This window comes from Pectinatus frisingensis (assembly GCF_015732285.1).
In the GTDB taxonomy this organism is placed as follows: domain Bacteria; phylum Bacillota; class Negativicutes; order Selenomonadales; family Selenomonadaceae; genus Pectinatus; species Pectinatus frisingensis.
In genome coordinates this window covers 1-40647 of record NZ_WIQU01000013.1, presented here as the reverse complement: position 1 = coordinate 40647, position 40647 = coordinate 1, and the positions used below count along the sequence as shown (strand labels likewise).

At 36.7% G+C, this 40647-nt stretch carries 32 protein-coding genes and 1 pseudogene; 3 read left to right on the top strand and 30 right to left on the bottom strand.

The window, feature by feature from the left end; genetic code table 11:
• Positions 1–200: 200 nt before the first annotated feature.
• The 16 genes from I6751_RS13970 to I6751_RS01170 form a co-directional block, all read right to left on the bottom strand.
• A complete protein-coding gene (locus I6751_RS13970; RefSeq protein WP_269140825.1) occupies positions 201–332 on the bottom strand; it encodes a hypothetical protein in 132 nt (43 codons plus the stop codon).
• 15 nt (positions 333–347) lie between these two features.
• A complete protein-coding gene (locus I6751_RS01240) occupies positions 348–1502 on the bottom strand; it encodes a cysteine desulfurase family protein (protein ID WP_196598968.1) in 1155 nt (384 codons plus the stop codon).
• A 1-nt stretch (position 1503) separates the two neighbouring features.
• Positions 1504–1860, bottom strand: coding sequence for a DNA sulfur modification protein DndE (dndE, locus tag I6751_RS01235; RefSeq protein WP_231038018.1), 357 nt, complete (start codon positions 1858–1860; stop codon positions 1504–1506).
• A gap of 17 nt (positions 1861–1877) precedes the next feature.
• Positions 1878–3827 (bottom strand): DNA sulfur modification protein DndD, encoded by a 1950-nt coding sequence (gene dndD / locus I6751_RS01230; RefSeq protein WP_196598966.1) that lies wholly within the window; start codon positions 3825–3827, stop codon positions 1878–1880.
• Complete coding sequence (dndC, locus tag I6751_RS01225) at positions 3799–5340, bottom strand: DNA phosphorothioation system sulfurtransferase DndC (protein ID WP_196598965.1); 1542 nt, start codon at positions 5338–5340, stop codon at positions 3799–3801. The genes dndD and dndC overlap by 29 nt, the downstream gene beginning before the upstream one ends.
• 4 nt (positions 5341–5344) lie before the next feature.
• Positions 5345–6418, bottom strand: a complete 1074-nt coding sequence (gene dndB, locus I6751_RS01220; RefSeq protein WP_196598964.1) for a DNA sulfur modification protein DndB — start codon at positions 6416–6418, stop codon at positions 5345–5347.
• A gap of 77 nt (positions 6419–6495) precedes the next feature.
• Positions 6496–7176 carry a hypothetical protein gene (locus I6751_RS01215; protein ID WP_196598963.1) on the bottom strand — a complete coding sequence of 227 codons (681 nt, stop codon included), beginning with the start codon at positions 7174–7176 and terminating at the stop codon, positions 6496–6498.
• A 1-nt stretch (position 7177) separates the two neighbouring features.
• Positions 7178–10285 carry an ATP-binding protein gene (locus I6751_RS01210; RefSeq protein ID WP_196598962.1) on the bottom strand — a complete coding sequence of 1036 codons (3108 nt, stop codon included), beginning with the start codon at positions 10283–10285 and terminating at the stop codon, positions 7178–7180.
• Positions 10282–11070, bottom strand: coding sequence for a hypothetical protein (locus I6751_RS01205; protein WP_196598961.1), 789 nt, complete (start codon positions 11068–11070; stop codon positions 10282–10284). The genes I6751_RS01210 and I6751_RS01205 overlap by 4 nt, the downstream gene beginning before the upstream one ends.
• A 14-nt stretch (positions 11071–11084) precedes the next feature.
• Positions 11085–13502, bottom strand: coding sequence for a DEAD/DEAH box helicase (locus I6751_RS01200; RefSeq protein ID WP_196598960.1), 2418 nt, complete (start codon positions 13500–13502; stop codon positions 11085–11087).
• Complete coding sequence (locus I6751_RS01195; protein ID WP_196598959.1) at positions 13502–16876, bottom strand: SNF2-related protein; 3375 nt, start codon at positions 16874–16876, stop codon at positions 13502–13504. Before I6751_RS01195 ends, I6751_RS01200 begins: the two co-directional genes overlap by 1 nt.
• 15 nt (positions 16877–16891) lie before the next feature.
• Positions 16892–19543, bottom strand: a complete 2652-nt coding sequence (locus tag I6751_RS01190) for a hypothetical protein (protein WP_196598958.1) — start codon at positions 19541–19543, stop codon at positions 16892–16894.
• Positions 19543–22659 (bottom strand): UvrD-helicase domain-containing protein, encoded by a 3117-nt coding sequence (locus I6751_RS01185; RefSeq protein ID WP_196598957.1) that lies wholly within the window; start codon positions 22657–22659, stop codon positions 19543–19545. The genes I6751_RS01190 and I6751_RS01185 overlap by 1 nt, the downstream gene beginning before the upstream one ends.
• Positions 22660–22661: 2 nt before the next feature.
• On the bottom strand, positions 22662–22880 hold the full coding sequence (locus I6751_RS01180; RefSeq protein WP_196598956.1) for a helix-turn-helix domain-containing protein: 219 nt from the start codon (positions 22878–22880) through the stop codon (positions 22662–22664).
• Between the two features lie 212 nt (positions 22881–23092).
• Positions 23093–23902, bottom strand: coding sequence for a hypothetical protein (locus I6751_RS01175; RefSeq protein ID WP_196598955.1), 810 nt, complete (start codon positions 23900–23902; stop codon positions 23093–23095).
• A 130-nt stretch (positions 23903–24032) separates the two neighbouring features.
• Entirely contained in the window at positions 24033–26876 is a 2844-nt protein-coding gene (locus I6751_RS01170; RefSeq protein ID WP_196598954.1) for an FtsK/SpoIIIE domain-containing protein, read from the bottom strand.
• Positions 26877–27210: 334 nt separating this feature from the next.
• Here I6751_RS01170 and I6751_RS13965 point away from each other — a divergent pair, with 334 nt between their 5' ends.
• The gene (locus I6751_RS13965; protein ID WP_269140824.1) at positions 27211–27345 is read left to right on the top strand and encodes a hypothetical protein; all 135 of its coding nucleotides are present in this window, start codon (positions 27211–27213) and stop codon (positions 27343–27345) included.
• A 179-nt stretch (positions 27346–27524) separates the two neighbouring features.
• Here I6751_RS13965 and I6751_RS01165 read toward each other — a convergent pair whose 3' ends face one another.
• The 3 genes from I6751_RS01165 to I6751_RS01155 form a co-directional block, all read right to left on the bottom strand.
• Positions 27525–28475, bottom strand: a complete 951-nt coding sequence (locus tag I6751_RS01165; RefSeq protein WP_196598953.1) for a hypothetical protein — start codon at positions 28473–28475, stop codon at positions 27525–27527.
• 268 nt (positions 28476–28743) lie between these two features.
• Entirely contained in the window at positions 28744–31368 is a 2625-nt protein-coding gene (locus I6751_RS01160) for a hypothetical protein (protein WP_196598952.1), read from the bottom strand.
• Positions 31369–31584: 216 nt separating this feature from the next.
• A complete protein-coding gene (locus I6751_RS01155) occupies positions 31585–32139 on the bottom strand; it encodes a recombinase family protein (protein ID WP_196598951.1) in 555 nt (184 codons plus the stop codon).
• A gap of 271 nt (positions 32140–32410) precedes the next feature.
• Here I6751_RS01155 and I6751_RS01150 point away from each other — a divergent pair, with 271 nt between their 5' ends.
• Positions 32411–32560 (top strand): hypothetical protein, encoded by a 150-nt coding sequence (locus I6751_RS01150; RefSeq protein ID WP_196598950.1) that lies wholly within the window; start codon positions 32411–32413, stop codon positions 32558–32560.
• A gap of 33 nt (positions 32561–32593) precedes the next feature.
• Here the strand turns inward: I6751_RS01150 and radC are convergent, their stop codons facing one another.
• The 11 genes from radC to I6751_RS01095 all read right to left on the bottom strand — a co-directional run bounded on the left by radC (position 32594) and on the right by I6751_RS01095 (position 39985).
• Positions 32594–33202, bottom strand: coding sequence for a RadC family protein (gene radC / locus I6751_RS01145; RefSeq protein WP_196598949.1), 609 nt, complete (start codon positions 33200–33202; stop codon positions 32594–32596).
• Between the two features lie 51 nt (positions 33203–33253).
• Positions 33254–33556, bottom strand: coding sequence for a DUF960 domain-containing protein (locus I6751_RS01140; RefSeq protein ID WP_196598948.1), 303 nt, complete (start codon positions 33554–33556; stop codon positions 33254–33256).
• 121 nt (positions 33557–33677) lie between these two features.
• Positions 33678–34466, bottom strand: a complete 789-nt coding sequence (locus I6751_RS01135; RefSeq protein WP_196598947.1) for a hypothetical protein — start codon at positions 34464–34466, stop codon at positions 33678–33680.
• 4 nt (positions 34467–34470) lie between these two features.
• Positions 34471–35412, bottom strand: a complete 942-nt coding sequence (locus I6751_RS01130) for a YqaJ viral recombinase family nuclease (protein WP_196598946.1) — start codon at positions 35410–35412, stop codon at positions 34471–34473.
• A gap of 88 nt (positions 35413–35500) precedes the next feature.
• Positions 35501–36439 (bottom strand): DUF932 domain-containing protein, encoded by a 939-nt coding sequence (locus tag I6751_RS01125; RefSeq protein WP_196598945.1) that lies wholly within the window; start codon positions 36437–36439, stop codon positions 35501–35503.
• A gap of 531 nt (positions 36440–36970) precedes the next feature.
• On the bottom strand, positions 36971–37441 hold the full coding sequence (locus I6751_RS01120; RefSeq protein WP_196598944.1) for a hypothetical protein: 471 nt from the start codon (positions 37439–37441) through the stop codon (positions 36971–36973).
• A gap of 372 nt (positions 37442–37813) precedes the next feature.
• A complete protein-coding gene (locus tag I6751_RS01115; RefSeq protein ID WP_196598943.1) occupies positions 37814–37951 on the bottom strand; it encodes a hypothetical protein in 138 nt (45 codons plus the stop codon).
• 127 nt (positions 37952–38078) lie between these two features.
• Positions 38079–38600: a PsbP-related protein gene (locus I6751_RS01110; RefSeq protein WP_196598942.1), complete on the bottom strand. Its 522-nt coding sequence runs from the start codon at positions 38598–38600 to the stop codon at positions 38079–38081.
• 212 nt (positions 38601–38812) lie between these two features.
• Positions 38813–39331: a hypothetical protein gene (locus I6751_RS01105; protein ID WP_196598941.1), complete on the bottom strand. Its 519-nt coding sequence runs from the start codon at positions 39329–39331 to the stop codon at positions 38813–38815.
• A gap of 108 nt (positions 39332–39439) precedes the next feature.
• The gene (locus tag I6751_RS01100) at positions 39440–39634 is read right to left on the bottom strand and encodes a hypothetical protein (RefSeq protein ID WP_196598940.1); all 195 of its coding nucleotides are present in this window, start codon (positions 39632–39634) and stop codon (positions 39440–39442) included.
• 21 nt (positions 39635–39655) lie between these two features.
• Positions 39656–39985: a hypothetical protein gene (locus I6751_RS01095; RefSeq protein ID WP_196598939.1), complete on the bottom strand. Its 330-nt coding sequence runs from the start codon at positions 39983–39985 to the stop codon at positions 39656–39658.
• A 182-nt stretch (positions 39986–40167) separates the two neighbouring features.
• Between I6751_RS01095 and I6751_RS01090 the strand changes: the two are divergent.
• Positions 40168–40647: pseudogene (locus I6751_RS01090) on the top strand (IS256 family transposase); the annotation flags it as partial.

Genomic DNA, 40647 nt, shown 5'->3' with positions numbered 1-40647 from the left:
CCTTTTGGCTTTGGAATATTCATTTACGCTTATTTATACGATTTTTTTCTTTCTCTTAAATAATCATATTTTCTACTGCTAATTTTTACTCCATGATGTACCAAATAGTTCGTTTCCATTAGATGATAATTCTAATACTTTCTTATTATGTACTAGAACCGACAGACAAGTTAGTTCCAACCCACTAAGATCATATAAAATCATTCCTCTGTAATTTGTTCCTGTTCCAGAATCATCAACTGTTTTCCTCCAAGCCAAAGCCTATGAGCAAAACTCCTCATATCAAGTTTATTTTCATATATTGGGTCTATTCGTAAATGTTCAATCTCCATACTTCACCATCCAATTTATATAGCTAGACTTTTTGTCATCTCAAGTAAGCTTGCAAAATTATTAACAACGTCTTTTTCTTCTACTCCAGGTCCCCAACTTACACGGACAGAGTTCTCAATTTTCTCAGTAGGAATTCCCATTGCAGCAAGAACATAACTAGGATCATAGCTCTTTGATGTACAAGCAGAGCCGTTAGATAATGCACAAAGCTGTTTTGTCAAAAGCATCAGTGCTTCTGATGAAACGTCATCAAAGCAGATATTGATTGTACTATCAACGCAATAATCCTGATCTCCATTGAGTTCATATTTCACTCCAGACTCAACAAGCAGTCTAATTATCTCTTCCTTAATTGCTTTATTCTTCTGCTCATTCTCTATATTTTCAGAGACTGCGATCTCACAAGCTTTTCCCATACCCACAACTAAAGCAACCGGAGTCGTTCCAGGTCGGATTCCATTTTCTTGATGACCTCCATAATAAACATTCGTCACCGGCGGTAACTTATAGTTCTTTCTCCTCAGAATCAGCGCACCTATGCCTTGTGGTCCTCTGAATTTATGAGCGCTAAATGAAAGCATTTCGTACTTCAGTGTTCGAAGTTCATCGATCAATTTTCCGCAACTCTGAGTGGCGTCAATGTGAAACAGGACTCCAATATCCGATAAACGTTCGCCAATTTCCTTTACCGGTTGTATAATTCCGGTCTCATTGTTCACATGCATTACTGATACGAGTAATGTGTCCTCACGTACCAGACTTATTACTTCTTCAGCCGATATTCTTCCAGATTGATCCGGATTGACAAAATCGACCTTAAATGCCTTTTTCTCAGATAAATATTTAGCCGTATTCAAGACAGCCTTATGCTCAATGGCTGTCGTTATAATATGCTTCTTCCCGCTTGTTTGGGCATAGTCTAACAGCCCCTGAATAGCAATATTATTGCTTTCTGTTGCACCACTGGTGAAAAATACCTCGTCTGAAGAAACACCGATCAAATCCGCAACTTGTTTACGGCCAGCTTCAACTTTTTTTCGCGCTGAATCTCCAAAATCATGTGTTCGGCTATCTGCATTACCCGGTGTGTTCTGATAAGCATCAATCATGGCATCAAGCACACGAGGATCTATTGGCGTTGTAGCATTATAGTCAAGATATACGCTCATCTTATTCCTCCGCTAGTTTCAATAAATCTTGAATATTCTTGATGAATCCTGTACCACACAAATGCGCTATTCCTCGTTCAAGGTTAAGCATAAAATATTTTTCGATTGTACGATCATCTGTGGGAAGCCCCATTTCGATACACCATGCTTTCATTAGTGCCTCATAGACCTCACCATATTCTCCCCCGAAAGTGTACCAAGACATCTCAAGATTGCTATCTGCTGTAATAGGGATATCTGTTGGCAATGTTTTTTCGCTGAGGGAATAACACAATGCCCATCTACATAAAACATTCCAATTCTTGATTCCAGTCTTTCCCTTAAGACGTGACAACTTTTCCTTTGATTGTTGAGACAATCTAATCTGTTTTATTATCATGCCAGCTTTGCCACCTTAAAATAACCTTTTTCAATGGAGGTACTTTTGGTATTTTCATTATAATTCAGATAGAATTCGTCACCGACATCCTTCTTCATAAGCTTGTAGTATCTATCATCAATCTCTGTATCTGTAGAAAGTATAATCGTCTGCTCGCTCGCATTAGGAAAATACGTAGTGATAAGTGATTTTCTGTGTGCCGAATCCAATCTGGACAATGGAGTATCAATAATAACTGGCAGTTTCTTTTTGGAACATTTTGCAAGTGCCCAAAGTATAGAGATGACCATTAACTGCTTTTCACCTGCTGAAAGTTTCTCCTTTGGAACACTTGTAACATTTTTATCCAGATACATAAGAGAAAGATCCGTGGAATCCATCTCAATGTGATCAATCAGGGTCTTCTTGTTGGCCAAAAGCCTATAGCACTCCGTTATCGTTGTAGCAAGCTGATTAACCTTCTTTAACTGTAACCTGGTTGCATACTGTGCCAGAAGATTTTGCGCCAGATGTGCATACTTTATTTCTCTTTCGGCATCATCTGCTGCTTCAAGAGTTCCAAGCATTTTTTCAACAGCCTTTTTAAACTCTGCTCCAGTTCTGATTGCCTCACCGTTTGCCGATTTTCTTCTTTCCTCTAATGAACTAATCTTAACTTCACAATCTATTTTCTTTTGTTCCAGTTTCTTGATCTTCTTGTAAGCTTCTTGAATACTCTTCTCATTAATGTCTACAGACAGATAGCTTTCTATTTGATCTGCTTCCTTCTGGATCTTGTCTTGTTCATCAAGAAGATTCGCCAGTTTATCTTTTGCATCAGTAAATCTAAGTGAAACTAAATCTTCAACCTGATACATAGTGCTGTCAGATAAGTTGTATATCATTTCAGTATCATTATCCTGAAGGACCTTTTCCATATACTTTAAGAATCCATCAATTGAATTGGAATGCTTCTTCTGATCGTATTCTTGATAAATTCTCTGTGCAGTTTTTGCTGCTTCAAGAGATATTTTCTTATCGGATTCATCAAAAGACTGCTCATTAATCTTCCGGATCAAACCATATACTAGTGTGAGTGGTAATTCTGATGCGGCGAGATTGATCATCTGCTCATTTCCTTTTTCGATCAAAGTCATGATCGTTGCTTTTTTCTTAAGCATTTCTTGGCGCTGCTCAATTGCTCCACCACCCATAGCTGTATAATCTACACGTGCCTTTTCGAGCTCTGCCACAACATCATTTAGCTCTGATGTCATAGATAAAAGTTCTTCATCAATCGTAGCTAATTTCTTTTCAGCAGCTTCTTTTTGATCTCTTAACGAGTCAACGTGCTTAATATCCGCATTATTGCTGGCCTTCTTTGTGAGCTTATTTATTATTCTTTTCAGATCGTTATTCAACACATCAAGTGTGTTTAGCCCAAGCATCGCACGGATAGAGTTTTTCATTTGCTCGTCCGTATCATCAACTACAAGTTCTGCTATCTTCTCTCCATCAAAAAAGAAAAAATTGGAAAGTGCACTTGGTAATAAGTTTTCAATAAACATTGGCCAGTTGTTTGTTAAAAACTCACTATATTTCCCGTCCTTTTTTACTGCGATACTCTCTTTAGTGCGCTGGCCTAGTGCATCCCATTCTCTATGAATAAGATAGACCTCAGAATCATTAGTATTCATCTGAAATTCCAACTCTATATAGCACTGCTTTGAACAATCATTTCTATTAACAAATGAACGCAAGTACTGACCATAGGATTTATATGTACTTTCTTGATACGCAAAGGAATTTGAACCGTATAAGGATAAAAGTACCGCCTCAAGGAATGTCGTTTTACCTCTACCATTAAGACCACCAATTAGTACAATTGGCTTCTGACCTTCAAAATTAAATTCGTTTGTTCCTGCATAGACTCCAAAGTTATGCATTGTCAGTCGTTTGATTATCATTTATTAAATCCTTCTCATCTTCATCGACGTAGTACTCTGCAAGTTTCTCATGCAGCTCATAAAGAAATCTCTCATCATATTTGCCGCCCATGTCTTTCTTTCTATTTATTTTTTCAGAATAGAACTGCGTTGCATCTTCTTCATTCTGGTAATAATTTGATTTTATTGAATCCTCTAGAGAATCAAGTATTCCTTTTCTCTCATTCATACTGCTCGCACGATTCTCTATATCTACAAGAGAATACATCAGTTCAAATGCGAGTTCTTCGTCCGGTGCTGATTCCTTACATACTTCCTTAAGAATATCCCACTCCTGAGCACCAAATGATTCTGAGTTCATCCACTCTGGATCATCAAACGCCTTACCAATGGCCCTCTCATATATGGTAGGCACTGAATCATCAAACTCATGCTTATCAAATACCCATATTCTTCTAATATTTCGCATTTCAGGTAAGGTTATAATCTCGAAGTCCCTGAATTCTTCTGGTCCATTAAGCTGAATGTTTTTCTGAATTTCAAGTAACCGCTCAAGCCAATGTTCTCTAACTTCCTTTTTATAAGGACCATGATAGAGCTGATGATAACTGCCTTGAATCTTTCCATTCATTCTCCGGAAGCTTCTTCGCTCACGATCCCCATCCTCATTACCAAATTCATTTCGAAAATCAAGGAGCTGTATCATCCATGCTTTTTCTTCATCGTTAGCAATCATAGCTTCCATGGATTTGTCTTTCTCTACCATTGTACAAACCCAGCATCCAAATCGACTCTTGCCACATGACGGTAAATTTTTTTCAACCATTAATGGACACTCATTATCTGCCGTTGCGCCTCTATATAAGGTTAAGAGATCCATATTGGATAAACCCCATGGATTTTTATACTGCATCAGGAACACCCAGACATCATCATCTGTCCAATCTTCCAATGGAGAAAATACGAGTTCATTTGCTAAGGTCGGATTAGGGCTAAGAAGCTCTCTAACTCTTTTTTTCTCGTAGTAGGCCATAGTCCTAGCCCTACGAGAACTTTCAGCTTTACGTGTTCCAATAACGAGGATAATCTCTCCATGCTCCGCAATTTTATTCTTTATGAAATTATTTACTGGCTGAATCTTCAATCGATCCGTACACCATCTATACTTCAGTCTCGGAAAAGGATACCCTTTGCCAATTAAATTCACCCAAAATGTATTGTCATATTCTGGAGTTAAGCGATGCATTACGAATGGTAACTTCTTTTCTCTAGATGTCTCGTTCATTACCTTAAAAGAATTCTGCACCCACTGCGATATTACAGGCGATTCAACCATCGTATCTGTATTAATCACATGTACTGTCTTATTCCTTTTATTCTCAGGAAGTCCTTCAAGTGCAAGCCAGACAAGCTGTAATATTGCTGTACTATCTTTTCCTCCTGAGTATCCAATCACCCACGGAATGTCATCTGCCAGGTATAAATTCCTTACAATCTCCATCATTCCTTCAATTAATTCTTTTGAAATGCTCATTATCTTATCCTTCTATTTCTTTTCTCAAATTTCGTTCTGCTGCTTCTTCATCTGCAGAAAGTGGAATTCCAATTTGCTGTTTGAGTACATTTGCAATCAACATTGCAGCCTTTTTATTTGTTATAATCCGTCCATTCTTACCAACGGCTCTCATAACCCATTGTTTTGCGCTTCTACTCCAATTTATATCCCGAAGTTTTTTGAGATCTTCATCCATTTTTGAAGCATCTCCTGTAAAATAGCAATTTCCAATTCTCCCCAAAGCCTGAATAACAATACTCTGTGTTGCAATATACCCCTCACGCAGATCAACCTTTGTTATCTCGTGGTTCTGAAGTTCCTCCCACTGTCGCATATTCCTAACTACTGCTTCCCAATATGAATTAAGAAAGCATTCTGACTCTGCAATGGAATTCCTTCCTATAATCGTCTTATTAGTTACATAAAATGTATTAAGAGTAAAAAGACTTGAGGAATACTTTCCAAGAATATCTTTTTCTTTGTCTGTATATGTATCCAAGAACTCAATATTGTGAACTACCTTTCTGGTAATGACCGCCATTTCATCTCTTGAATCATAAAGTTCCGCAATCGAATTTGATGTCTTAACCGCATTTTTGTTCAAATCAGTAAAAATCTGCTGACTGCGAGCAAGACCTTTATCCGCATAGAAAACTATTGAAATTGTCTCGTCTCCTAAAGTCTCATCTTCCTTGAGCGCTTCCAAAATCGCAGACTTTCGATGCTGTCCATCATTTATTAGGAACTTCGCATCCATCTCCACCTCTAATATTCCAAGTACAGAGGATTTTTCATATGGAATAAATGAATACTGTCCATCAATGGATGCAGCTAGTGCCGAGAATACATAGCTATCCCGATTATCCAAAATATATTTACTTATAACCGGTATACGAGATTCATTAATCTTGCGCTGTGCCCTATATTCCGGTGGAATGTATTCTTCTTCCGAAGCCAGGAAAAGCTTTGGCAGCATTTTTAATGGAACCATTGCAATATAATACTCTTTATCAGCCTGAACTCCCTTTACTACAGGGAACTTATACACATAATTCATCTTATTCTCCATACAAAAAAGATATACTTAAGTACCTACTTAAGTATATCCTCGTGATGGTTTTATGTCAATGAAATCTACCTAAACCGGATTGTGAACTTATCCTCAAGATTTTCTTGCTTTATCCAAGATAGTATTTCCTCATTAAGATCAGTAATCTTTGCTTTTTCGCGTGTAACAAGAGAAATGAATTGCTTAATATCGTCATTTAGATTTAGCTCTTCTTCTATCTTATCCACTTCCTCAATGCTATATTTAAAACGCATAATTTTGGTAGTGGTTGCATTGACTTTATCAGAAAGAGTACTCCAATCACCGCTGTCAGAAATATTCTCCCTTATTGCATCTATGTGACTTTTATCTGGAGCTAAACTTCCTACTGTTGCAAGTTTTCCAACTACACTATTTGTCTTTTTTCCATAAAAATCTTTCCATTCCCTGGAAAGTGCAGGATTAAGTCTACGATTAATCTGCTGTTTTGTAGTTGACAATTTATCTTCATCTACCACGCCAGCATCTATAGTCTCCTGCAGTTTCGACAAGCTATCATCAAGAAGCTGTAATGTATCATCTGATAGAGAATATCCTAGTTCTTCATGTGCATATTTTAGCTTCCGCATAGATTCATGGAAGTCTGAGGTTAATGTAGAATAATCACTATCATTTTTTGCTTTCTTTTCTGCATCTTGAATTGCAGTCTCTTTTTTATCGAGTTGAGAAAGTCTTTTTACTGTACTACTTAACTCATCTAATAGCATATTATTTTCTCACCTCCTCCAGTATATCCCGGCATTCAGCTAATTCTGCCTTCTCTGCTTTATACTCTTCCATTGATTCATCTCCATCATTTCCAGATGTAGCCTTCATCCTGCTATCAATTTCTTGATTTGATCTTTCTACATCAAGACTTGTTTTGGAAAGAAGATCTGCAAATGGCGTTAATCCAAACAAAGGATCCTTGCTCAAACGAATAAGTGATTCAACAACATTGCTACACTCCATCGCCTGTTTTCCATTTTTTATAGCGCTAAATATCATGCCTGCATTCTTACTGCATGATAAAAGCAAGGCATTATCCATTCGAACAGCAGCCCTAATATGGCTATCATTAGCGCGGTTATAGAAAGCTCTTATTGATTTAACAATATCTTTAATATCGTCCTCATCATCAACATCATCGAGGTCAATTAGTTTTTCAATAACCTCTAATTTTCCCCTAATAGCATTCGTTTCCTCATCAACAACTACTGGAACGCGATCCAAAATTTTCTTAAGATATTCACTATATAACTTTCGTTTTCTTACCGGATCATCTAACTGCAGTTCCGAGTCCTTGAATTCTAGGCCTGTATTAGTTACTTTTTTCACGGCCTTTACAAATGCTATGTAATCAAATTCGTAATTCGTTGAGGTAATTGATGTACCCTGTGGCAGATTATAGTACTGAAGCACACAGCTTCTTGCGTCTTCGCCATCACTACCACTAGTTATCTTAAGTAAATCGTTCCATGCTTTAATATGACCATTGTTAAAGTCTGGAGTTTCTCTTTTCTTTAACAATAAATCGGGGCCAAAATTATTTGGATTCTGGAAATTTTTGCAATTACCACTGAAAATAAGGCGGTAAAATTCCGCTGCAGTTGCAAACGAAAAATACTCTGCAGTTTTATCATCGTAATGAAGAATTGATTCAACAATCTTGGGTTTTATACTTTCAGTCCACCTTTGTACCCTATAAAGGTAATCTGTTCCATTTGGAAAATCCCAAGATTTATTACCTACCCCACTCCACCTTACAAATGCCTCTATTATTTTACGAGACTCAATAGATGCTGGAAGTAACACTACCGCATCACTATTCATTGTTTGTCGTTCAAAGGCCACAAGGAACTTTGATGTTGTTCCTTTAATCTTAACCATAGCATCGATCGAAACACCCTCTGTAGTCCAATCGATGACACTATACAAAAAGTCGTTTATATTCTTTCTTGCATCGTTTAATGCCCTAACATTCTTTGTAGTAGCGCCAATACTTAATCTATAGTCTTTATTTTCTATCCATTTATCTACTTCTTTTAACGCAATGGCAACCTGCTCATTTTCTTTCTCAGTGTGAGTTGATTCAGCATGTTTTTCTGGTTTATCTGGTACAAGCTTTTCCACTTTTTTTGTTTCCTGTGGCTTAGTAACAGTCTTTCCATCTATAACAGGTAAACCCAATTCTTTATATACCGGTTCAGGAATACCTGCTATATAGCGAATACCGTTTTCTTCATAAATCTCATCCGTACCATTCCCCCAAATATACATAAACTGGGTCAATCTTATTTTTGTTTCATCTTCAAGATCACTACGATTGTATATTCTATTCTGTAATTTAGGATCTATACCTTCTAGTGTAGTTCTTCTAATCGGATATCTATCCAGAGATTCAATTGAATCCTTCACATATGGTTCAATCAGATTTCTCATTATCGCTCTTGGATTTCTCTGAGTAACATCCTCCTTTCTATAAAGATAAATAATCGCATGCTTAGTAAAAGGGAAAAGATTTATACTGTTTTCCCCTAGTTTATATGTATCCCATTCCGCGCCAAGCGTAACCTCATGAATAGGGTATCTGTCAGCAGAAGCCTTATCCTTCAGCCAAGACTCAATAGTCGTAGTATCTAACGAAACTGTATTAAGGTATCTAGCGAAAAATTCGACTAATCCATCAGTATCCCCATTAAACATTTCATCAGGAACAATAATAAAGTTTTTTATTCTTCCTTTAGTGTTTGTACGGAAATTATCGCGATAATAACCATCCGCAACTCCAACTATCGAGTTGATTCTGCAAAGCTTTTTATCACCATATCCTCGTTTATTTGTCAATAGAGCATCCAATAATGAATCGTCGACTCCTGATGCCGCAGTAATATCTTCAATAAGTATAGTTAATGTCTTATTTGCTTTGTATAATTCTTGACGGATTTCCTCAATTACAGTTCTTAAATCACCAGGTTCCAGGCCTGTACAACGCTGGACTACACGCTCACGAAACTTGTTAATATATACGACAAGTTTCGCTATATACTCTTCTTTATCCAACATTTTATCAGCAATTTTTCTTGCTTTCTCATCTGCTCCTTCGTTGATCAATGCTGTTCTGAATTCCGAATCAATTTCAAGATCCGCAGGCTCAAATTCAGCTGCTCGATCATTAATTTCGAAGGTTTTATTCTCCGCAATTTTGTTGTAAATCCTATCAATTGGACCGTTGGTATCCATTAGACGATCCTTAAATGTTGAGTTCTGAAGTAATGCAATCAGATGTTTGCGATCGACATTGCTAATTATCCTTTCTTCGTCTTCTCCCCCTCTACCATCATCACTCTCTATCAGATTTATAAATGCGTAATAAATGGTATTCTTGAGTTCAAGTTCAGGTATCGTAGTAGATGCTGAAGCTAATTTTTTGTACAGATCGTGATTGGGCAGGCTTTTAATCTCATCCAATTCAACCAACTGTTTTATCGTACCTTTTAAGGTGTTATCAGCTCTTCTAATATATAAGACAATTTCATTATCTTGTTTGAGAATCTGGAGCATGGATTCAAACCAACGGATAAGATGAGACTTACCTGCTCCACTTGCTCCTTTTACAAGTACAAACTGATCATCGACCTTAATTGAAAAAACCTGCTCATATATAGCTTCTTCTGTCATCGGCTGCTTCTTATCGCTGTCATTTGGTTCAGCATGATCTAATAACAATAGATTCTTCATCGGAACATGCTTTGCCAAGAAGTCTCCCTGCGAATTATCGATTACATCAGGGAGAAAAACATCCTTATATCGTTGTCTTGCAACCTCTATATTCATTTCTTCACCCCTTTATACACAATTGATGCAATCTGATCATTAAACTGTTCAATTGACGGATATAAAATCCAGCGTTTTTTAGCATCACTTCGATATTTCAGTTCGATTTCTTTATCGTCGTGTAACTCCCTTAAGGCACTAGATAACGCAATATTCATATTACGTTCCGGCTGAAGATTTCCACTAATAATCTTTCCATATGGTTCAAACATAAGCATAAAATCATCTATTTTGTACTCTTTGTTCTTCTCCAAGTTCATCAGCCTTAATATATTTTTCACGAAAACATAGGCATTGGGCAAAAATGACATATTATTCATATATCCAAAACCGAGAAACTGAGCCCAAAAACGCCATCCTCTGATCATAGGAGCAGTAATCTGTGATCCTGTTTGCTGGGACAAAATATTCAGTAACGCATTATCTGTCAGCGGATACTTATAAATCTGCTCATTCATATTAAAAATAACATTCGTCACTTGAAAAAACTGTTCATCTTCAAATGTGTTCAACTTGGATATTGCAAAATGCCTGAAATCTTCGATATCCCTCATTTCTTCCTTTGATACAAGAGGTACAACTAAATTATCCTGTGTATCAATTATTCTTAATTCTGATGCAGCCTTGAATATAGCTGAGAAATAAGACGTACCTTCATATATCTCAGCCGGCTCCATCATGGATTGAATTTCAGCTCGGGTTATCTCTTTTCTACTAGTTACTATTTTGTATAAAGAAAATACTCTGGCAGGTATTGCTTCAGTAACCATATTTCCAGTAAACATTTACTATCGCCGCCCTATCTAATAACAGTTCCACTAACCAGATCTGATAAATGCTTTCCACTCGATGTTGCTACGCAGAAATCTCGGTCTGATACGTGAATAACATGTTTGTATTTATTTAATGCCCTGTATATAATTTGATATTGCTTCCTTGCGAGTTCATCGTCAGCACTATATACAGCCATTATTAACCCTGAAATGTAAAAACCATTATCTCTCGCCTGTAAATCCTTAAATTCAGCGTAGTTCATCATATTAATTTCTGGATTACTTGTCCTTTCTAATCTCTCCTCGTCGTCACATACAACCACATCCGGATTATAGTTCTCTAAAACATCGCTAAGCTTATCTGTTGTTATGATTAACGCTTCGTTTGTATCTGAGAAAAATTCTGCAATCTCTGCCGAGATTTCCTTCTCTGGTCCAGTAACACTAATAAGGAGTGGAAATCTGTTTATCTCATCAGCCTTCACAGTTTCATGCGCGTTACATCCGGAACAATGCTCTGATACAAGTGGATATGTTTCATAAAACATTCCGGACCAACAAAGTCTTTCATTTTTCTCAATGGCTTCATTCATTAAAGAAAATCCTCTCAAAGCCTTATTGGATTCCATTTCACGAATTTCATCAAACAACTTATATGATTGATCATTCTCCTGGACGATTAATTCATTTCGAACTTTAATCGTAAAAATGTATCGATTTCCTTGGTCAAGATCCAATCCAACAATATCAATCAACTCATATCTACTTAATAGCAGCAGAACATTTATATTCCACTTTTCATCAGTGTCATTTCCTTCTTCAAAATAATTAATCTTGTTGTAATTAGGTTTTGTGGAAGCCATGATTGCAATACGATCACCCAGCCACTGATTTACCGGGTTATGCAGCATGCTCCACCATCTCCCCCATAACTTAGGAGTTGTCAGAACCTTACTTAAATGATCTGTGGCAGAGCTAATATCCTCATCCGATACGCACATAACACTTAAACAGTTCAATCCATCACGACCACCTCGTCCTAACTCTTGATAATATGAATCAGGGCTTTCTGGCACATATAAGTGAATGACCGATCTTACATCTGGTTTATCTACCCCGACACCAAAAGCCGATGTTGCGACCATCAACTCGTATTCATTATTTGACCATTGCTCAATCAGTTCATTTCGTTCAGCAGATTTTGTCTCTCCAGTAAAAGTTCGAACATTTCCATATCCTTCTGACTCCAGAAACGCCTTCCACTTCTTTGCTTCATAGGGCGCGTTCACGTAAATAATCATTGGTCTAGGAAGCATATTCACCAGGGTAAGGACCTTTTTCTTTTTATCTGAATAACTATTTACTTTTTCGAAAATAAAATGCGGTTCTTTACGAAGAGAGTCACACCGGATCTCTAGCCACTTCTCGTCTTCCGAAAACATTCTTTTAAGATTCTTAACTGTATCATCTTGGAATGTTGCCGAAAGTAAAAATGTACGAATCTCTGGTGTCGTCTTTAATAATTCATTTCGCCATGGACTAAGGCATTGATAATCTACTCTGAAAAAATCTCCCCAAGCAACTACGATATGTGCCTCATCAATAACAAGATTTTTTATATATTTTCTCTCATTAGCTTCACTAATAAGTTTCTGAAACTGCTCATTTTTAATTAGCGCTTCTGGTGAAATAAAAAGCAGCTTTGCTGTTTTGCTTCGTATTGCATTTGATATATCCGAAAAATTCTTTATACCGCTGTAATAACAGAATATTTCTTTATCTTTAGATGTCTTAATATTCTTTTTTCCAACACGTTCCTGATCAATCGCAAGCGAAACAGTTGGCACTACTACAATAGTCAGCCCCTCTTTCTCATACGCGAGGGTTTGAGTTACAAGACTTTTTCCTCCACCCGTAGGCATAGAAATCAACGATGTGTACCCTGATGGAGTATTCAATCCTCCATAAACACATAGTTTCTGTTCTAGTGACTTAAAATACTTAAATCCCATTATGGATTCCACGTAAGCATTTGTTTTGAGAAGATATTTTGTTTTATTAATAGGCTCTTCTGTTCCAACATCAATAAATGCATCTCTAACAAAAGACTGATGCTTAACGAATTCAGGAATGTCATAGGCGGCATAGAAATTCCCATTTGTAGCGTCTTTATATATTCCAAAAGGATTATCATTCGGGATATCCACATTTGTCACTGCAATAGAAGTTTGAAATGCAATTAGGAAATTGCGTAACGAAACCATATAATCCGCATAACCACATGACTTGTTTATAAAAGCCTTCTTTGTATTGATCAGCCTACGTGCCGCATTATAAAGAAATGATTCTACTGATGAATCCAAAGATTCTTCTAATGGAAAATCCTTGTTCGTGGAATCGTTTATGATATTTTCTACAAGCTTTACAATATCTTTTTTATTCATCACTTTACCAACCACATGAAGCAAGCTGCCTCTAACCTAACAATTGGGTTTTCCAAGCTCTCATAAATGAGCTCATACTGTCGTTTTAGATCCTCGATAGACTCATCAGTAGATATCCCAAAATATCGTTCTCTTGACTCTTTGGTCGACATGATCTGATCAATCATTTCACGAGCGCCTTCTAAATCAGAATCTTTATCAAATCTCATTCTGGCTTTCTTAGAAGCTATTCCCCTGCTCTTCTTAACCATTTTTTTCCAATGTTCTTCATCATACTGAGCCTTAAACCATTCAAGGTTACTTGCACTAAAACGTCTCGAAATATGTAACAGGCCATCTGACAAGCCTCGCCTGCCAAGATGATCAATATCATTAGATTTATTAAAGTAACCAAGCTTACATATTCTCCTATGTTCCGATATTACTGTCTTCTCAGGCACTTCAGAATATACTGTAAAGGCTACAGGAACAACCTGAAGAGAGCTAGAAAGATACTGCCTAAATTGTCCTAAAGCAAATAATGAGACACCTTGTTCAATCAGTGCTCTTTCATTTGGCTCAATCGAATACGTATAAACAAATCCTTTCCAATCAACACTCGATTGCGCTGCAACCGCTGTACACATTCCACGATAGGAATGCATTGCATTATCCACAATACAATCAAATATTTCATCGCCCGGAGCATAGAAATGAATGTAGTCATTCTTAATAGCCGTATCTCGGTCGAAAGATCCTTTAATCATACGATCAGAATGCGTTGTATTTTTCTCAGTTCGTTCTTCAAGAACTCGCTGAACGCGAATTGCAACCTCATTTTGTTTTTTGGACATATAACGATCCCAGTTCGGCGGAATCAAAAATGAATTTTGCGCCGATCTGATTGAGAAGTTATGCTCATCGAATGACACTAAATCGTTTTCTCCACCATGGCTCAATGCGCCAAATCCCGCCAAAGATGCCCAACTCATCATCGTATTTGCAAAAAGCTTATTTTCATTAAACTGATAACTGGATAGCAATTTCTTTAACTGTATATACAGCGGCTTAAACCGAAGAGCTGCTGTGTCAAAGATCTGTTCTTTATGCACACTTTCACGCATTGAATTTGACTCTTCTATAAGTTCCGGAACAAGCCTATATAATCCATATTCAAAGTCATTATTTATAGACTCGACTATTTTCTGATTTATGTCGTTCATAATAATTTCAAGTCCACTTAATGACTGACTGAATACATTTAGTCCTTCATTCCATAATTTGAACAATTGATCTTCATAACTGTTAAGAGAATGAATTACTACAGATGTAACCGGCTTTTCAACATCTCGGCCCATTCTATCTAATCTACCGATTCTTTGTTCAATGGTATTAATATTCCATGGTAAATCGATATGAACAACATAATCAGCAATTTGCAAGTTTCGGCCTTCACCACCAGTCTTATCGCAAATAAGAATCTTACAATCTGGCTCAGACTGGAATCGATATATATTAATCTCATTCTCTGCCTTGTCTATACTTGCCCCAAAACAAGTCACCTCATCGCCAAAGGCTGACTGAAGTGTTTTGCAGAAAACTTCAAAAGTTTCTGGTTGATCAGTAAAGATTACTGTCTTTTTCCCAAAAAGCTCCGTGTCAATAAAATCAATAAGTTTCAATAGTCTTGATGGATGCGCATCCACATTATCCATTGCATTCGCTAAATCATGATAAACTTCATCTTCATCCTCTAACCATCTTTTAGCACTTTTAAGTACGTTCTCAGGAATCGAATCATCATGTTTTTGGACCACTTCCAATCTTGCCACATACGCCCAGGGCGAACTGAAGAAAGCCTCCAGAAGCGGCTGTATCTCACTAGTTATTCTTTTGCCACCTAAACTCGATTGCTGTGTTACAATCCACTCCGTGAGTGTTCTATATGCTTCGTTCTCATAATATGTATTTTCTTCATCGATTGTGTATATTACTTCCTCCAACTTACGTTCAGAAAATTCACCATCTGGATCGCTTGGATACACTCCAAGAACTGCTCTTCTACCACGAATAATATTGCGTTCAATCTGATAGTTATCGCAAATATATGAAATGATTACTTGAATCGAATAAATTCCAAAGTCTTCCGCTGAAGTATCTACTGCCTCTATCATTTCTGATAATTTAGGATCATCAACTATACTACCAAGGCTATCCAGGTTGTCTTCAATTTCCTCTAAGCCATCCTGGACATCCTCATCTTCATGAGGATCATCACCCTCTACCTCAGGCAAAATCTCATTTTTAAAACTATCTACTTCATCAAGTAACTCATGTGTCAGCCTTGATATCTTATTTTGCTTTTCAACAAGTACAAAAAAATCTTCCAATGTGACAAGATCATACTTGTCTGGAAGAATTAGCCTCAGCAGTGACAAATACTCACTTTGACGCTGCTGAATTGGAGTTGCGCTTAGAAGAATAATGTTTTCCGCATTAGTGCTAAGCTTATGAACCTTCTTATACGCCTGATCCCTATTTAAGTAATTATGAACCTCATCTACTACAACAAAATCCCACTTCTGCTGTTCAATTTTTTCAGAAATATCTTCTACTGCGATTAGTTGAACATTGTTCCCGTTTTCATTCTCACCTTCAATAATACCAAACTTGAAAAGCAGTTCAGTTCTCCACTGTGCGACTAATACACGTGGAACTGTTATAAGCACTTTTCTCTCAGCTTTATTACTTAAATAGATTTTTAATACGGAACATGCCTCAATGGTTTTCCCAAGACCAACTTCGTCCGCAAGCATATATCTGCAACGTTCACTTTGAAGGCACTGCATAATTGTATTCAACTGAAATGCTTTTAAATAGATCTTGCATCCTGCTAAATCCTTGAAACCAAACATGGAATTATCAAGGACATTCATCGTTTCTTTAACGATCTGACGGCCCAAATACCAACAAGGATTTTGAAATTCATAATTCTGAAGCTGATGCTCAGGATTAGCGCTTCCAGCGAAGAATGACGCTGTTATCTGTGTTTCATCAACATGTATGAACTCTTTGGTATCATTAGTTTGAAGATAATACTCTGCAAGCTCATCTTTCTGCGTTTTATATTCAATGATCGTTGCTTCTCTACGACCATACTTTACAACTGCTCCCTTAAATAAGTGACAATGGTCAAGCATTTCCAAAGGAGCTTCTTCAACATCGTCTGGAATATATTCGAAATATTTTTTATAACCAAATGGGTCATAGAATTTTATATGTGCGCATTCATTAAACTCATCTACACTGACCACTTTACCTGTAGCAAATAGTCTTGGATTATCCGGATATTCCCTGTCAATAGGGCATCTTACATACATTCCCTCTTTGAGCATGTTCCATCTCTCCTTTTACTTTTTCTTTACACCATAAACCTCAATACATATTTCTTTATCTGCGCATTTGTCACATAAGCCGTTAAGCGTTCTGTGGAATCTTTCCTCTTCAAAATGTGTGTCTGCTAAAGTGTGGTCCACTTCTTCCTGTGTTGAGCTTTTGAATATTTCCTGAAATCCTGCATCAGCATTCTTTCCCACTGGCACACTCAGAAATTCTTCACGCTTTGTCATAAACTCTGTATCGCTAGTCTTAAGTGGCGTAAACTTCCCATACTTTGCAGCATATTTTTTCAAATAGCCATTTGTTTCATTAATCACATCAAGAACATCCAAATGACTAATGAATGGAAAATCGCCGCACAGTTCATCCATCTGCTCGACCAGATATGCATTAACTACATTTTTTACGTATGTCTTGCCAGAAAAATGTCTTTTAGCTCTATTCTCTAAAACTATTGTCAAATACATCCTCATAAGGAATTCATCCTTATATATGGATTTATCTTCAATTACAGAATCAAGTAAGAAGCGATACTTACAAAGTCTGAATTTCATCAAATCATACTGAGTAAAGCTTTTACCGGTTGGGTTTTCGATTTCTATATAAGAAGCATCCTTCCTATAATTATTGACCGCTCCAGGTACATATGGCCTAATATCTGCATTCAATACACGAAGCAAATAATACAATTCATTTTCCGTATTATTCTCATTTTTGATATAACTGAGTTTAATTTTGCATTTGCTGAATCCAAGGCCATAAACTAAGGCATACCTTCTGAAGTTCTTATACTCCAATCGTGAAGTTATATATACCTGGTATTTCCAGTCTACAGGAGCTTGAGCCACTTCAAAAAATGCTATATCTAATGGCCAAGGGAACTCATCCCTATGCGTAATACTCATGTCTTGATCTGATAAACACGCAAAGTGATATATCTTTTCATGGTTTAATGCATTCTTCCTCAAGACATCACCATCAATCTGCTCGAAGTTTCTTACAATCCAGTTTGCACCTTTACCTTCAACTGGAACCTGCTGTAAGTACAACTGCATAGTTTCTCTTAGACATTCAAAAGATGCACTAGCCTCAATGGAATTAACTTCGTTTAATCTCGCAAGTACTCTAACAACAATATCCTTAAATTCCTCATCTAAATCTTCTTTATCCAGAACTTTGTTTACTAATACATCAGCAATTTTCTTATAAAACTTTTTGAAGTCATTTTGCTGATCATTAAAATCAGCAAAGAACTGCTCTGCTATCGAGTTCAATTCTTTTAATGCAGATATCAAACAATCCAGTTCTTCTTCCGTCACATTGAAATAATCAAGCCTTTTAAGATCCGCTCTATAATCATCAAGATCCAAAGATCTCTTAAGGTTTTTCAACTTTTTGATCATACCTTTGATGGTTGTCTCTTTTGATATATAAAAGCGGCATCTATCAAAAATAGAAACTAACGCCCCACTATGTTCTTCAGCAATAATGCCACAGGATAAGCATTCAAAAATATCATTAATATCCCTAATGAGCATGGTATTAGATTCAGGATCCCACATATTAGTGATAGAAATGAAAAAATGTCCTATTGGATAATCAAGGAATTCTCTTTCTCCAAATTGTTCTGGAAAGTATATTTTTAGGATCTGATTAACACCACTATTGGCAGAATATATCTGTTCATCCATATAGTAGAGTGCAGGATGCCTAAATTCATCTGCTTCTCGTTTCTTGGAAGCTTCTTCAAATCTTTTTGCAATATATCCCGCAATTTCTGTTTGATTGTCAAATTCAGTCACTTCTATTTTTTTCGACAGATCAATAGCAGCAGTACTTCCAGCTATCATGGCTGCCATATTATCGGCAACAATTCCTCCCTCAAACTCCTGGCTATCATTATTAAAGTTCTGCGCGGAAAGATTTACCTTTGATTCAAACCATGAATACACATTCAGCCATGTCTGGTACACATTCTTATAATCCGGCTGGTAATTAAATAAAATGATTACATTCTTATACTTGCTCAAGACTTCAATCGTCTTGAGCATTATAGGTGTGAACTGATGAATACCATGAATTACGATATTCTCCTTATTGATGTCGGAGCAATCTCTTTCACTTTTGCCTAACGCATCCTTAATAGTCTGTGCAATAGCTCTATCTACTACTTCTTTCGAGAAATCATTTTTCAAGCAGAATAAGCTATTATTTGTTGCTATTATTTCCTTATACAGTCCAACGATGCACTTTTGCTCATAAGTCAAACAATCAATCCGAATGTTATCTGGATTCATCCCTAATTCGAACATTATACGAATGCTTTGCAAAACATATCTTCTGTTCCGCTTAAGAGAAGTTTTTATATCTTCTTCGCTTAAATCATCTTCTACATAATCACGAAAACTCATGTATTCGATGGCATTGTCAATAAAAGCTCTTTGGCTTATTTCAATCGCATCGCTTTCCCAATCAAGATATAGGTTATTAATAAACCTATTCATTGTTGTCAGCTTACCCTTATAAAAATCTCTATACTGATCACATAATCCATTCACCAATGTCTGAGAAACACATAGATGAAAAGAATTCTTGATTAACGCCCAGTACTGTTCTCTATTGATCTTATAAGGATTGCTATATGTATAGATAATTATTGCCATTATTCTGCAACCTCCATATAGTTTGCCCAGCAGTCCTCTACATCCGAATCCAGATCCTTAATCCACACAAAATTACGAATTGCTCTTGTCAATGCCACGTACAAAACTCTGGATTCTTCCTGAAGTTTCTCCTTAATTTCCATACCTTCATCGAAATCATTATTATGTTCTGTCCCGACATTTTTTATCGCCAAGCCATAGCTTACTTTTCCATTAATGTAATTTACGTTCAGACCACCAACATTAATATTTGATATGTCTTCATTCGTGAATGGTATGATTACTGTTCCATACTCCAAGCCTTTAGATTTATGGATAGTTGTACAAATCACCTGAATATCTTCTGATGTATTTGCTGTGCTCCTGGATGCTTCTTCCTGATAAGTCGTAACGTTTATCTTGAGGAATTCTAAAGCTTTGTTGATTGTCAAATATTCCCTAACATACTTAGAGGTAATCTTCTCGATTAAACATTCATAATTTTGCCTATAAGTTGTTTGATCATCTTTTTCTTTAAAATGAGTCCACGGTTTAACCGCTTCGTAAATATCTCTGAGCACAACAAGAACAGGTCTAGATTCAAAGTCCGTAATCAGCTGGCTCCAAGTCTTCCCCATGCAAAGCATAAAATATTCATCTAATAACCTGATCATTTCATTCTTTTTTTCTTCCCTATATTTTCCAGCAATACCAATCATTTTGAGTGGCAACGAAACATAGTTTGACATAATCAGATTTGTTAAATACAATTCGTTTCTCGGATGAGTAATTGCCATAACAAGCTTATATAAGTCTCTTGTCGATGGTAATCTATATAAGGCTCCTCCTTCAGTAACCTTAATTGAAATACCCTTCTTTTCTGCTTCTTTGACAATATCTCTAGTCTGCCAGTTGTATCTAACCAAGATCGCTATAGTTTTTTCTTCTTTTGATAACTTCTCGTGCTGACTTAATTCATTCAGTTCACTTACTTGATTACTTATTTCTTCAAAGAAATCTTGATAGAATACCTCTTTGTCCTTAAAATGTGTTTCGATTTTACGAACCAATTGATCTTCCGAATGTTCTTTAGTAATCTGGCTCGCCAATCGATCATTTTCTTCATCATATGGAAGTAAATTCTGTAGTCCCATCTGTGTAAATACACAATGGAACTGATCAAGTACGCGCCGATCGGTTCTATAATTTCTATTCAGAGAATAGAATTCCCATGTCTCTCTTCCATCCACATCTACTGCCTTTTCAAAGGCACTTAATGTTGCTCCTCTAAATCTATAAATGCTTTGCTTCAAATCTCCAACAATAAACAAATTGCATTGCTGACCAAATAAGTGCTGCAGTCCAGTAATCGTTTCTATTTGAACATCATCGGTATCCTGAAACTCATCGACAAAAACATATTTATACTCGTGTCCTTGCTTCATAAGTTTCTGGTTCTTTACTAGATCATTTATCTGAATCATGCATTCTCTCAACCCGATAAGATTTGATGATTTCAAAGATGCTGCATAATCCTTTTCTGCTTTTATAATCACTTCATCAACCAGTTCATTGAAGTATGGAAGAATGCTTGTTGGTTCTCCAAAAGATTTCGAAGAAAGCTTTTTTATATCAATGCTCCGGTCATACAACTTATCGCAGAATTCAATTAGTAATTCTTCAAGGCGATATGTTGGTAGAGTCAATTGCTGTGCAAAATAAGGATTTTCTTCACTCTTTGCACTCAGGAACTGGTTTAAATAATAGTGATATAGTTCTTTTCGATTATATGTTTCACTGGAAACCTGACTATCATAACCAAGCCCCATTCTCATGCAGTCTCTTTGTAACAATGAAACAGCAAATTTATGGATCGTCGATATCTGTATCTGACTCATATCCTCAATTAGATGCATGTACTTCTCATTTGAAGTAAGAACGAAGTAATTCATAAGCATCTTCTTGAGTCTGACCTTCATATTATATGCAGCATCGTTTGTGAATGTTATCATCGCAATATCTCCGACAATATCAACAACCTCATCGGCTGTTTTATTACACAAAAATGCTATTCTCGAAACCATCGAGAATGTTTTTCCCGTACCAGCACCAGCAGTAACAAGAATATTTTTATCGCATGGAGCATGCTCAATCTCGTACTGTTGAAAATTGAATGCAGAAATAGTAGATATTTTTTTCAAGATTTCCTTTGTATCTGGAGTACACTCGCCTTCTTCCACTAATATATCTTTACTTACTAAACTGCTAATATTTGATACTACCTCAATCTCAAAATTGAATATCCCAAAATGCTGCCCAGTAGTCTCAACGGAATTATCTTTTCTTCCAATAGACAGATTTCCCTTAGCAAGATGTATATTTCGATTCTGGAATTTAACCTTTAACGCATCAACCAGTAAAGTCATCGATTGCATTGATGGTACAAAAACAATTTCTTTAATTCCGGAAAAGTATTCTTCTACAAGCTCATCTACATTCTGTGTGGTTAATTCATTTGTAAAAATTCTAAGCCGAGAGTATCCAGGATTTAATATTTTCTCGTCATTCTTAAGATCATAATTGGGTTCAAAATGATGACGAATCAAAGCAAATCTTTTTGTAGAAAGCTTATCATGTTTAGCTCCCTTATCGACATTGTACCGATCCATGAATTTCTGAAAGAGAAGTGAAGTATCATTAAGATCCTCCTCAAATAATGTCTCATTCTCTTCAGAAACAACATTCAATCCTTTTTCTAAGTATTGAGTTTTTGAAATGAGTGGATAGCACACAAGACTCATTACAAGTGGGTTCATACCAAGCTCTTTTTGGATCTTCTTAAGTAGATCGAATCTATATCCACGAGCTTGACCTCTTGGACTATCTTCAGGATTTTCTTTTCCCTCCAAGATAATTGTGGTTTGATCCACTACTGTTAAAACACTAGACGGACTCCACCCCTTAACTTCAACAATAAACAATCCTATCTCAGGAGCCATTACGCAAAAATCATATTCACGTCCATTAACGCTTCTAGTGTTGTAAACCACCCAATTTTGAGGGAGATTTGCACCAAAGGCATTCCATACTTTTATCTCCCCTTCATATTTGGGTTCCTTATCTATCAGTTTAGCCATGATTACCTTTCCTCTTTCTCATCAGACAGTATTTCAACAATATCGCTCATTTCACAATTGAGAGCAGTGCAAATTTTTGCAATCACTTCCATAGTCACATTTTCATCATTAGCAAGTTTGGTCATCGTGCTATTTCCTATTGAAGCAAGTTCACGTAAATCCTTTTTCTTCAAATCACGATCTATCATTAATTTGAATAATCTTTTAAATGAAACTCCCATCAATTATCCTTCATGGTTTCAAACAAAAACAATTGCTATATAGTTGCATATAACATCCCCTATAATCTATTTATGTTATCTTTTCTACAAAGTAATTTTAAAATCCTACCATAAAAGAGGTACATCCAAACAATGCTAGTACTAGAAATAAAATGACTTAAAATAGATTTAAGACGTTTATTTTGCTAGAAAAGTATCAATAATCATTTACTCTAATCAGATATAGGGGAATCATCTAATAGCATCTTTTGCATACGTTCTACAATAATCGGAAATTCCTTTTCAATGTTTGCTGCTATCTCATTTCGTTCTTCATACATTTTCTGACTTTCTTCACCTGATATGTATTGTCGATTTTCTTTGCTGCAAAGGAATGCTAATTGATTAAGCTGATTTGTAAATTGGTCTATTCCACTTGAAATATCACGTATTAAGTACAAATCTGCTTGTAGGTGTGCCTTCACGGCTTCACTAACTGCAATTCTGGCATCCAACTCTTCTTGGGAAGTCATTACTTTATATATTTTATCTACTGCACCTTTGAAATCTGTTTCCCACAATTTTAGTAATTCTTCCCGGTATGCTCTAGTTAAATTATATTTTTCAAGGAATTCTACCATATCTTCACGATTATAATCTGTAAATGCTGGTAACTGCCTTAATGGGCTATTTCGCCAAAGCACCTTATTTTTGGCATGACACAATTTCTCATAAAGTTCAATGCTACGTTCATGTTTCTTAGCAGCATATAAATTAAAATCTGCCAAACGGCGTTGATTCTGATGTTTTTGTTTCTCTGACACTTCTTGTAATTGACCTTTATATCCTTCTAATGAAATAGTAAATTGCTGTTCATATTCCTTTAAACTCTTATCCAATTCTGATTTTTGCACTAGCAATTGTTCATTAAACTCATGCTGTTTATTAAATTTATAAATTGCCCACACTCCACCTATGATCGTTATAAAAATAGGTGCATATTTCACGATTTTATGCAAGATATCAATATTCAAAATATCCATATAATATCACCCCATTATTAAGTATATCACAAATAAAATAATTAACATTATATAAAACCACTTACTATTAGCGATAAAAAGAATCACCCTGATAATCAGGGTGATTTAAGCTATCATCGTTTCATAGTTTCTATATACTAGTCGTCATATCCGACTGTACTTTGGCTATACCTGATCTTTGATTCAAGGCATTTTTTACGTCATCCTTGGTGTAACCACATCTCACCAACAGCTCCATTACCTTGACGGATATATCATCCATACTTTTAGGAATAACTACCCTCGGCAGCTTCGTCCCTCTTTTGGGCTCAGTTATCAGACTAAAGGATTCAAGTTCACTTAGAAACACTTTTGCCCTATTATATCCCATCTCAAAATGATCCTTGATTTGGTTATTCGAGATTTTATCGTGACCAAGCAACCAAATAATAAGTTTGGCCAGTATCTCCTCATGAGTATCTTGATGATTTGAGGATTCAGCCTGAGGTATGGCTTCATTTATTCTAGGTAACAATATCGGTTCAAATATTACTTCATTATATTCGCTTTCTCCATCTACATAATCAAATGTCATATTATCAAGCATATCCATTATTTCTTCTGGAAACATGAATGCACCTTGCACTCTTAACAGACCTTCATGCTGCTTGCTTTTGAAATACATTGAGCCTTTGCCTGATAGATTCATAGCCTCCTTCGAATTTATTATGGCACGTGAATCGTATGGGTTGGTACATTCAAACGCAATACCAGCTAAATTGGTCATTTTAATTGCTATATTACCTTTACTCGCATCCTGCGCCGTTAAGATTAAGTGTATTTTTACTTTTCTGGCGCGTTCTAACAAGTCTGTCAGCAACATATGCGACATCTTATTTTCCTTTCCTGCCGTCAATTTCCTGATAAACGTCGGAAATTCATCTATAACACAGATAATGGATGGCCATTTTTCAACCTCTTTATCACGTTTCCTTTCATCAATAGAATCCAACTCTGCTAAACGATGCTCCATGAAAGAAATTAATATCTCTATACATTGACGACCTTTTTCAATTTCACTTACCGTTATAACCGGCATTAACATATGCGGAGTATCTTTAAACATGTTTAACCTTGATGCGCCAAAATCTAAAAGCAATAATTTAACCTTACTCGCATTTTGCTTACAAACAATACTCATCAACAAGCTGTGTAACGCACTGGATTTGCCCGACCCAGTGGTTCCTCCAATTAACAGATGGGGGAACTCTGCTATGTCAGCAATAACCATTTCACCCATCATGTCATAGCCTACCGCATATGGGATTTCCATTTTGCTTTCGTTGAATTTTGGACTTTCTAAAATCTTAAGAAGGCTGTTTTCCTTAAGCTCTTTCTCAGAAGCGATTATTTTTATTGAAGAATGACTTTTGTCGATTTTTAAAAATGCCAGATCCAATAAACGTCTAACCGAGTCAGCATGTCGACTAATTAATTTACCGTCTGTTCCCGGCATCAATTTAATGTTAAATACATACCTGTCATCCTTAAATTCTACCTCTGGCATTATTCTTAAGGAAACTCCATAGCTTTGATAATATTTGACTAGTTTTTTCGCGTATTCCTCTCCCTTTTTCTTTACCCATTTTGCTTTCGTAGAGTCAAGACTGAGATCTTTTGTGACAACCGCCACTGTTAGAGGCAATGTAGGTGAATATGTATTATGGAGTTTAAATAGTATTTCTGTAGACGAATTCACTATTCCAGTTATTAATTTTGAAGGATTGTGTGCCGCAAAATTATTTCTGTATGTGAATTCTGTTCCATCATATAGTCTTATGGATTTCTTAAAAACCTCCATGTATCTTGACAAAAAATAAGTAAGAACCCCTATGTTTGCTACATCTTTTTGGGTCAGCTCTGTATGGCTCCGGTATTCCTTCCGTATGTGAGTGATGTGGTGGGCAATAGCATCAAAAAAAGGACGCTCATCTTCGGTTTTGCGGAATATCACATCTGCTGCTGTGTTTCTCTGAAAAAAATAATCCTTGGCATTTGTAACAAGTTCAAGTGCCCATGAAGCAAGTCTTTGCTTATTTTCTTGAAGTATCTCCAAATACTCCTCGTTAACATCTAAACCACTTAAATCAATACTAAAGACGTTTTTAAACTGAGAGCGGATACTCGGGCATATAAATATAGGCAATACATTGAATCTGTCCTTGATACCAAGGCTTCTCGTCTTTCCTGGAATATTGGCAATTTCCCTAAGCAATGCGCTGTAAAATTTCTCATTCTCGTAGCCGTCTATAACGACGGGGACATCACGGTTATACACCAAATCATCCAATATTTTATCTGCGGACTGTGAGGGAAATACTGTTACGTAATCATAGTCACAATATCCATAATCAAAATCCATGTTGCAATGTTCAATTAAGTTCGTATTTACATCGCAGATACCAACTATTTCATGTATCAGCCTATATACATTCGAGTTCCGTTCACATGCAATTTGCAAGAAATATGGCATGTGAAGACGGTCATTATTTAGCTTACTACTAAACAAGGCAGCAAGACAGTATCCGAGAATATAGGTTGTGATAGCACCATAAGTCTCATTAAAAAAAATCAAATCAATAGCTTCAAAAGCATCTGATGTTGCTTCCTCTGTGTTGTCGATCCTGTAATTTCGTTTGCAATGATGATTTTTACAGAGGCATTGGTTGTTAAATCGGTACATACCTCCCTGCCATCCATAATGGGCATGTTCCATGTAGGAAAGAATTTTGTCCGCATCATCACGATTCTTTAGTTTCAAAGTTTCTAAAAGTATTTTTGCTTTTTCTACATTCCATTTGACATCGTTGTTGCTTGGAATGCATTTTCCTAATTCTGACAGACGTTCACCATCCCTAAGATCACAAAGAAACCTTCTAAAGCTTTCACTTATAAAGTTGAAATCATCAACCTTTAATTTAGCAAATTCCGACATAATGCTCCTCCAATTCACTTATCTTATCTTCTTATCTTTTAATTTCTATGCTCATTTCTTATATTATATCATTTCTTTATTGAAACCTATATCATTTTATAATAAGAGAATAAGAGAACAAGATAAGTCATATGGCAAGCTAATATTAGAATTTCTTAACGCGACACCATACAGTCCCCGTGCCCATCACGGCACGGGAACTTATTTTATTGGGAAGGTTTAAGAATGTTGATGTAAGACAGTGGGTGCATCGATGGAATAACTATTACGCCACTGGGAATGTCTGCTCAACGCCATCGGTGATGTCTCGGAGGACAGCTGCAAGTTATACCCCATGGAAATCAAGAGAACTGCCACTCCCCAGCAGCTCACCTGTGCATTTGGTGTAATCGACAAGCCTTCTAACGCGGCACAGGAGCTGCTCTTTGTACGACAGATAGGTTTTCTGTTTTTGACTGTCAGAAATTGACTCTTTTAATTTAGGGGATATAAATGAAAATGCCTTTAGCTATTACCAAAGTATAGGTTAAAAGCATTTTCTGTTGTTCTAACAAGAATAATATCCTGACCATCCCTAACATCATTCTATCATCCGATGATAGCAAAAGGTGAAGCACTCTTCTAAGTACTCCATATCTATCAAATTTACTATTCCGCAAGCAAATATGAGTATAAGCTTTCAAGAAAATCCACTTTGTGCCGCTTACTGATAGTCACGGGCGACACATCAATTTTCGCGAAGTTTTTCATAACATCATCAATTCGTCGATAATTCAATGCTTTTTGTGCGAGCAACAAAGACTTTTTCTCAGGAACCAGTGCCACCAGCCGCAGCATCCGCCGTCGAAGCGTCATATCTTTTACTTCTCTTTGGATAATCTCTATAGCCGTATCTTTTTTATGAAAGACACCAAAAGGGACTACACGCACAAACGTAGCTAAAAATATCTCCCGACTGTTTTCCAATAAAACTGCTAATTGCTTAGAAGTATCGGTTTCATCAGTATAAGATCGTACTGTCTTTGATTGAGTTAATCGAATTTCAGCTCTTAAAATACCTTCGGATTTTTTTATTATAGATTTCATTTTCTTATGATTTGTTTCGTTTTTTCTGAATTGGCTTGTAAGCAGTCCTTCTAAATCATAAATTAAAAACTGAATGCCATTACTGTTTCCATCTAAACAAAAACCAATATCAGCATCCATACAATCATAACTTGATGGCGAGAACCCTTTCACCTTGCCAATTCTTTGTAAAACTTTTATATATGCAGATACTTTTGCTCGGCTATCAACATCAATATCTGCCATAAAAATCATTCTTTTCAAATTAAAATCGTTAAGATTGTACTTTAAACCGAAATAATTATGAACACATCGCTCCAACTTATGGATTAACTTATCTGAATCAAGCTCTCCGTCATCTAACATAACACCTGCGTTTATAGTAATCTGAACTTTCTTTTTATATTGCTTATCTTGGTAAGTTACAACTATTCCCTTAGCTGACAACGTCTGATCGATATATTCATTGTCATTCAAGTAGTCTACTTGCTTATCGACTCTAGTTAATAATTTATGGAAATTTTCATTGTCCAACACCACAGAAAGCTCCACGACGCAATTTAGATACATAATTAATTCCTCCGATTGTAATTATTTTTTACACTATTGTTATGGATGGGTTGCTTTTTAATGAAACCATCTACGATAAAACCATCGACTAGCATTCCCAGTGATTTTTAATGGTCAGTTTATTCGTTGCGTTAAGGAAAAATCATGATTTCATCAAACATTCTTCAATTAAAAAATATAATTAAGGAGAAAAAGCGACACAATTAAATGATTAAGCTGACAAAAACAGATTTCAACTTTCATTATCATCATAATTAAAATTATTCATTATCGTAGCTTGTCGAAGTGGGAAATTAGAAAATAAATTAACAGTACATTCACATCTCAACAATCTCGCTCTGCCTACAGCCTGTTCTAATTCTGATTCTATCATGTAGAATTGTATGGCTCTTAGGTCCTTATCGTCATAGGTGTTAAAATGGAAGCGATATCCATTATGAGTAACAATGGTGTTGGGTTTCAGTTTTGTATCAATATCAAATCCAAGTGAATAGGAAAACAACTTATATATCCACTCTGGCTGATGCGGCGTTCCAATAACATCAATGTTTTCGTTTTTCAGAATATCGCAACCAGAACAATTACCAAAATGCAGATCACCCATGTAATGATTATCGAACTCCTTAAAAGAAATGGTATGCTTAATCCCTGACCATTTCTTAATTTTACCAATGATTGCAGGATTGTCTCTCATGAAAGATCGGCTCATTGTTTTACCACCATACTGAAACAAAGTACCTGTAAGTTTAGCTTCCTTCGAAGTATAAAATTTCACGTTATCCTCACCAAAACAATATTCGCAGATGTCTTTATCCGCTGTTGCTGATAGCATGATATACTTTGTATTTTCTTGAATTTTAATAGGCTTGATAAAGCTGACGCAGTCTTCTGTTAGGTCATTTTCAAAATTTGATGGTTTCCGGTAACAGAAATATTTTGCGTCACACAACGCCGGTATATTGACTTCCATCTTTATACTGGAGTATGATCTGTCATAATCAATCTTACGCAGAGTAAAAAATTCTGATTTCTCAATGTGCTTTAAGATTTTTACAATTTTTGCCGCCAACGGGTCGCCGGTGTTCAATTTCTTTTTTAGTTTTTTTAGTTTAGAAATAGGAGCTGTGTCTCTGCTAGGAATAACAGTGCTAAAGATTAAATCTTCATCAATGATGACAAGATCAAACTTGCTCACATCCATGCTTGTCAGGCGCCGGTGAGTAGTAATAGCATGACCGTCACTGTTATTGAATTCATCTAGTTCTCGCTTGTATTGTTTAAACAACTTAGCACATTCTAAATCATCTTCAGCAATAGCCTTGTTCAGACGAGGCATTGGCGACCTACCTGTCTCGTAGAGATTTTCTATATCGTCCCAAACATTTTGAGGCAAATCGTCTTTTAGTTCATGCAATGAAGGTGATACGATTATGTCTACCCCCATCGCTTTCGCTCGTTCACATACTTCACGCTTCAATTTGTTGGTTGGAACGGCAATTAAAACCCTTAGGTGAGTATCCCTAAGCAGCTCCAAAATTGCTTGAGTTTTGCCTAAGGCCGTTTGACATTTGATGACGTGCCATATCTTGTCTCTTGACATTACCGCACTGTGAAAATTCTCTTTAAAATCTTTCCATGCTTCATCTAATCCAACCCAATGATCGTTGCAATTAGCAATTTTCTCAATTTGATGGTATTTAGGCTTCGATGTAGAAAGGATGTTTTTTCCATGGGGACAGGTAGCATGATAAGAACAGAAGCTGGTACACGGCCTAGGATCTTTATCTTTGATATAATAGAAATAGTAACTCCAGTTGTCGTACTTTTCCTTCCTGCTAGAGTAATATGAGTTTGCGCTGATCGTATCTTTGAATTTGGTAGCTCCTGTTTCTACCTTAGCTAGATTCGTAGCTACCCCGAGTAGTTCTCGTTGAGATAATGTTTTATTTCCCAACTCAAATTCCCGATACAATCTACATTTGGAACTGAGGGATTCTAGAGTATCAGAGGGGTAATCTTTATGGATAGATGGTTTTTTTTGATTTGATGATACACTATATTTATCTTCATGATCTTCAAATTTGATTAAATACTTTAAATTTGATAATTTCTCACTATTTCCATGGTATATCATAATAGGATTTTGTGAGTTTTTATCATTTATATTTTCTTTAATACCTTCAGTGAAATTCTCAACTATGGAAATTTCAGGAAGTTTTCTTTCATTTAATGCAACGCCTGTTGTTTTAGAAAACTCAACTATCTTCCGTTTGTAGTTGGTGGCTCCATATCGGTTTCTCAGATGAAGGCTCATATTCATAAATAGCATATCAACACTTACCGCAGGAGTGGTATCGTCAAAATACAATACTTTATTCCCGCCATTATATACCTTTGAAACATCATCACAGCTTTTATCAGCTTCTGGAAACATCATCATCAAGGAGTTTTGCATGGCTTCAGCTTCTTTTAATGAAGAAGACGGACTGTCTTTTAGAAATACAATGCTAAATTTATTACGGCTTCCGATGGAAAAAGCATCATAGGCAAACAGTATAGGAAGATCATATTGTTCGGCTCTGTCCTTTATTTCTTTAAATGATGTTTCTTTGCTGTCAAAATGGAGAGCTAATAGCTGCGACTGTTCGAAAGTCTCTTTACTTTTCAGCCCCTCCTTGAATGTAGAAGGACAGAATACGTGGCCTTTTGAACCAACTTGTTCTACAAATGACCTGACGTTATCGCTTTTAATAAGTTCGGTATTATCAGCAATTAAAGTATCGAACATTTCCATTTCCTTGTCGTTAAACTCTCTCTTACTGGAAATTTTGCTGATGCTAATATTAAATTCATTCATACTCTCAACTCCTCAGGAAATATATTTTATTTCCTTGTAAGAGCTAATTACAAAAAATATTGCAAAAAATAGAGGACGGTTTTGGCCCGCCCTTCATTTTACACGTTTGTTTCCTGAGGGATTCTATGCTTATTTTAGCAATCTAGTCTCCCGCTATGTTAGCACTGGGATGACTGTAAATTCCATCTGTAAAATATAAATATTTTTACAGATAATTTACCTATTAGATTCCTTTACCTTCCTATAGAATGTAGAAGGTTTCATATTCAACCTTCGCATAGCCTCGACCGCCGTCATGTTGCCCGATTTCCATATAGTCACGACCTTCTCAAATTCCGGGTGGCAAATAGGCTTACGTCCCTTGTATTTTCCTAACTCTTTGGCAATAGCGATTCCTTCATTCTGGCGTTGCAAGATATACTCACGTTCCAATTCTGCTACGGCTCCAAAGATCGTCAGCATAAATCTTCCTGTCGGTGTTGTTGTATCGATGGCTTCTTTCTTAGAAATAAATTCAACCTGTTTGGCAGTCAACTGAGCAATGAGATCAAGCAGGTCGCGTGTGTTACGAGCAAAGCGGCTGATAGATTCGACAATAACAGTATCGCCCTGCCTGACATAGGTAATCATCCGCTTTAGTTCCGGTCTGTCGGTATTTTTGCCACTGGCTTTATCGATAAAGAGTTCATCAACGCCAAGCTCTTTTAATAGAACCTCCTGTCGAATCGTATTTTGTTCTGCTGTGCTTACGCGAATATATCCTATCTTCATACAAATTCCTCCATTAAAATAAGCCATTAGACTCTAGCCTAACAGCACATTGAAAAAGTATCTCAATAGAATTGTTTTTAGATTTTTGGCATGTGCCATTGCTAAAGACAACCCTATTGGTAAAATGAGTGAAAATTTTTGTTCATTTCACATCTTTATAGTCCACAAAATAAATATTATTCCTAGTTTCAATCTCTTCGTATCTTTTACTTCCAAAATAATATATTATGATAGGTATAGATGGAAATAATTGTTATCAGGAGATGTTATTTTGAAATTCATTATATTTCGAGGAAAAAAGCTTCCTGTAGGGTTAGCTAGAAAACTTTTAACAATAGCCAACTATGTTGTACTGCTCAATAAATTTTATCGAGATCTTTATTTGGCACTGGCAACCCAAGATAAAAATAGAAGGGACTAACCCATCTATTTTTTGATAATTGTATCTCAATCCTTACAGCTTTCCCTCCTCCTTAAGGCTAATATAGCCTCCACCCATAGCACCGACAATCACATGGTCAAGAACTTCAATGCCAATAAGTTTGCCACATTCAACCAATTTCTTCGTGAGCAAAAGATCTTCATCACTCGGTAAAGGGTCTGTACTTGGATGGTTGTGAACCAAAATACAAGCAGCACATGATCTTCGAATCAACCCCTTAAATGCTTCACGAGGGTGTACAATGCTAGCATTTAAAGAACCAATTGAAATATTTTCTTTGAAAATGACGTGATTCTTGGTCGATAAACCAATCACATCAAAATGCTCGACCTGCAAGAACTCCATATCAGCTCGCACGAAATCATATACGTCTTTAGGACTTTTAATAAAAATGCGCTTATTTTTATCTGGCATATATACCTTACGCGCAAATTCCAGTATTGCGCTAAGTTGCCTCGCTTTTGCTACGCCAATCCCCTTAATACTGGTGATTTCCTTTTCATTAGCGTTCATTAATTCACTAACATTCGGGTACTTCTCAAGTAATGCATCTACAACATACCCATTGGCACTTTCTCGCAAGCAATCGGCTAATAAAGTCCGCATTCCTTCCATAGGCATACACGCCTCCCAAAATAAATTGCCAGCCCTAAATTACAAGGCTGGCTTCTTTTAATACTCCTCGGCTAACATCATTGTCGAATGTTCGCCATCATCAATAACAAAGATTTTTGCATTTTCTACAGGGTTCCATATAAACGCAACAAGAATTTCATTACAATACACGGGCTCTTCTTGCCTGTGTATTATTTTTTGCTTACCATTCTGAATAGATAGCCGAAAAATTTGCAAATAGTCTACTTCGACATCAGTGCTAGCTCTAAGGTTATCAATCATACGCCAAAGCGCAAGTTGGATCTCGTGCGGAATTGCACTTGAAATTCCACATGTAATATATCTTTTGTTGCTAAACACGATGGGTTCTCCTGTCCTAAGAAGTATGCAGCCAGAAGTAAGAACTCCCGGCTGCAATATTTTACTCTTTAAATTAAACTGGGCACATATTTTTTGATATACATAAACAAGACTCATTTACTTATACAGCTTCCTGAATATTTAGTTCAGTGGTATTAACCACTTCCATAAATTGCTGACCAAAAGTTCTAGCTTTCGCAGTTTCTTCTGGACTTAGGATACTGAGTGCCTCAAAGTTATAGAGTGAATATGGCTGTCCTGTTTTATTCGTTGTTTTTTCTAATGTTATCTTCGTAACAACGCCACAGAGCGGCATCATTTTCCCAATTAACCTTGTCATGTAACGCTGGAAGATCAACTTACTCGATACCGGGACCCGAATAATGATCGGCATAATGTTATCTGGCCTAAGAAGGAAAATCGTCACCGATTCTTTGCAAGCCTTTGCATTGGATTCGCCATCTTTTGAGCCAAAATCGTTGAACGGGCAACGGTTGCAAGGTTTTCCTTCATGCGATATCAAGCTATCAGGGCTGTAACATACCGGAGGCGTCCCCTCAACCGGATCAGGCGTATCCCAATAAGCACGAGGGGTCGCATAATCAAGCACAATGCCTGTCATTTCTTTATAGATTTCATCACCAGCTACCCCTGGCACCGTAAATGACGTTGCCCCACCAGACGGGGACTTAACGACATCAAAGAGTTGATAGGATAATGGTTGATTCTTTAGATTTTCCCGGATAATATCCAGGGCATTATTTGTCAACGCGATATAGTCAGAATTGACTGGAACTACGGCTGTTTTATTAGGCATAGTTAAAATCTTCCTTTCTTCCTTAGGCTCTTGCATGGCCTGTAATTTACCACCCAATCGATCTTTTAATTTTGCTGTATTCATCTTTTCCATCCTTTCACATAGCCACCTTTATGGAGAAACGCCGATACGAGGTTTTATTGGCATATTTTTTATAGAGCGTTGGATGTTCTATTTTCAACGTCTTTCCATCCAAGCGTTCCTGCGCTACACTTTTCCAAGTGACAACCCGATCATCCACCATACCAATTTCATTATTGCCTAACATGTTCTTTAACATATTTTCGGCTTCTTGCTTCTTTTCAGCATATTGATTGACATGGTCACAGGCAATTTCATATTGCCGGATGAGTTCAATCGCAGTACCTGGTAATTCAATCTTTGACTTAGCTACGCTATTTGGGAACCGTTCGCTAAGAAATTTTGCTGCTGCTTCTGAACCATCCATTGCCGGAGGAACAAGCTCTTGAACCTGTTTCCAAAAAGCGGATTCTAGTTGAATTAGCATTGAAATAAGCGCTTCATCACGTTCAATGAATTTCCAGCGAAAAGTATTTCCGCCAATTAAAACAGCAATATAAGTTCCCCTATATCCCGTAACCGCCATATAATGTTGCACTTGTAACATATATTCATCGGGTATGGCATCGTCCCATTCCCCTGCTTTGTAGGCTGAAGCCGTTTTTGCCTCAAATACACATTTTCCATGCGTCGGATGGATACATTCGCCATCCAAATTGGCCAACATGAACGGATATTCTTCACTTTGCAAAAGTTGATTTGCCAGGTTAACTTCAATCCCTGTTCTCTTGGTAAATTCAGCCTTAACCAAGGCTTCAAGCTGCGTTCCCCAATACGCGGCTTCTCCTGCTTCTTGATAAGGGATCTGATTTGTTTTGTCCATCCAGAGTTCGATTGGCGATCTATAGCGATTGATTCCACAAACTACGGAAGCATCGGAACCTCCGATTCCCTTTTTACGCCAGCCAAGCCATTCGTCATAGGGCATGTTTTCCGTTGACGCTAAATTAACTGCCATTTAATACACCTCGCTTTATATAATGAAAGAAAGGTATGCAGTAAAATTCACCACATACCCTGTACTTAATCTGATTCTATCGCTGGAATTACGCCACTGCTTGAATGAGTTCATAGGCTTTATCAATCAACGGGTTGCCTTCCACAGTTTTAGCAAATACGTTTTCTCTATAGCTGGCGGTTTCTCGAAGCGGCTGGCTGTGTGTAGCAAAGTCCGAGACTGCGCAGATAAATCGATAAGCGTTCTTGCCAACGCAGCCTTTGAGATCCGGCGCATCAAAATACCGCAGCTTCATATCCTCCCGAATTCGGATGATATTTTTCTTATGAATATCGGTAGGATTGTCATTCATAGGAAGCAGCATATCAATGTACTCCATCACCTTAGCATCTGTCAGTTTAATTTTAGATAACCGTGAGAATTCTGCCCCGAGTTTTCCCATATACTTTTCTGCTAGTAAAAGGGTATTATGCGCGTCATCCATTTTATGTGCTAAATCACCTACATGAACAGTTGACCACATACGTTTAGCTGAGGACAATGCGATATTTAGTGTATTCTGACAAACTACCCGCACCGGAGTCATTGCTACCTTAATAGCAGCACTGCCGTCATGAGAACTGCTAAATACAAGATATGGCTCAATTTGTTCCCCTTCAATGATGTACTTATCCGGAAGTTTCGCAAGCAGCCAAATCTTACGACCTCCTTGCAAAGCACCTGCCGTTTCATAACGTACGCCCTCACCTAATAGAGCATCCGTAAAGGCAAAGGCTTCTGCATTCTGGACAACCTTATACCGATCCGTGACCACACCAAGAACTTTTTCATCAATATCTCGGACATTTGCTTTGTAGCCGGGAATAGGAGTATAATTGCTGGTCATGATCGGACGCTGCATGACATTCCAGTTGAGTCCCGATTGCTCGATGGCTTCATTGGAGTTTAAAGCAGATTCGACACGAACACCTAACCCGTGCCAAGGGGCTACCCTCGTATAAAACATGGTTTCTACATTTGCTGACATTGAAAACATCTCCTTTTATATCGCTTTATTATTTGATTCATATGAAAAACTTGTTTTTTCTTGCCTGAAAATATAAACATAGGATTTCCACGCAGGAAATCCTATGTTTAAGTGATTATGAAATTTCATCGTTATCCTCTTTTGATTTTTCTTGTTCAATAACAGCTTTTGCTATAGCAAGTAGCACAGATCCTACTAACAGCACCATATCCATTATTTTTTTCTTCGACAATAAAACGCCCCCTTCTATATATTACTAAATTTATAATATATAGGTGAAAAATCGAGCTATTCGATTATTTTTATCGTAGTGTATACTGGTCTTTTATAAGCATACGATACAGCAGATAATTATTTAATTTGCACTTTGGGCACGGATTATCAACAAATCGTACCAATCCGAGAGTATACGGGCATTGGGAGCAGGGTCTTTTCATCAGATAAAGCAGTTTCTTTACTTGCAATAAAATCATCTCCCATCATATAAATAAAGTGACGATGGAACACCACCGTCACTTTTCCCCCTATATTTTAGATTCTGTCATAAAATGAATCTTTAAAATCACCTTTTTCAGCATAGAAACGTATATTATACGCCAAGTAAAAAGCTATTTCCCCTGCTGGCATGGCAACGCCTGTTTCTGCATAAGTTCCATTCGGGTTAAGGTATCGCCAATCCAAATCGGAGTTTGGATCGTCCATGGGAACATACATGTTTCGTTGATCGTAGCGATACATGAAATGATAGGTTTTTACATTGGATATTTTCGTCTTACCATTATCAACATCAGGTACGCTTACGACATTAACAGCAATGATATAAACCGGCGGTTTATATTGCTCCACAACCAAAGAACTACGGTCAACATAATACGCTCCCCCCATATGACCATCACACAAGATGTAATTTGGATCGTCATTAAGATGGGCTGGATAGGCAAATGTCACGGAAGCTACCATCATAATGACAATCCCCATAAAGACAACTGCAATTTTCCTCATAAATAAACTCCAGCAGATAAAGGCCGTTCTGCCACTTGGCCTAATTTTTCTAGTGTTCTACCCAAACAGATACATGCCTGCCATTCGAAGAATCTTTACAAATTCATTCATATCCTCTGATGATTCATTTGATTTCTTATCGTTTCTCGCAGAACATATATCTCTTTTTTTAATTTACTATAAAAGCAGTAAAATACTATATAAACGAAGTAACCTCAGCCAACGAATTGATCAAGGTTAGGTGCAAATTCCTGTAACACACTGCCTTTCCAATTTGTCATGTCGGAAGCAACACCACCTTTTACAGATAGTTGTTTTATCTGCCAATTTTAAACTGCCGATAAGGCCAAATTACATTTTTATCATGATCCCCTATAACACTTTTTTATTATTATCACCTTTTCTCCAAGTTAAATCTACCGAAGTTTTTCCTGCTGAATAATCGTCTAGCGGTACAGCAAAACCAATACTCGTTGCTAACATAGTAACCGCTGTCATAGTATTCTGCATCTATTCAGACCGCTTATGCAGATTTCTGTCACCGCCCGTAATAGAAACAGAAGTCGGGAACTCATGATTATCTAAACATATTTGCAACAGCTGAATTTATATTCGAACCCTTCTTTAGTTCATTAACCTAACGAGTAATTGCGTAACTTTCCATTATGGAGTTAAGAATCGGTTCATAGGTTTCTCTCTGGTTCATTTTAAATGAACAATTTATTTGATAAACAGATCCGCCGATAACATACCAAACATTTTTTGATATATCATCACCTTTTAACCCATTTGTTTGATATATCAATTCTTTTGCAGGTATTTCACCTATCGTTGTCTCCCTAAAAGTAATAAATTTATGCATTTTATTAACAGCGGCTTCTACTGATTCTTGATTCTCCGTAAAAATTCCAAATGGATTTGTTAATATCTTCATAACTGAAAACTTTGCATTTCCATCGGGGGATTGAATCTTGATAACTTCAATCATGGTATTAGGTTCTTTAGTCTGCCACTCATTCGGATATTTAAAAACGAAACCTTCTGCTTCATTTTTATATGTTTGGGAAAGATTAATTGAATTACTAGTATTATCTCCACTTGAACATGCCGAGCATAAAATTAAAATAACTGCCAACAATCCTAGATATAATTGTTTCAATTTTCATCACCAAACCTTTCATATATTGTTTTTTAATTACTGTATTTCCATCAACTTATCAACAATTAAATACTATTCACGATGTAACCGCATTACCATATAAATGAAAATATCTATATAATAACAGCAAGAAAAATGCGTATGGAATTTATTTCACAACCCCATACGCATGAACCTAATTATTTTGAATACATTTTTTATAAACTAGTGATTTAATCGAAATAATAAGCAACATCTGCTTCTCCTCGTTGATCCGCTAAAAACATATATAATAAAATTTGTTCAGCTGCTGCTTGAGTAGAAGGTGAATTGCCATTGAGCGTTATAGATTCCGGCTTTATCGAAACACGTTTTGAGTCATTGGACATAGGCGAAACTTTAATTTTTACACCTATTTTTTTATTTGATCCTTTTATTGTTCCACTTACATCAACATACCCAATATCCCCAGATTCGCGTGATTCCCATTTTGGGGATTCAATATACTTGTTTAATACATTAGCATAAGTAAGCGATATTCCTTGACTCTCTAGGGGCTTATGTTTTTCTACCGTAGCTACATAATTTGTACTTCCTTCCCAATTCGCAGCAATAGTAAACATAGCTACAATAGCAATTATGCTGTATAATACAAATTTTACTTTATTAAATTTCTTTTTCTTGATTTGTTTATCATTAGTGAATTCTGCATTTTCTTTTTCTAAATTTTCAACTCTTTTTGAATAAAACATACCTACGCCTCCACATTAAATTATATTTGTTTTTATGATGCTAAATGATAGCATTCTATCTACTTTGACTAGGCGGTCCTTATATAATTCTATAAATTGTATGGATTATCACTTAATTGCTTTATGTATCCATGCAATAGGAATAATCAGCCATCCTAAAAGAATGGCTGCAAGTACTTTGTAAAACACCAGATGTGCAAAACCCCGCAAATTCATAAAGAATGTTAAACCCATTCTATTTTGTAAATAGTTTATTGAATTCCAAGCTATTACAACATAAATTAGAAATATTATTGTTTCCATTCCATCACCCCTCTCCATTTATTATTCTGACTCAACTTCTTTCCTACGTTTGTTCAATATCGCTTCTATTACCTTAGCGGAATACCCACCAGCCCTTGCAATTTTAGCACGTTCACGCCGATCCGCTATAGTCCGTGCAAGGTCGGCAATGAATTCTGGCCGATATAAGCGCATAGGGCAATCTATCTTATCACCACGAAAATGTTTGAACAGTTTGATCATCGCATCTTTCCCAATAAGCTCGAATAATTCTAGATAGCTATCATTAAGTGCATCAGATTCATTGCCTTCAACACTAAAGGCTTTATACACAAGATCATCGTTGATATTATCAAAGTCAATCTTAATCAACTGATTGCCCTCCTTCCATACAGATCATTAAAATTATAACAATGCAGAAATCCCTAATTCAAATCGCAAAAAAGCTTTTTTCACTCTCCCCAAAACGCTCCTTTTTCGGAACTAAAATAAGGTTCCATTTATTTCTCTTAAAATGGAACCTTCAGAAAAGATAAGGTATAATATTTTTCGCNGCAGCGTTGAAGAAGCTCTTATAGAAATGTATCTGGCGGGTGTTTCTGTTCGCCGCGTTGAGGATATTACAGAGGCTCTTTGGGGGTCCAAAGTATCGCCCAGCACCATCAGTAACCTAAACAAGAAAGCATATGCCCATATCGAAGAATGGCGAAATCGTCAGCTTTCGAGCGAAGAATATCCCTATGTATTCGTTGATGGGATCTATTTAAAGCGCAGTTGGGGTGGTGAATTTGAAAATGTCGCCATCCTAGTAGCCATTGCCGTAAATCAGGATGGTTTCCGTGAAGTAGTCGGTGCTGCTGAAGGGATGAAGGAAGATAAAGAAGGCTGGAAGGGATTCCTTTCTTCCCTGCGAAGCCGTGGCCTCAAAGGTGTCCAGCTTGTTGTTGGGGACAAATGCCAAGCGATGTGCGACTCTGTGACGGAAATATTCCCAGAAGCGAAATACCAGCGTTGTAGTGTACATTTCTTCAGAA

Excerpts from the sequence above, each read along its gene's own strand:
- I6751_RS01210 (WP_196598962.1), bottom strand. The coding sequence starts at position 10,285 with ATGAATATAGAGGTTGCAAGACAACGATATAAGGATGTTTTTCTCCCT.
- radC (WP_196598949.1), bottom strand. The coding sequence starts at position 33,202 with ATGCCTATGGAAGGAATGCGGACTTTATTAGCCGATTGCTTGCGAGAA.
- I6751_RS01135 (WP_196598947.1), bottom strand. The coding sequence starts at position 34,466 with ATGGAAAAGATGAATACAGCAAAATTAAAAGATCGATTGGGTGGTAAA.
- I6751_RS01200 (WP_196598960.1), bottom strand. The coding sequence starts at position 13,502 with ATGAATAAAAAAGATATTGTAAAGCTTGTAGAAAATATCATAAACGAT.
- I6751_RS01215 (WP_196598963.1), bottom strand. The coding sequence starts at position 7,176 with ATGCTATTAGATGAGTTAAGTAGTACAGTAAAAAGACTTTCTCAACTC.
- I6751_RS01240 (WP_196598968.1), bottom strand. The coding sequence starts at position 1,502 with ATGAGCGTATATCTTGACTATAATGCTACAACGCCAATAGATCCTCGT.
- dndD (WP_196598966.1), bottom strand. The coding sequence starts at position 3,827 with ATGATAATCAAACGACTGACAATGCATAACTTTGGAGTCTATGCAGGA.
- I6751_RS01195 (WP_196598959.1), bottom strand. The coding sequence starts at position 16,876 with ATGCTCAAAGAGGGAATGTATGTAAGATGCCCTATTGACAGGGAATAT.
- I6751_RS01180 (WP_196598956.1), bottom strand. The coding sequence starts at position 22,880 with ATGGGAGTTTCATTTAAAAGATTATTCAAATTAATGATAGATCGTGAT.
- I6751_RS01125 (WP_196598945.1), bottom strand. The coding sequence starts at position 36,439 with ATGTCAGCAAATGTAGAAACCATGTTTTATACGAGGGTAGCCCCTTGG.
- I6751_RS01185 (WP_196598957.1), bottom strand. The coding sequence starts at position 22,659 with ATGGCTAAACTGATAGATAAGGAACCCAAATATGAAGGGGAGATAAAA.
- I6751_RS01175 (WP_196598955.1), bottom strand. The coding sequence starts at position 23,902 with ATGGATATTTTGAATATTGATATCTTGCATAAAATCGTGAAATATGCA.
- I6751_RS01105 (WP_196598941.1), bottom strand. The coding sequence starts at position 39,331 with ATGTTTTATTCAAAAAGAGTTGAAAATTTAGAAAAAGAAAATGCAGAA.
- I6751_RS01115 (WP_196598943.1), bottom strand. The coding sequence starts at position 37,951 with ATGCAGAATACTATGACAGCGGTTACTATGTTAGCAACGAGTATTGGT.
- I6751_RS01160 (WP_196598952.1), bottom strand. The coding sequence starts at position 31,368 with ATGAATGAATTTAATATTAGCATCAGCAAAATTTCCAGTAAGAGAGAG.
- I6751_RS13965 (WP_269140824.1), top strand. The coding sequence starts at position 27,211 with ATGGAAATCAAGAGAACTGCCACTCCCCAGCAGCTCACCTGTGCATTT.
- I6751_RS01130 (WP_196598946.1), bottom strand. The coding sequence starts at position 35,412 with ATGGCAGTTAATTTAGCGTCAACGGAAAACATGCCCTATGACGAATGG.
- I6751_RS01190 (WP_196598958.1), bottom strand. The coding sequence starts at position 19,543 with ATGGCAATAATTATCTATACATATAGCAATCCTTATAAGATCAATAGA.
- dndB (WP_196598964.1), bottom strand. The coding sequence starts at position 6,418 with ATGAATTATGTGTATAAGTTCCCTGTAGTAAAGGGAGTTCAGGCTGAT.
- I6751_RS01100 (WP_196598940.1), bottom strand. The coding sequence starts at position 39,634 with ATGGAAACAATAATATTTCTAATTTATGTTGTAATAGCTTGGAATTCA.
- I6751_RS01170 (WP_196598954.1), bottom strand. The coding sequence starts at position 26,876 with ATGTCGGAATTTGCTAAATTAAAGGTTGATGATTTCAACTTTATAAGT.
- I6751_RS13970 (WP_269140825.1), bottom strand. The coding sequence starts at position 332 with ATGGAGATTGAACATTTACGAATAGACCCAATATATGAAAATAAACTT.
- I6751_RS01155 (WP_196598951.1), bottom strand. The coding sequence starts at position 32,139 with ATGAAGATAGGATATATTCGCGTAAGCACAGCAGAACAAAATACGATT.
- I6751_RS01120 (WP_196598944.1), bottom strand. The coding sequence starts at position 37,441 with ATGAGGAAAATTGCAGTTGTCTTTATGGGGATTGTCATTATGATGGTA.
- dndC (WP_196598965.1), bottom strand. The coding sequence starts at position 5,340 with ATGAGCATTTCAAAAGAATTAATTGAAGGAATGATGGAGATTGTAAGG.
- I6751_RS01205 (WP_196598961.1), bottom strand. The coding sequence starts at position 11,070 with ATGTTTACTGGAAATATGGTTACTGAAGCAATACCTGCCAGAGTATTT.